Origin of the sequence: Streptomyces sp. ATexAB-D23 (genome assembly GCF_000373645.1) — a bacterium.
GTDB lineage: Bacteria > Actinomycetota > Actinomycetes > Streptomycetales > Streptomycetaceae > Streptomyces > Streptomyces castrisilvae.
This window is the reverse complement of the sequence record NZ_KB892001.1, coordinates 43,818-97,967: the sequence shown is the minus strand read 5'-3', so window position 1 is coordinate 97,967 and position 54,150 is coordinate 43,818. Positions and strand designations below refer to the sequence as shown.

The following is a 54,150-nucleotide window of genomic DNA, read 5'->3' as shown; positions in this document are numbered from 1 at the left end:
GCCTCCGTCGCCGCCTCCGCGTTCTTCTACAACTACGCGTTCTTCACGATCCTGGCGTTCACGCCGTTCGTGCTGAACATGACGCCGTACAAGTCCGGTGCCGTCTTCTTCGCCTGGGGTCTGCTGCTCGCGGTCTTCTCGGTGCTCGTCGCGCCCCGGCTCCAGAGGCGCTTCGGCTCGCTGAAGGTGCTCGGCGCCTCGCTGGTGCTGCTCGCCGCCGACCTGGTGGTCCTCGGCTACGGCAGCCACACGACGGCCATCGTCTGCACCATCGTCTCCGGCGCCCTCATCGGCATGAACAACACCGTCTACACGGAGCTGGCACTCGGCGTCTCGGACGCCCCGCGCCCGGTGGCCAGCGCCGGCTACAACTTCGTCCGCTGGTTCGCCGCGGCGGCGGCGCCCTACCTGGCCCCCAAGATCGAGGAGTGGAGCAACATCCACATCCCGTTCGTCGTCGCCGCCGTCGCCGCGCTGCTGGGCGCCGTCGTGGTCCGGGTCAGGCGCTCCGCGCTGACCCACGAGGCCGAGGAGCTGGAGCCGAAGCACGCCACCGAGGACGGCGTCACCGTCTTCGCGGGCTGACCCCGTCAGTCCAGCGTCACCGAATGCCGCAGGGGGTCGCGCAGGTCCGTCCCCTGCGACAGCCATCTCTCCTGGAGCTCCTGCGCACCGCGGACCCGCTTCCAGGCGGCCTCGTTGTGCGTCATCGGCAGCAGCGGCAGGAAGCGCACCGGCTCCGCCGGCTCATCCAGTTCCAGGTCCGCCACCAGACCCCCGCCCTCCGCGACGAGCACCGAGGTGAACGGGGCCCCGGGCCACAGCGGTTCACCGACGTCCAGCGAGGCCCCGGGTGCCACAATCAGGCCCTCCACCTGGGGAGACGCCGCCAGCACCGCGAGCTTGCGCAGCACCTGGTCGGTGTCGGCGAGCCCGCCCCGTACCGACAGCACCAGCTCGGCGCGCGGGCCCTTCACCGGGTCGGCGAGAGCGGCGGTCGGATCGGACATCGGCTGGGCGGACATACCGAGCGTGGCGTACCGCACGATGTCGCCGTCGATGAATCGGAGTACCTCGATCCGGTCCGTCCCGAGAAACGTCACTGCCGCGCGTGCGTCCGGTTCGCCCAGGGCCGTCCGCAGACGCGCCTCGACCAGCGCAAGAATTTCTGCCATGCGGCGAGCATAGGACGCGTATGGAACGGGCAAAGGAAGGGATTGGCCCTTAACCGGCTGCTAGCCTGGGGTGCCGGCTGGGGCAGCACGCAGAAGCGTCGCTCTCAAGTCCCGGCGCAACGTCATCCCCCAAGGGGGACCGACCGGAGGAGGTGGGGCTGCGGTGGATCCAAGTCGACCGTGCAGTACCAACCGCTCTTCCGCTCGACACCTTTCCGCGTGAACTGACGCCTCCCCGGTCAGGGCCACGGCATTTCGCACGACGGAAGAGCACGTCTTTTTTTGCCTGTCTGTAGCGAACGCCGTCATCGCGCTGCCGCGGTGCCGCCCGCTTTGCGGATGTGAGCCCACGTCCCCATTCCGGGCTGTTCCACGCCCTCGCCGACGGCCCTCCGTGAAGGAGCCAGCCATGTCGATGATCCGCGACCTGCGCGCCGTCGTGCGCCCGTCCCTGCGCAGGACCACCACCCTGCACAACAGTTACGACGCCACCCGCGACCCCTCCGCCTCCAGCGCGGTCGTCGACTGCGCGGTCTACCGCGACGGCCGTCGCATCGTCGAGGAGGACGGCACCTGCCGCACGCCGCACGAGGCGATGCTCCGGGTGCGGGAGAGCGGCGGTTTCGCCTGGATCGGCCTGCACGAGCCGACCGAGGAGGAATTCGCGGGCATCGCCCGGGAGTTCGGGCTGCACCCGCTGGCCGTGGAGGACGCCGTCCACGCCCACCAGCGGCCCAAGCTGGAGCGGTACGACGACACCCTGTTCACCGTCTTCAAGACCATCCACTACGTCGAGCACACCGAACTGACCACGACCAGCGAGCTCGTGGAGACCGGCGAGGTCATGTGCTTCACCGGCCGGGACTTCGTCATCACCGTGCGGCACGGCGGCCACGGCTCGCTGCGGGCGCTGCGCCACCGCCTGGAGGAGGACCCCGAGCTGCTCGCCAAGGGCCCCTCCGCGGTGCTGCACTCCATCGCCGACCACGTCGTGGACGGATACATCGCGGTGGTGGGCGCGGTGCAGGACGACATCGACGAGGTGGAGATCGAGGTCTTCTCCACCCCGGACAAAGGCAGTTCGCGCGGCTCGGACGCGGGCCGGATCTACCAGCTCAAGCGCGAGGTGCTGGAGTTCAAGCGCGCCGTCTCGCCGCTGCTGCGCCCCATGCAGCTGCTCAGCGAACGGCCGATGCGGCTGATCGACCCCGACATCCAGAAGTACTTCCGGGACGTCGCGGACCATCTGGTGCGGGTCCAGGAAGAGGTCATCGGCTTCGACGAGCTGCTGAACTCCATCCTCCAGGCCAATCTGGCGCAGGCGACCGTCGCGCAGAACGAGGACATGCGCAAGATCACGTCCTGGGCGGCCATCGTCGCCGTACCGACGATGATCTGCGGGGTCTACGGCATGAACTTCACCAACATGCCGGAGGTGCACTGGCGGTACGGCTACCCCATGGTGATGGGCGTCATCGCTGGGGTCTGCTTCTCCATCCACCGCATGCTCAAGCGCAATGGCTGGCTCTGACGTCCTCCCCGGTACCGGACGTTCTAAGCTCTGCCCATGACTGCTGCTGACACGCTGCTCGGGACGGCCCTCGTCGAGGAGGCCACGAAGAAGTCGGGCCTCATCTGGGTGCGCGGCACCGGCCCCGCGCGGGCGCTGTGGCACGTGTGGCACGAGGGGGCGGCGCATCTGGTCGGTGACGGCCCGGGTGAGCAGCCGTTCCCGGCCGGCCTCACCGACGGCGCCACCGCGGAGGTGACCGTCCGCAGCAAGGACAAGGGCGGCCGCCTCGTCGTCTGGTCGGCATCGGTGACCGAGCCGGCGCCGCACTCAGAGGAGTGGGAGGCCGCGGTCGCCGAGCTGAAGGGCAAGCGGCTGAACGCCCCGGACGCGGAGCGGATGACGGAGCGGTGGGCCCGCGAGTGCCGGATCGTACGGCTCACGCCCCGCGACGTCCGCACCGGGCTGCCGGACACCTCGGGGGCGGCCGCGCCGCTGCCCACCCCGGCGACGACCCGGCTCCCGGTCCCGGCGGGCCTGCCCCGCCTCCTGAAGCGCTCGCTGCGCAAGTAGCCCGGTTACGAGGAGGGCGACGTCTTCGGCAGCTGCTTGCCGTAGTCGACCGTCTCGTCCTCGGCGGGGGCCTTGAGCGTGAAGTCCTTGCCCCAGTCGGCCAGCGTGACCACGCCCCCGCCGCCGCCCCGGGCGAAGCGCAGCGGATACGGCTTGCCCTCCAGCGACACGTCCAGCGCGCCACCCTTGCCCTCGCCGCCCATGATCCGTACGGTGCGCACCCCGGCGACCTTGTCGCGGTCGCCCTTGGTCAGCTCGCCGTGCAGCGTGAGCAGCCCGTCGAGCAGCACCTTCTTGTCGGTGAAGCCGCTCAGCTGCTTGTACGTGGGGTCGTCCTCGGGGACCTTGACGTACTTGTCCTCCAGCTTGTCCGCCGCCGAGGCGCCGTCGGCCCCGTCCTTCTCGTCGTGGCTCCAGAAGCCGGCGTCGGCCTTGAGGTAGAGCTCGTCACCGATCCGCAGCAGCGCGAAGGTGCTGTTCTTCGAGGTGACGGAGCCCGCGCCGCCCTTGTTCTTGAGCCGCATGTCGATCTTGTACGTGCCGCCCTTGCTCACCAGCGTGCCGGCGAGGCGCACCGCGTCCGCGGCGTCGGCCGCGGCCTGTGCCTTCTTCTCGATCTCCGGTGCGGAGAGTTTGCCGACTCCGTTGGTCCCCTCGTCCGGGTCCTCACCCCCGCACGCGGCCAGGGCCGCGGTCAGCCCCGCGCAGAGCACGACGGCGAGCGGGACGGTCCGGCGGCGGGCCCGGACGGACGGCACGAAAGAGGTCACAGGCGCACTGCCTCTCATCTTCATGGTGGGGGTGGCAGACGGCAGCGTACCCGGGCGGCCTACGCCATTGGGCGCAGAGCCGTACGGACGGTCCACCGGGGCGGTCCGCAGGGGTACGGGCTAGCCTGATCACGTCATAACAGAGCAATAACTGTCGGAAGCGGACGACCCGCGCGGCCCGACGCGAGCGAGGAGGCACAGGCATGACACCGGTCACGCCCCGCGTCTTCGTCTCGCACCTGTCCGGTGTGCCGGTCTTCGATCCCAACGGCGACCAGGTGGGCCGCGTCCGTGACCTGGTCGCGATGCTCCGGGTCGGCGGCCGCCCGCCCCGACTGCTCGGCATGGTGGTCGAGGTGGTGAGCCGGCGACGGATCTTCCTGCCGATGACCCGGGTGACGGGCGTCGAGTCGGGGCAGGTGATCACCACAGGCGTGGTCAACATGCGGCGCTTCGAACAGCGGCCCACCGAACGCCTGGTGCTCGGCGAGTTCCTCGACCGCCGGGTGCGCCTGGTGGAGACGGACGAGGAGGTCACCATCCTGGACGTGGCGATCCAGCAGCTGCCGGCCCGCCGGGACTGGGAGATCGACAAGTACTTCGTCCGCAAGGGCCGCGGCGGGGCACTGCGCCGCAAGGGCGAGACGCTGACCGTCGAGTGGTCGGCGGTGAAAGGTTTCTCCCTGGAGGAGCACGGTCAGGGCGCCGAGTCGCTGGTGGCCACCTTCGAGCGGCTGCGCCCCGCCGACGTCGCCAACGCCCTGCACCACCTGTCGCCGAAGCGCCGGGCGGAGGTCGCCGCGGCGCTGGACGACGACCGGCTCGCCGACGTCCTGGAGGAGCTGCCCGAGGACGACCAGATCGAGATCATCGGCAAGCTCCAGGAGGAGCGCGCGGCGGACGTCCTGGAGGCGATGGACCCGGACGACGCGGCCGACCTGCTCTCCGAACTGCCGGAGGAGGACAAGGAACGGCTGCTGACGCTGATGCGGCCGGGCGACGCGGCGGACGTGCGGCGCCTGATGTCCTACGAGGAACGCACGGCGGGCGGACTCATGACGACCGAGCCGGTCATCCTGCGCCCGGACGCCACCGTCGCCGACGCGCTGGCCCGCGTCCGCCGTTCCGACCTGTCCCCGGCGCTCGCCGCGCAGGTGTACGTGTGCCGGTCGCCGGACGAGACGCCGACCGGGAAGTACCTGGGCACCGTGCACTTCCAGCGGCTGCTGCGCGACCCGCCGTTCACCCTGGTCAGCTCGCTCCTCGACAGCGACCTGGTGCCGCTGCCGCCGGACACCCCGCTGTCGGTGGTGACCAGTTATCTGGCGGCGTACAACCTGGTGTCGGTGCCCGTGGTGGACGAGAGCGGCTCGCTGCTCGGCGTGGTGACCGTGGACGACGTCCTGGACCACCTGCTGCCCGACGACTGGCGCGAGACCGACTTCCACGGCCGGGAGGGGGTGCTCCGTGGCCGCTGAGGACCGTGCCAGGACGTCGACCGGCGCGACGGCGCTGACCCGTACGCCCAGGACCCGGCTCGACCAGCCGAGGGCGCCGCGCCGGAAGCTGCTGCCGGAGTACGACCCCGAGGCGTTCGGCCGGTTCTCGGAGCGCATCGCGCGCTTCCTGGGCACGGGCCGGTTCATCGTCTGGATGACGCTGATCATCATCGTGTGGGTGGCGTGGAACATCTTCGCCCCGGCCGGCGTCCGGTTCGACGAATACCCGTTCATCTTCCTCACCCTGATGCTCTCGCTCCAGGCCTCGTACGCGGCCCCGCTGATCCTGCTCGCGCAGAACCGGCAGGACGACCGCGACCGCGTCACGCACGAGCAGGACCGCAAGCAGAACGAGCGCTCCATCGCCGACACCGAGTACCTGACCAGGGAGATCGCGGCACTGCGGATGGGGCTGGGCGAGGTCGCCACCCGGGACTGGATCCGCTCCGAACTGGAGGACCTGGTGAGGGATCTGGACGACCGGCGCGCGCTGACGTCCGCGGAGAGTGACGAAGACCGCTGACGGCCCTACCCACGCGTACGGTACGGCGCCGTACCGCCCTCCCGTCACCCGCCACCACCCCAGCAAGGAGCTCCGCGCACCTGCCTCCCGTCACCCGCCACCACCCCAGCAAGGAGCTCCGCGCACCTGCCTCCCGCCGCCCGCCACCACCCTTGCGGGGAGCGCCGCGCGCACCCGTACTATCGATGTATGGCTACGGAAGACGCGGTGCTTGAGGCACTGGCGACAGTGAACGACCCGGAGATCCACCGCCCGATCACCGAGCTGGGCATGGTGAAATCGGTCGACATCGATCCTGACGGTGTGGTCGCTGTCACGGTGTACCTCACCGTCTCCGGCTGTCCTATGCGCGAGACGATCACCAGGAACGTGACCGAGGCGGTGGCCCGCGTCGAGGGCGTCTCGCGGGTCGAGGTGACCCTCGACGTCATGAGCGACGAGCAGCGCAAGGACCTCGCGGCGTCGCTGCGCGGCGGTACGGCGGAGCGCGAGGTGCCCTTCGCCAAGCCCGGCTCGCTGACCCGGGTGTACGCGGTCGCCTCCGGCAAGGGCGGCGTCGGCAAGTCCTCGGTGACGGTGAACCTCGCGGCGGCGATGGCGGCGGACGGGCTGAAGGTCGGTGTCGTGGACGCGGACATCTACGGGCACAGCGTGCCCCGGATGCTCGGTGCGGACGGCAAGCCCACCCAGGTCGAGAACATGATCATGCCGCCGTCCGCGCACGGCGTGAAGGTCATCTCCATCGGCATGTTCACCCCGGGCAACGCCCCCGTGGTGTGGCGCGGCCCGATGCTGCACCGCGCGCTCCAGCAGTTCCTCGCCGACGTGTACTGGGGCGATCTCGACGTCCTGCTGCTCGACCTGCCGCCGGGCACCGGTGACATCGCGATCTCGGTCGCCCAGCTCGTGCCGAACGCGGAGATCCTGGTCGTCACGACCCCGCAGCAGGCCGCGGCCGAGGTGGCCGAGCGGGCCGGTTCGATCGCCGTCCAGACCCACCAGAAGATCGTCGGCGTCGTCGAGAACATGTCCGGCATGCCGTGCCCGCACTGCGACGAGATGGTCGACGTGTTCGGCTCCGGCGGCGGCGCCCGGGTCGCCGAGGGGCTGACGAAGACCGTCGGCGCCGAGGTGCCGGTGCTCGGCTCCATCCCGATCGACGTACGGCTGCGTGAGGGTGGCGACGAGGGCAAGCCCGTCGTGCTGTCCGACCCCGACTCCCCCGCCGGCAAGGCACTGCGCACCATCGCGGGCAAGCTGGGCGGCCGTCAGCGCGGCCTGTCGGGCATGTCGCTGGGCATCACCCCGCGCAACAAGTTCTGACACCGGACACACGCGGGGAAGGCCGGGGCCCGATGGCCCCGGCCTTCCCCGTTCCGTGCCCGGTCACGCGCGTACGCCGTCCCGGGCCGGATCAGGCGTACGACTCGATGTCCTTGACCTCCGAGAAGCCCAGGCCGTACGCGCTCATCCCGCGCCCGTAGGCGCCGATGTGCACCCCGCCGGGCGCGGAGCCGGCCAGCACCCAGCCGAACTCGGACTCGCGGTAGTGGAAGGGCACCGGCACACCGTCGACCGGCAGGGACAGCACCGACCAGGCGGGGCCCTCCAGGTCGTCGGCGAGTTCGAACGCCGTCTCCGTCTGCTGGTCCAGCCAGTCGTCGCGCAGGGTGTGGTCCAGCTGCGGGGGCCAGGTGCAGGCCAGCAGGCCCGAGCCCGCCAGCCAGGCCGCGGAGGAGACCGTCGTGGCCTCCAGGACCCCGGTGCCGTCGCCGCTGCGCCGTACGGGGCTGCTGCCCACGGTCACCACGACCGCGAAGCGCTGTTTGTCCGCGCCGGAGTCGCCCCGTACCAGGGGCTCGTCACCGTGGCCGATGGAACCGTGCTGCACGGAGCCGTCCGCCGCCGTGCCCAGCGGCATCAGCCGGCGCGGGCCGGTGAACGCCTCGTCCAGCGCGTACCAGGGGAAAGGGGACCGCAGATAGTCGTCGACCACGAGCCGGGCCGCCGGGACCGCCTCCGCCGTGACCGTGTCCGGCGCGTCCTGTGCGCCCACCCGACTCGTTGTCTCCATCAGCCCGGCCGCCTCCTCGATCCATAGGGTCCGGAGCGGCCCGCCCCCCGCGGGCGTCTCACAACCGGACAGATGGAGAATAGCCATACCGTCCGGGCGACCCGGGATTGGCAGCCCTCAGGTGGCGTCCGCGTCGAACGGCGGCGGGGTGTCCTTCGGCGGCTGCCCGCCCTTCTTGAGCAGGTCGGGGGCGCCCTTCGAGCCATTCGCCGCGGTGACGGACGCACCGCCCGACACGCCGGTCTTCGCCTCGACGGACTCCGTGCTCCGCCCGTTCACCACGTCGGTGATCTCGTTGACTTCCTTGCGCAGGTCGAAGCTCTCGCGGATTTCCTTCAGTCCCAGATCGTCATTGCCGTCCATGAGCTGCTTACGGACGAATGTCTTGGGATTGAGGTCCTCGAACTCGAAGTCCTTGAACTCCGGCCCGAGCTCCGTGCGGATGTCCTCCTTGGCGCTCTCCGAGAACTCACGGATCTTGCGGATGAAGCGGGAGGCGTCCTGGATGACCTTGGGCAGCTTGTCCGGACCGAAGATGAGCACGCCGAGAATCGCGAGCGTCAGCAGCTCCAGTGCGCCTATGTCGTTGAACACCTTGCGGCTCCTCGTCTTCTCCGCGACCAGCTCGGATGAGGTCCGGACTCGGCCCACGGTACCCGGGGAATCTGTCCGGACGGTAGCTTCCCGTGGCCGTCACGTGCCGGTTGCCGACCCCAGGGTCAAAGTTATGGACAGGTCTTTACCACCGCGGGTCAGGGTGAACTCAAGACGGTCGCCCGGCCGGTGCGAGCGGATCTTGACTATCAGCTCCTCGCCGCTGTGCACCCTCTTCCCGTCCACCCCGGTGATGATGTCGTCCGGCCTGATGCCCGCCTTGTCCGCCGGACCGCCCGGTGTCACGGGCGAGGCGCCCCGGGCACCCGACCCGACCTTGGCGCCGTCCCCGGTGTACTTCATGTCGAGAGTGACACCGATCACGGGGTGGGTCGCCTTGCCGGTGTTGATCAGCTCCTCGGCGACGCGCTTGCCCTGGTTGATCGGGATGGCGAAGCCTAGGCCGATGGACCCGGCCTGCCCGCCCTCGGCCGAGGAGCCGCTGTCGGCGGCGCGGATGGCGCTGTTGATCCCGATGACGTGGGCGTCGGTGTCCACCAGCGGGCCGCCGGAGTTGCCCGGGTTGATCGGGGCGTCGGTCTGGAGCGCGTTGACGTAACTGACGTCGCTGCCGTCGCCCTTCTCGCCGCCCGCGGTGATCGGCCGGTCCTTGGCGCTGATGATGCCGGAGGTGACGGTGTTGGACAGGTCGAACGGGGCGCCGATGGCCACCACCGGGTCGCCGACCTGGACGTTGTCGGAGTTGCCCAGCGGCAGCGGTTTCAGCCCGGAGACGCCGCTGACCTTGACCACGGCCAGGTCGTAGCCGCTGTCCTTGCCGACGACCTCTGCCCTGGCGGTCTCGCCCCCGCTGAACGTCACGGTGATCTCGCCGGAGGAACCGGCCGGGGCGACCACGTGGTTGTTGGTGAGGATGTGGCCCCGGTCGTCCAGAACGAAGCCGGTGCCGGTGCCGGACTCGGTGGAACCGCTTACGTGCAGGGTCACCACGCTGGGCAGGGCACTGGCCGCGATGCCCGCCACGCTGTCCGGGGCACGGCCGCCGCCGTCCCGCTCGTCCTGCGGCAGCTCGACGCTGGTGAGGCCGCCGTTGCGCTCTATGTAGGCGCCGATACCGCCGCCGATACCGCCCGCGACCAGGGCGAGGAGCAGCGCGCCGACCAGCGTCGCACCACGCCGGTTCTTCCGCCGGCCGTCGGGGAGCGGAGGCCCCGGCTGGGTGACGAGGGGCTGCCGGGGCGCCCCCCAGGGGTCGTAGCTCTGCCACTGCGGGGCCGGCGGGTGCGGTGCGGGCGCGTGCGCGGCCTCCTGCGGCTGCTGGGGCGGTGCCGGGGGTGGGAAGGCGGGCGCCGGATCGGCGGGTGCGAGGGTCATGCCCGCGCCGTTCGTCCCCGCGTACGGCGGTGGTACGGGCGTGCCGTGCGGGGGCGTCGGCCGCTGCACGGGAGGGGCGGGCGCCCATGGTCCGGGGCCGCCGTAGGGCGGGGTGCTGTACGGGTCCGGCTCGTGCAGGGGCTGCGCGGGGCGCGGGGTGTCGACGGCCACGGGGGCTTCCCTGGCATCGGGAGCCCCGGTGGCCTCGGGCGCCACCGGGGACTCGGGCGCCGCGTGCTCCCGCTGCGCGGTCTCCGGCTCGGGGCCGGGTGCGGGCGGCGCCCCGGCCGTGTCCGCCGGCGACGGGGCCGCGTCCTGGACGGTCGGCTCATCGGGCGCCGTGGGGGTGGTGCGCCCCGCCGTGGGCCGGCTCCACCACTTCGCCCTGGGCTCGGTCGGCTTCCCGTCGTCCATCGTCTCCCCGCAACTGCCGCAACCGGCCTCCGCACGCCCCCGCAGGGGCGTCCCACCCGAAAATCCTGCCGGAATTCAACCAGGTTTGAGCCGGACCTGTGCAGCCCGTGCGGGCCGCTGGATCAGCGACGCGGGGAGAGCGGCAGCCCGTGGTCGGAGGAAGCCGGTTTCGCGGCGGCCGACGTGGGCGGCAGGGAGGACGTCGCCGAGCGGACGGGCAGGACCGGATCGAGCCCGCTGCCCAAGGCACGGGCGAGCAGGGAATCGTCGCCGGGGCGTATCAGCGCGGGCTCGGACTCGTCGGAGCGGAGGGAGAGCCCGAACGGGCTCGCCGTCAGCCGGCCGGTGGCCAGGAGCGAGGGGGCCGGGGTGTACGCGGGAGGCGCGGTGTTCACCACGAGGGAGACCGGGAGGTCGTCCCGGCGCTGCGCGGTGAGCGATCCCTGCCCCGAACCGCTCCGGCGGCCGGTCGTGGCGCCCGTACCGGCGCGGGTGTTGGTGTCGACCGGGGTCACGGTGTTGCCGGAGCCTCCGGCGCGGGTGTTGGCGTCGGCGCCGGTACTCGTCGGCAGGGCGCCGCCGAGCGCGATGGCGGCCAGCGAGACGGCGCTGGCGGCGGCGAAGGCGAACCTGCGGCCCCGCCAGGGCGAGCGGTCGGCCTCGCGGCCCACCTCGTGGATGCGGAAGACGGAGCCGGCCGGTCCCGCGGGGAGCGCGGTGCCGGAGCCGTGGACGGTCGGGAGGTAGCCGAAGCCGTCCAGGGGGCCGCCGCCCGGGGTCAGGTCGGCTCGGCCGTTCCCGGGGCGCGTCCCGGGCACCGGTCCGTCACCGAATCGCCCGGAGCCGCCCAGAGGTCTTCCCCGACGGTCGTCGTCACCACCCGGCGGGCCGCCCGGAAGGCCCTGGAGGCGGGCCAGGAACCCCTCGGAGGGCGAGGGAGGGGCCGCCTGCGCGAACACGTCCTTCAGGCGGCGCTGGGCGGCCGCCTCGGCCTTGCACCGGGCGCAGGTCGCGAGGTGGGCGAGGACCCGGTCGCGGGCGTCGTGTTTGAGCTCGCCGTCGACGAGCGCGGCGAGGCGGTCCCCCAGGTGTTGTTCCGCGGGGGTCGGAACTGTGCCACTCACGCCGTGCCGCCCTCCCCTGCCAGGAGGGCGCCCGCCAGCGAGCGCTGCTCGGCGCGCGCCTCGGGCGAGCGGTGCCGCAGCGCCTTGCGCAGGTGCGAACGCCCGCGGTGGATGCGGCTGCGCACCGTACCGAGCTTCACGCCGAGCGTCGCGGCGATCTCCTCGTACGACAGTCCCTCGATGTCACAGAGCACGACGGCGGCCCGGAACTCGGGCGCGAGGGTGTCCAGCGCCTGCTGGACGTCCGCGTCGAAGTGGGTGTCGTTGAACACCTGCTGGGGGGAGGGCTCGCGGCTGGGCAGGCGCTCGGCCGCGTCGTCCCCGAGGGAGTCGAAGCGGATGCGCTGCTTGCGGCGGACCATGTCCAGGAAGAGGTTGGTCGTGATGCGGTGCAGCCAGCCCTCGAAGGTGCCGGGCGTGTACGTCGACAGCGAACGGAAGACCCGGACGAAGACCTCCTGCGTGAGGTCCTCGGCGTCGTGCTGGTTTCCTGTCAGCCGGTAGGCAAGGCGGTAGACACGACCGCTGTGCGTGCTGACGATCTCTTCCCATGTGGGCGGGGTCCACGCCTGGGATTCCGCATCTGAGGCGAAGGTCGCGGTCGGTGCGGAGTCGTTGGAAGAACGGTCAGCAATGTCGGTCACGGATTTCGGCTCACCCGCCGACCTGAGAAAGCGCCGCAGCACTCCTCCCCGATCCACAGGCGCAGCCGCACCTCCCCTGTCGGCTCTGGTGGTGTCCAGTGGAGCCCCTACCATAGCCACCTCGCCCGTTAGCTCCGGATAAGCCTTTTTCCAGCTGGGGCCGGGGATCTCCCCGGAACCGCCGCCCGCGCACCGGACCCGATCGGCGGGCCTGATCCACGGGCTTTCCCCCGCGCTTACACAACGCCCGGTCCCATCTGCGGGTTCCCGGGTCCAGCGGATACAGTCACCGTTGCGCCAACTAAGGGGACAGGAGAGGGTCATTACCGCCAACCGGCAGACGAGCTGGGCGTTCGCCGACGCCTTTGTCGCCGAGGACGAAGCACTGCGCTGGGCCCGGGACCGTGCCCGGGACGCGGGGCTCCGCTCGGTGTCGCCAGGCACCGGCGCAGCGCTGCGCCTGCTCGCTGCCACGACGGACGCCAAGGCCGTGGCGGAAATCGGCACCGGCACCGGCGTGTCCGGCATCTATCTGCTGCACGGGATGCGGCCGGACGGGGTGCTGACCACGGTCGACCCGGAGCCCGAGCGCCAGCAGTTCGCCCGTGAGGCCTTCCGGGCCGCGGGCTTCGCCGCCAACCGCTCCCGCTTCATCCCCGGCCGCGCGCTCGACGTGCTCCCCCGGCTCGCGGACGGCGGTTACGACCTCGTCTTCTGCGACGGCGACCGCATGGAGAGCCTGGACTGCCTCGCTGAATCGTTGCGCCTGCTGCGGCCCGGAGGCCTGGTCTGCTTCGAGGGCGTCTTCGCGGACGGCCGTACGGTCGACTCCGCGGCCCAGCCCGCGGAGGTGCTGCGGCTGCGCGAGCTGCTGCGCGCGGTCCGCGAGAGCCAGGAGCTGATGGCGACCCTGCTGCCGGTGGGTGACGGCCTGCTCTGCGCGGTCCGCCGGGGCTGAGCCGTACGGCTCCCTCCGGCGTCCGGCCCCGGACGCACTACTGCCCCGGCACGGGAACCGTGCCGGGGCAGTAGTGAAGTGTGGGCGCCTCTGCTCAGCCGACGACCTTCTTGAGGGCATCGCCGAGGGCATCGGCCTCGTCCGGAGTCAGCTCCACGACAAGCCGACCGCCGCCTTCGAGCGGAACGCGCATGACGATGCCCCGCCCCTCCTTTGTCACCTCGAGCGGGCCGTCGCCCGTCCGCGGCTTCATGGCCGCCATGCTCGTTCCCCTTCCTGAAACCAGCTCATCGCAACCGGCGGCCCCATGACAGGCGCTGCCTCACCGGCATCGAACACAGTGCTTCCAGGTCATTATCCCGCATCACCGACCCCGATGACCAACATCGCTCTGCATCGCTTGCGCAACGCGCACACTCAAAACCACCCAATTCGGCGATCCGACTGCGATACTCCGGCCCCTGCACCCCCTCTGCGGCACGGAATTATTTGACGCAGGTCACATGTCCGCCCAGGGCGAAGTCGGCCATGCTTGCGTGGACAGGCTGGTGAACGACACGCAAAGGGGACCATCCATGGCCGATCACGACGACGCGGTGCTCTACGACCTCAGCGACGGGCTCGCGACGATCACGATCAACCGCCCCGACGCGATGAACGCCATGAACACCGCGGCCAAGGTCGCGCTGCGCGACGCCCTGCGGACGGCCGGCGCCGACACCGGCGTACGGGCCGTGCTGCTCACCGCGGCCGGCGGACGGGCCTTCTGCGTGGGCCAGGACCTCAAGGAGCACCTGACCAAGCTCGCGGAGGCCCAGGAGTCGGGCGGCGGCAACGCGCTCAGCACGGTGAGCGAGCACTACAACCCGATCGTGCGGGCCCTCACCGAGATGCCGAAGCCGGTCGTGGCCGGGATCAACGGTGCCGCCGCCGGCGCGGGCTTCGGCTTCGCGCTCGCCTGCGACTACCGGGTGGCCGCCGACACCGCCTCGTTCAACACCTCGTTCGCCGGGGTGGCCCTGACCGCGGACTCGGGCGTCTCCTGGACCCTGCCCCGGCTGATCGGCCACAGCCGCGCCGCCGACCTGCTGCTCTTCCCGCGCTCCATCTCGGCGCGGGACGCCCACGACCTGGGCATCGTCAACAAGCTGGTGCCCGCGGCCGATCTCGCCGCCGAGGCGGCCGCCGTGGCCCGCGTCCTGGCCGGCGGGCCGACGGTGGCGTACGCAGCGCTCAAGGAGTCGCTCGCCTTCGGCGCCGGGCACACCCTGGGCGAGGCGCTGGAGAAGGAGGACGAACTCCAGACGAAGGCGGGCGTCTCCGAGGACCACTCCATCGCGGTGCGGGCCTTCCTCGCCAAGGAGAAGCCGAAGTACCTCGGGCGCTAGGGGCTGTCCCGCCCTGCCGCGTTCCCTTACGCGGGGGTGGGGCGGGAGACGCAGTCGGCGAGGTGGTCGTCGACCAGCCCGCACGCCTGCATCAGGGCGTAGGCCGTGGTCGGACCGATGAAGCGCAGCCCCCGCTTCTTCAGTTCCTTCGCCAGGGCCGTCGACTCGGTGGTGACCGCCGGTACGTCCGCGAGGGTCTTCGGGGCCGGCCGGCCCACCGGGTCCGGGGCGTACGACCAGATCAGCTCGTCCAGCTCGCCGGCCCGCCAGCCGGCCAGCGTCCGGGCGTTGGCCATGGTCGCGTCGACCTTCGCGCGGTTGCGGATGATGCCCTCGTCGGCCAGCAGCCGCTCGCGGTCCGCGTCCGTGAACGCCGCCACCGCCGGGATGCTGAACCGGGCGAACGCGCTGCGGAAGCCCTCCCGGCGGCGCAGGATCGTCAGCCAGGACAGCCCGGACTGGAACGCCTCCAGGCACAGCCGCTCGAACAGGGCGTCGTCGCCGCGGACCGGGCGGCCCCACTCGGTGTCGTGGTACCAGAGGTAGTCCTCGGTGGACAGGCCCCAGGGGCAGCGCAGCTCGCCGTCGGCCGCCGCCACGGCCTCGCCGGTCATCGGCCGGCCTCCCCGTCGGGGCGGTCCGTCCCGGCGTCCTGCGGCTGCGGCGGGGCGGCCTGCGCGGCGGGCTCCGTGGGGGCCTGCCGGGGCCGGTCCGGGCCGGCCGGCGGCTCCTTGAGCAGGTCGGGGCGGCCGGGGCGGGTGGCCTGCGCTCCGGCGAGCGCCGCCTCCAGCTCCGCGATCCGCGCGTCCCGCTCGGCGAGCTCGGCTCCGAGCCGGCTCAGCGCGTCGTCCACATCGGCCATCCGGTAACCCCGGGCGGCCACGGGCAGCCGCAGCGCCTCGACATCCGCCCGGCCGACCGGACGGGCGGCGGGCAGCGGGTCCGTCAGCTGCTCGGGCGCCACGTCCTGCAGGATGGCGCTCCTGCCTCCACCGACCACCGCGAGGGTGACCGCGGCAACCACCACCACCATCGCCAGCAGCAAGAACCAGAACACGCGTATCTCCCCGGGAGCGGAATTCGTCCGGGTCCGATCGTGCCATGAGGCAGTGACAGTTAGGGTCGGCAGTTGGCCTCGGCAGGTCATCTGCCGGGCGGATTCACAGAGAGGGACTCGGATGGCAAGCGGTGCGCTCCGGCTGGGGCGGCGCGAATTCGGTGCGCACGAGCCGGTGATCATGGCGATCGTGAACCGCACCCCGGACTCCTTCTACGACCGGGGCGCCACCTTCCGGGACGAGCCCGCGCTCGCCCGGGTCGAGCAGGCCGTGGCCGACGGCGCGGCGATCATCGACATCGGCGGGGTCAAGGCCGGGCCCGGCGAGGAGGTCACCGCCGAGGAGGAGGCCCGCCGCACGGTGGGGTTCGTCGCCGAGGTGCGCCGCCGTCACCCGGACGTGGTGATCAGCGTCGACACCTGGCGCCACGAGGTCGGCGAGGCGGTCTGCGAGGCCGGGGCGGATCTGCTGAACGACGCGTGGGGCGGGGTGGACCCGAAGCTGGCGGAGGTCGCCGCGCGGTACGGGGCGGGGCTCGTCTGCACGCATGCCGGGGGCGCGGAGCCGCGGACCCGGCCGCACCGGGTGGGGTACGAGGACGTGATGGCCGACATCCTCGGGGTGACCGTGGGGCTGGCCGAGCGGGCCGTGAAGCTCGGGGTCCGGCCGGACGGGATCATGATCGACCCCGGTCACGACTTCGGGAAGAACACCCGGCACTCACTGGAGGCGACGCGCCGGCTCGGCGAGATGACGGAGACGGGGTGGCCGGTGCTGGTCTCGCTCTCCAACAAGGACTTCGTGGGCGAGACGCTGGACCGGCCGGTGAAGGAGCGGCTGCTCGGGACGCTGGCGACGACGGCGGTGTCGGCGTGGCTGGGGGCGCGGGTGTACCGGGTGCATGAGGTGGGCGAGACGCGGGAGGTACTGGACATGGTGGCGTCCATCGCGGGGTGGCGGGCGCCGGCGGTTGCGCGGCGAGGGCTGGCGTAGGGGGGCGGGGCGGGCGTTGCGCCTGCGGGCGCGCGGCGCCCCCGGGTCCGCAGCGCCTGCGGGCGCGCGGCGCCCCCGGGTCCGCAGCGCCTGCGGGCGCGCGGCGCCCCCGGGTCCGCAGCGCCTGCGGGCGCGAGGCGCCTGCGGGCGCGAGGCGCCTGCGGGCGCGAGGCGCCTGCGGGCGCGAGGCGCCTGCGGGCGCGAGGCGCCTGCGGCGGGCCTGTTCCCCTACCCGCCCCTTCCCGAAACCGGGGCGCTGCCCCGGGCCCCGCTCCTCAAACGCCGGAGGGGCTTGAATTCGCCTCCGCCGGTGGGCGAGATCCAGCCTCGCCGGCATTTGAGGAGCGGGGCCCCGAAATCCCCGGCTCCTCCGGCGATTGAGGAGCGGGGGTCCGGGGGCAGCGCCCCGGGCTCAGCGGCCGACCTCCTTCGTGACCAGGGCCACCGCCTCGTCCACGTCGTCCGTCACGTGGAAGAGCAGGAGGTCCTTCTCCGATGCCTTGCCCTGGGCCACCACCGTGTCGCGCAGCCAGTCGACCAGGCCGCCCCAGTAGGCCGTGCCGAACAGGACGATCGGGAAGCGGGTGACCTTGCCGGTCTGGACGAGGGTCAGCGCCTCGAAGAGTTCGTCCAGGGTGCCCAGGCCACCGGGCAGGACGACGAAGCCCTGGGCGTACTTCACGAACATCGTCTTGCGGACGAAGAAGTAGCGGAAGTTGACGCCGATGTCGACGTGCTGGTTGAGGCCGGACTCGAAGGGCAGCTCGATGCCGAGGCCGACCGAGACGCCCTTCGCCTCACGCGCCCCCTTGTTCGCCGCCTCCATCGCCCCGGGGCCGCCCCCGGTGATGACCGCGAAGCCCGCGTCGACCAGCGCCCGGCCGATCCGTACGCCCGCCTCGTACTCCGGCGCCCCGGCCGGCGTGCGGGCCGAGCCGAAGACGCTGATGGCGCTCGGCAGTTCGGCGAGCGCGCCGAAGCCCTCGACGAACTCCGACTGGATGCGCATCACCCGCCACGGGTCGGTGTGCACCCACTCGGAGTCGTCCTCGGAGTCCAGCAGCCGCTGATCGGTCGTGCCGGGCTGTACCTGGTCCCTGCGGCGCAGTACCGGGCCGAGCCGCTGCTCCTCGGGCAGTACCGCGCCCTCGGGGATCTCCGCACCCTCGGGAATGCGCGCATCCTCGGGATTGCCCATGACCTGCTCCCTCCGCCGACGTCGGAGGCGCCCTGCGGCGCCTCCGTCTCGTGCCAGCGTAGATCGCCGCGGGTTAAGGGCGGAGGAATGCGGGAGGTCGGATCGTGGGTCAGGCGGTGAGCCAGGAGCGCAGACGGTCCTCGCAGTGGGTGATGCGCTCGACCTTCACGTGCTCGTCGCGCTTGTGGGCGAGGATCGGGTCGCCGGGCCCGTAGTTCACCGCGGGGACACCGAGGGAGCCGAAGCGGGCGACGTCCGTCCAGCCGAACTTGGGGCGGGCGGTGCCGCCGACCGCGTCCATGAACGCCTTGGCCGCCGGGTGGGAGAGGCCGGGCATGGCCGCGCCGGAGTGGTCGTCGACGGTGAACTCGGCGACGCCGCAGCCGTCGAAGACCTCGCGGACGTGGGCCAGGGCCTCTTCCTGGCCGAGGTCGGGGGCGTAGCGGTAGTTGACGACGACCGTGCAGGCGTCGGGGATGACGTTGTTGGCGACGCCGCCCTCGACACGTACGGCATTGAGGCCCTCGTGGTATTCCAGGCCGTCGATCACCGGCCGGCGCGGCTCGTAGGCCGCGAGGCGGGCGAGGACCGGGGCGGCGGCGTGGATGGCGTTGGACCCCATCCAGCTGCGCGCGGAGTGCGCCCGTTCGCCGTCGAGGTGGAGGAAGACGCGCAGGGTGCCCTGGCAGCCGCCCTCGACCTCTCCGTTGGAGCCTTCCAGGAGGACGGCGAAGTCGCCCGCCAGCCAGTCGGGGTGGGCGTCGGCGATGTGGCCGAGGCCGTTGAGGTGGGCGGCGACCTCCTCGTTGTCGTAGAAGACGAAGGTGAGGTCGCGGTTGGGCTCGGGCACGGTGGCGGCGATCCGCAGCTGGACGGCGACGCCGGACTTCATGTCGGAGGTGCCGCAGCCCCAGAGCAGGCCGTCGGCGTCGAGCCGGGAGGGCACGTTGCCGGCGATCGGCACGGTGTCGATGTGACCGGCCAGGATGACGCGTTCGGAGCGGCCGAGATCCGTCCTGGCCACGACGTTGTTCCCGTACCGCTCGACGGTCAGGTGCGACAGCGGCCGCAGCGCCGACTCGATGGCGTCGGCCAGGTCCTTCTCCTCCCCGCTGACCGAGGGGAAGTCGACGAGCGCGGCGGTGAGCGCGGGTCCGTCCAGGGTGAGGTCAAGCGTGCTTTCGGCCATGGCTACGACCCTAGCGTCTGTCGTACGGTGACCCCGTGCCCAGGACCGTTCCCGCTGACCGCCCACGCCCACGCCCCGGCCGCAGCCGTCGGCTGCGGATCGCGGCGGCCTTCGGGGTGCTCGTCGCGGTGGGGGGATATCTGACCTTCCAGTACGTTTCGGGCGGCCGGGGGTCCGATCAGTGCACGGTGCGGTCGGCGGACGGCACGTACCGGCTGACGCCCGAGCAGGCCGCGAACGCGGCGACGATCTCCGCGGTCGGCACCACGCGCGGGATGCCCGAGCGGGCGGTGACGATCGCGCTGGCGACGGCGTTGCAGGAGTCCGGGCTGCGCAACCTCGACCACGGCGACCGGGATTCGCTGGGGCTGTTCCAGCAGCGCCCCTCGCAGGGCTGGGGCAGCGAGAAGGAGGTCATGGACCCGGTGTACGCGGCCGGGAAGTTCTACGAGCACCTGGCCGAGGTGCCCGGCTATTCGCGGCTGCCGCTGACCGAGGCCGCGCAGCGCGTCCAGCGCAGCGGCTTCCCGCAGGCGTACGCGAAGCACGAGCCGGACGCCGCACTGCTGGCCGCCGCGCTGACCGGGCGCACGCCGGGCGCGCTGGACTGCGAGCCGCCGCGGTCCACGGCCGGGACGGGCGACGCGTCCAAGGTGCGGGCCGCCCTGGTGCGGGCCTTCGGCAAGAAGGTGCTGCCGGGGCCCGCTGCCACGGCGGGCTCGTCGGCCTCGGGCGCGCTCACGGTGCCGGTGCGGGCCGACCGCCGCGCCGCCCGGGACGGTGCGCCGCAGCGGGGCTGGGAGCTGGCGCACTGGGCGGTGGCCCAGTCCGAGGCGCTGGGCATCGACCAGGTGGCGTACGGGGGCCGGGTGTGGACCGCCGGATCGGGCTGGCACACGGAGCGCGAGGAGTCGAAGCGCACGGAATCCGACACCGCCGAGGTCCGGATGCGCCTCCTGCGATAGGGCGCGTCCGGCGCCCGTGCGCGCGTACGAGGTGTCATCCGTGCGGGGGGACCCTGGCCCGCGCCGACGCCCCCGGCGCGGGGGTGCCCGGCCCGTCTCTCCGCTCCCCCGATTCCCTTGTGCCGCACGGGGAGTGACGGTTCGGCGGGTGCTCGCGGAATGCTGCGTTTGCCCGGGTTCCTCCGCTGAGGATTATCCGACGCATTACTCACTCTTTACGCCGTCGCACCGCAACCTCACCCGCCCCCACGACGGTTGTCATGGCGTCCGACCCACGGACAGCCCGAATTCCCCTCCCGTCGAAGGAGCATCATGTCCCTCCCCCTGACCCGTCGGATCGCCCGTACCGCGCTGCTGATCGCGGCGGGTGCGGCCCCCGTGGTCGGTGCGGCCGGCGCCGCGGGTGCCGCGGAGCTCCCGCAGGCCCCGGACCTCGGCGGTCTCACCAGCGTCGAGGGTTCCGGTCTCGGTAAGACGGTCGAAGGCGCGGCCCAGCCGGCCTCCGACACCGCGGGCAAGGCCGGCGGCAAGGTCGTCGGCACCACGCTTCCGGTGGCGAGCAAGACCCTCGGGGACGTCGGCACCAAGGCCGCCCCCGCCGCGAAGAACGTCACCAGGACCGCCAAGGGCGCGGCTGACGGCGACGCCGTCGGCACCGTCTCCAAGACCGCCGAGGGCGGCCTGCCCACCGACGCCCTCACCAAGGGCCTGCCGATCGGCTGAGGCTCTGCCGGTTTCACAGCCATGCGTGAGGGCCCCGGGAGTGCGCACTCCCGGGGCCCTCACGCATGCCGTGCCCGAAGAGCTCAGCCCAGCCGCTTGACCGCGGCCGCCACGCGCTCGTCGGTGGCCGTGAACGCCACGCGTACGAAGCGGTCGCCCGCCGGTCCGTAGAAGTCGCCGGGCGCCACCAGGATGCCCAGCTCCGCCAGGTACGCCACGGTGTCCCAGCACGGTTCGTCGCGGGTCGCCCACAGGTAGAGGCTCGCCTCGCTGTGCTCGATCCGGAAGCCGTGCGCCTCCAGGGCCGTGCGCAGGGCGGCGCGCCGGTCCGCGTAGCGGGTGCGCTGCTCGGCGACGTGCGTGTCGTCGCCGAGAGCGGCGACGGTCGCGGCCTGGACGGGCGCGGGCGTCATCATCCCGCCGTGCTTGCGGATCAGCAGCAGGTCGCCCAGCACGGCCGCGTCGCCCGCGATGAACGCGGCGCGGTAGCCGGCCAGGTTGGACCGCTTGGAGAGCGAGTGGACGGCGACGATGCCCTCGTAACTGCCGCCGCAAACGTCCGGGTGGAGCACGGAGACCGGTTCCGCTTCCCAGCCCAGCTCCAGGTAACACTCGTCGCTGAAGACCAGTACGCCGTGCTCGCGCGCCCAGGCGACGATCCGGGTCAGTTCGTCCTTGGCGAGGACCCGGCCGGTCGGGTTGGACGGGGAGTTGAGCCAGAGCAGCTTCAGCCCGGCCGGGTCCAGCTCGGTCGGGTCGTCGTAGGCGACGGGCTCGGCGCCGCAGAGCCGGGCGCCGACCTCGTACGTCGGGTAGGCGAGCCGCGGGTAGGCGACCCGGTCGCCGGAGCCGAGGCCGAGCTGGGTCGGCAGCCAGGCCACCAGTTCCTTGGAGCCGACGACGGGCAGCACGTTCTCGTGGGCCACCGAGACCGCGCCGAGCCGCCGCTCCACCCAGCCGCTGAGCGCGTCGCGCAGCGCGGCCGTCCCCCACACCGTCGGATAGCCGGGGCTGTCCGCGGCCGCGACGAGCGCCTCGCGGATCAGCTCGGGCACCGGATCGACCGGGGTGCCGACGGACAGGTCCACGATGCCGTCCGGGTGGGCCTCGGCCGTCGACTTGTAGGGCGCCAGCTTGTCCCAGGGGAAGACCGGGAGGCGGGAGGAGACTGCGGACACGGCTCTCTGCTTTCTCGTACGGGGTACACGCGGGCGGCCCGGAAGGGGCCGCGGGAAACACCTCGGTCCCGCACGGCGACGAGCCGTACGGGACCGGGGTGGCGCACGTGCCGGGGCGCTGTTACTGGTTCTGCGGCGGCAGCGCGGCGATGAACGCGTGGTCGCGCTCGATCAGGCCCAGCTTGGAGGCACCACCCGGCGATCCGAGGTCGTCGAAGAACTCGACATTCGCCTTGTAGTAGTCCTTCCACTCGTCCGGGGTGTCGTCCTCGTAGAAGATCGCTTCCACCGGGCAGACCGGCTCGCAGGCTCCGCAGTCGACACACTCGTCCGGGTGGATGTACAAGGACCGCTGGCCCTCATAGATGCAGTCGACGGGGCACTCTTCGATGCAGGCCTTGTCCTTTACGTCGACACAAGGCTGCGCGATGACGTAGGTCACGCTGTCGTTCCTCCTCGGTAGGGCGTTGGCTCTCGCGCGGGAGCGCGGCGTCGTCGATGCCCGCACCTAGTATCTCCGTTCGCGGGCACGATCCGAACAGGAGGGGCGGACAGAGCTGTGGAATTCACCATCGGCGGACGGCTTGAGGTCCGAATTGCACCAGCTGACGTGGGCAAACGGGTATCAGTCCGACGGGTGACCGAGGATGGCCCGCAAGGACCGAAGTTCAGCGACACGGTCGGTGTTCTCACATCGTGGGACGAAGGTGTGCTCTCCGTCACACCGAAGAACGGGGATTCGGTGCGCATCGCGGAGTCGGCCCTGGTAGCGGGCAAGGTCGTGCCGTCCGCCCCGGCCCGCCGGCGCGGACCCGCCGCCTCCTTCGGGGAACTCGCCCGGGTGACCGCGCGGGCGTGGCAGCCCGTGGAGAGCGAACCGCTGGGCGAGTGGCTGCTGCGCGCCTCCGGCGGTTTCACTCGGCGCGCCAATTCCGTCCTTCCCCTCGGCGACCCGGGCGTGCCGCTCGGCGTGGCGCTCGGGCGGGTGAAGCAGTGGTACGAGGACCGGGGTCTGCCCGCGTACGTACAGACCGCGACCGGTGCCGAGGGCACGCAGGAGGAGCTGTGCGCGGCGCTGGAGGAGCACGGCTGGCGGCGCGAGGTGACGGCGTCCGTACGGATCGCCGCCCTGGCCCCGATCGGTGATCTGCCGGCCGAGGTGTCCCGGGTGCGGCTGGGCCGTACGGCCGACGAGGCGTGGCTCGGCCGCTATCAGCGCGTCGGGACCCCGGGCCCGGAGGTGACCTCCGTGCTGAACGGCGGCCCCTCGGTGTGGTTCGCCTCCGTGCCCGGCGAGCCCGGGGACGAGGCGCCCGCCGCGATCGGGCGGTGCGTGGTGGACGGGCGGTGGGCCGGGTTCATGGCCGTCGAGGTGGCTCCCGAGCACCGCAGGCGGGGGCTCGCCACCACGGTGATGGCCGCGCTGGCCCGGCAGGCGATGGACGAGGGCGCGTCGGCGGCCTGGCTCCAGGTGGAGGAGGACAACGAGGGCGCCCGCGCGCTGTACGACGGGATGGGGTTCGCGGCCCACCACCTCTACCACCACTTCCGGCCGGTGTGACCGGTGGCCCCCGGGAGGAACGACCGCGAGGAGCGGCGCCGCCGGTTCGCCGACGAGGCCCGCGCCGAGCGGCCCGACCTGGCGCTCCTGTGTCTGCTGGTGGCCGCCGAGGCGGACCCCGCCCTGGACACGCACGGCATCGACACGGCCCAGATCGAGCTGGACCGGCTCGCCGGACTGCTCCCGTACGGGCTGCGCGACGGCCGCGCCTGGGCGTCCGCGCTGGCCGAACTGCTCGGTGAGCGGTACGGGTTCGAGGGCGTGCCCGCGGACTACCGGCGCCTGGAGTCGTCCCTGCTGCACGAGGTGCTGCGGCGGCGGCGCGGGCTGCCGATCCTGCTGTCGGTGGTGTGGATCGAGGTCGCGAGGCGGGCGGGCGCCCCGGTGTACGGGGTGGCTCTGCCGGGCCACTTCGTGGTCGGCTTCGGCGATCCCTCCGAGCGGGTGCTCGCCGATCCGTTCGCCGGGGGCCGGCCGCTGACGGACCAGGACGCGGAGCTGCTGGTGACGAGCGCGACCGGGGAGCGGTGGGAGCCGGCCGCCCTGGAGCCGGCCCGGCCGCTGGAGGTCGTGCTGCGGATCCTGAACAACATCCGGGCGTGGGCGGCGGCCCGCCCCGAGCAGATGGCCGTGGCGCTGTGGGCGGTCGAGCTGTCGCTGCTGCTGCCGTCGCACCCGGCCCGGCTGCGCTACGAGCACGCCCAGCTCCTGGTGCGCGCCGGGGAGTTCCTGCGCGGGGCCGAGGAGATGGAGGAGTACGCACGGGTGGTCGAGGAGATCGAGCCGGCCGCGGCCGAGGCGGTGCGGCACAGCGCGCGGGCCGCGCGGGCGCTCCTGAACTGACGGGGCGGAACGCGGTGCGGGGTGGGCCGTGCCCAAACCTCGTGGGGCGCGCCATGCCGTCCAACGGGTGATTATCCGTTCTTCGCCACTCGATGAGCCCACGCCGTAGCTCCAATGCGGGGCTCTCCGATGGCGCGCTCCGGCGTTCCGACTGACGGTGGATCACGTAGCCGCTGCGTCACCGGGAGTCGACACACCGTCACTCCTCGCAGGGGCGACGAAAGGAAATGTGTTCAGATGCGCTCTGCCCGCACACTGTTCGCTTCGGCCGCCGTGACGGCGGTCCTCACGATCACCGCTCCCTCGGCCTACGCCCTGACCGTGGCCGCCGACCAGCACGACGGCGGCTCCTCCAGCGCCCACGAGCACGGCAAGTCCGACGACGACGGCTGGAAGAAGGACAAGCCGCACGGCGGCGTCCACACCGGAGGCGGCGCGCTGTCGATGACGGTCGCCAAGGAGTGGCAGCCCGGTGACGAGGGTGGCAAGTACAAGGACGAGGACAAGCCCCACGGCGGCGTCCACACCGGAGGCGGCGCCCTCGCCAAGTCCGTCGCCGAGGGCTGGCAGCCCGGTGACGAGGGTGGCAAGTACAAGGACGAGGACAAGCCCCACGGCGGCGTCCACACCGGAGGCGGCGCCCTCGCGAACACCGTCGCCAAGGAGTGGCAGCCGGGCAACGACGAGAGCGGCAAGACCGGCTCCGCGTCGAAGTCCGAGGACGAGGGCTGGAAGAAGGACAAGCCCAGCGGCGGCATGCACACGGGTGGCGGCGCGATGGCGATGACCGGCAGCGGTCTGGCCGCCGGTTCGCTGCTGCTGCTCGGCGGCGCGGGTGTCGCCGCGTACCGGCTCCGCCGCCGCCAGGCGTCCGGCGGTGCGATGGCCTGACCAGGCCGCTCAGCGGGCCCCTGGCCGTCGCGGTCGCCGTCCCTGCGGACGGCGACCGCGGCGCCTGCGTTTCCCGGGTCCGCGCTCGCCCGAACCGCACCGCACGCACGAAAGGCACGTTCCCATGGCCGCCCCGCAGTCCTCCGACTCCCCCTCCACCGGGGCCGCGTCCGGCACCGGCACGCTCGGCCGGGCCCTGTTCTGGCCCGTCGCGGCGGCCGGCCTCGGCGCGCTGCTCATCTACCACTCCATCGGCGCCCCCGTCGACGACAAGGCGCCCGCCCCGCCCGCCGCGGTCGCGCCCGCCGCCCCCTCCCCCGCGGCCTCCGCCTCCGGGACGGCCGCGCCGAGCCCCGCGCCCGCGCTGCCGCGCTCGCTGCCGACGCGTCTGCGCATCCCGGCCATCGCGGTGGACGCGCCGTTCACCCAGCTGTCGATCGGGGCGTCCGGGCGGCTCGACGCGCCGCCCCCGAACGACAAGAACCTGGTCGGCTGGTTCAAGGACGGGGTGACGCCCGGCGAGCGCGGGGCGTCGATCGTCGCGGGCCATGTCGACACGACGACCGGCCCGGCCGTCTTCCTCCAGCTGCGTTTCCTGCGGCCCGGCGCGAGCGTCGACATCACCCGCGCCGACGGCACGGTCGCCTCGTTCTCGGTCGACACCGTGGAGACGTTCAGCAAGGCGGACTTCCCCGACAAGAAGGTGTACGCCGACACCCCGGACGCCCAGCTGCGCCTGATCACCTGCGGTGGCAACTACGACCGGAAGGCCAAGGACTACGAGGACAACGTCGTGGTCTTCGCCCACCTCGACTCGGTCAAGAAGGCATGAGCCGGCCTTCCCCGCGTACGGGCGGAAAAACCCCGCGCGCACGGTACGGGACGGCTGTTAGCGTCTCCCCCATGAAGCGTGCCGCTATGACGACGACGCCGGAGAGTGTCCCGGCGCGCTGACCGATGACCAGTCAAGCCCCGGGGCGAGTGCCCCGGGGCTTTGTCGTGGGGTCGCTCGCCCTCCGTACGCGAGGAGACCACCGTGCACGACCACCGCAGGCTCGGCCGTGAGCTGGAGCTGTTCGACACCGACCCGCTGATCGGGGCGGGCCTCCCCTACTGGCTGCCGGACGGTGCGGCGCTGCGGCACGCCCTGGAGGAGTACGTCCGCGGCGCCGAGCGCCGGGCGGGCTACCGCCACGTGTACTCGCCGGTGCTCGGCAAACGGGAGCTGTACGAGATCTCGGGGCACTGGTCGCACTACAGCGACGACATGTTCCCGCCGATGGACCTGGGCTCCGAGCAGGTCGTGCTGCGGCCGAGCCTGTGTCCGCACCACGCGGTGATCTACCGCTCCCGCGCGCACAGCTACCGCGAACTGCCGTTGCGGATGGCGGAGCTGGGCGGGATGTACCGCTCGGAGCTGTCCGGGGTGCTCGGCGGGCTGACCCGGGTGCGTGCCATCCAGCTGAACGACGCGCACATCTTCTGCACCCTGGACCAGGTCGCCGACGAGGCACGGGGCGCGCTCGACATGATCCGGCAGGCGTACGAGGCGCTGGGCATCCGCCCGGCCCGCTTCCGGCTCTCCCTGCCGGGGCCGGGCGGGAAGTACGTCGCCGCCCCCAGGATGTGGCGGCGCTCGACCGCGCTGCTGACCGAGGTGCTGGACGCGTCCGGGCTGCCGTACGAGGCGGCCGAGGACGAGGCCGCGTTCTACGGGCCGAAGATCGACGTCCAGGTCGAGGACCCGGCGGGCCGCGAGTCGACCCTGTCGACCGTGCAGGTCGACTTCCACCAGCCGGAGCGGTTCGGTCTGCACTACACCGGCGCGGACGGGGCGAAGCACCGGCCGGTCATGGTGCACCGCAGCATCATCGGCAGTGTGGAGCGGGCCGTCGCCCATCTCGTCGAGCAGCACGGCGGCGCGTTCCCGGGCTGGCTGGCCCCCGTCCAGCTGATGGTCATGCCCGTCTCCGACGCCGAACTCCCGCAGGCCGAGGCGCTGGCCGGGCGCTGCGCCGAGATGGGGCTGCGCGCGGAGGTCAGCGGCCGGGAACACGGGAGCCTCGGGGCCAGGATCCGCCGGGCCCGGCTGGTGCCGTACCAGGCGGTGATCGGCGCGGCGGAGGCGGCGGACGGGCTCGTCGCGTTGCGGCTGCGCGACGGCCGTCGGCTCGACCCGGTGCCGGCCGGTGAGGTGCTGGCCCGGATCGGGGCGCTGACCGCCGCGCACAGCACCGCGCTGTGGGACGACGGGGAGGCGGAGCCGGTCAGGGGGTGACCGGCTCGGTCCGCGGATCGGTCGCGGTGCGGTCGGGGCCCAGCGCCCCGGCCAGCATCGCGGCGACGGCCACCAGGGCGAGGACCACCGTCATCGCGAGGCGCAGTCCGATGTGGTCGGCGAGGAAGCCGAGGGCGGGCGGGCCGACCAGGAAGGCGCCGTAGCCCGCCGTGGAGACGGCCGCGACCCGGGCCGCCGCGTCGTGCGGATGGTCGCCCGCAGCGGAGACGGTGACCGGGAAACCGAGCGAGGCGCCGAGCCCCCACAGCACGGTGGCGGCGCCCGCCATCACCGGGCTCGGCGCGACGATCACCACCACCAGGCCGAGCGCGGCCGTCACCCCGCTGACCCGCACGACCCGCACCCTGCCGAACCGTTCGAGCAGGGGGCCACCGGCGAACCGGCCGAGCGTCATCGAGGAGGCGAACAGCAGGAAGGTCAGCGAGCCCGCGGTGGCGCTCACCTCGTACCCGTCGACCATCAGCAGCGGCAGCCAGTCGTTCGCCGCGCCCTCCGCGAACGCCATGGCCAGCACGATCACGCCGATGAGGACGAGCTGCCGGTCCCGCCACACGTGCAGCTGCCCCCGCAGGCCGCCCTGCCCGGACCCGGCGGCCGGGCCGGTCTCCTTGCCGGTGCCGTGCGGGATGGCGAGGACCGCGCGCGTACCGGCCGCCGCTATCAGCACCGCGACGAGTGTCAGATGCCATCCGACGGGGAACGCGACCGCCGTCAGCGCCATGCCGAGGAGCGCCCCGACGACGGTGCCCAGGCTGAAGCAGCCGTGCAGCACCGGCAGGACGGGCCGGCCGATGGCGCTCTCGACGGCGGCGCCCTCGATGTTGAACGCGACCTCGCTCATCCCCATCCCGCCGCCGAACAGGGCCAGTCCGCCGAAGACCACGGCCGCCAGCGGCAGGGCGGTGCCCACGGCGACGACGAGCAGGCCCGCGACGATCAGCGAGGCCCCGCCGAGGATCGTGGCCCGGCCCCCGTAACGGCGTACGAGCGGGCCGGAGGCCGTGACACCGGCCATCGAGCCGGTGGAAAGGCCGAACAGCACCAGGCCCATCGCCCCGGTGGACACGTCGAGCCCGTCCCGCACGGCCGGGGTGCGCGCCACCCAGGAGGCCATGCCGGTGCCGGCGGCGAGCATGAAGAGAAACAGTGCGGCACGCCAGCGGCGTGTGGCGGCATCCATACAGCGGGGCCTCGGCAGACGGGTCGGAAAGGTGGCGGACGCCACGAACGTACGATCGTACGCCTTGAGTGTACGATCGTACCCATGACGGACCACTTCGCGGGAGACCCGCGTACCAACCAGGAGCGGATGCTCGCCGGGGACCTCTACATCGCCGACGACCCGAAGATCGTCGAGGCCCAGCGGCGTGCCGTGCGGCTGGCCGCCCGCTACCTCGCCGCCTACACCGAGGACCCGGACGCGGCGCGGCCCGTGGTCGCCGAACTCCTCGGCGGTCTCGGCGCCGGTGCGCACATCCGGCCGCCCCTGTACGTCGACTACGGCACGTACATCACGGTCGGCGAGGACACCTTCGTCAACTACAACCTCACCGCCCTGGACGTCGCCCCCATCACCATCGGCCGTGACTGCCAGATCGGGCCGAACGTCCAGCTGCTCACGCCCACCCACCCGGTGGAGCCCGAGCCCCGCCGGGACAAGCTGGAGGCGGCGCGGCCGATCACGATCGGCGACAATGTCTGGCTCGGCGGCGGGGCGATCGTGCTCGCCGGGGTGACCATCGGGGAGAACAGCGTCATCGGCGCGGGAGCCGTCGTCACCAAGGACATCCCCGCCAACGTGGTCGCCGTGGGCAATCCGGCCCGGGTGATCCGTTCGATCCAGACGAGGGACGACGAGGACTCAGCGTGGCAACCGGACAGAACGACCCCGAGCGGCGGGAACGCATCATCGGCGCGGCGCTCGACCTGATCGCGCGGGAGGGGGTCGCCGGGACCTCGCACCGCAAGGTCGCCGCCCGCGCGGGCGTGCCGCTCGGCTCGATGACGTATCACTTCGCGGGCATGGACGAGCTGCTGCGGGAGGCGTTCACCCGTTTCTCCAGCGGCATCGTCGCCGTCTTCGAGGAGCGCCTCGGCGCCGCCTCCACGCGGGACGAGGCCCGGGAGGCGGTCGCCGACCTGGTGCACCACCTGTCCGGCGGCAACCAGCGCGAACTGGTCCTCACCCACGAGCTGTACACCCTGGCCGCCCGCAAGCCCGCCTACCGCGAGCTGACCCGGGAGTGGATGCGCCGCAGCCGGGTCGCCCTGGAGTGGCACTTCGACCCGGCGACGGCCCGCCAGCTGGACGCGCTGATCGAGGGGTTGTCGATCCACCGCGCCCTGGAGACCGAACCGCACGACCGCGCCCTGACCGTCGAGGCCATCGCCCGCATCACCCGCGCCTGACGCGCGCACCCCAGCCCCTGGCCGGCACCCCACCTGACCAAGGTGCCGGCCAGGTCCTCACGTTCCCGCGCGCGCCAGCAGGCACACCTGGGGCCAGCGGTCACCCGCGGCGGTCAGCCGGGCGGTGACGGTGAAACCGGCCTCTTCGAGCTGCTGTCCGACGCGGTCGGGCGACAGCAGGTGGATGGCGTACGCGACACCTTCGGCCCGCGGCTGTCCGGTGTAGGGCTCCCCGTTCCCGGCGTGGAAGCCCAGCAGCAGCCGGCCGCCGGGGGCCAGGACGCGGCGGAACTCGACGAAGAGGGAAGGCAGGAGCTCCGGCGCGGTGTGCAGGATCGACCACCAGGCGACGATCCCGCCCAGCCCGCCGTCCGGCAGGCCGAGCGCGTCCATCGCCCCGGACTCGAACCGGAGTCCCGGGTGGCGGCGCCGGGCGACGTCCACCATCCGCGGCGACGCGTCCACCCCATGGGCGCGGAGCCCGAGTCCGTCCAGATGGGCCGTCACATGGCCGGGCCCGCAGCCCACATCGGCCACCGGCAGGCCGCCGTCCGCCCGCACCTCCTCCGCGAAGGCACCGAGCATCGCGCGCCCCGTCACGTCCTCGGCGAAGAGGCCGGGGACGCGCGCGGCGTACTCCTCGGCAACGGTGTCGTAATAGGCGCGGGTGGCGTCGAGTTCGGTCACCCGTACGACCCTAGGGCCTGTCGTTCGGATCGGGACCAAGGGCCTGTCGTCACCGAATGGCGCAACATCATCTCCTGAACCCAAGAGCACCCCGAACTGAGCGCAGAACGGGGCAATTGCCGTTCCCCTGCCGTTAATTGTTGCGCTCAGCTGGTTCGGGTGAGGCTTCTGTTGCACACCTCTTGACGTTTCCCGGGTGGCGACGGAACCATCAACTCCCACGAGAGAGCGCTCTCACGGCGCTCTCCGGACAGCTCGTCGTGTCACCCGTACCACGACTCAGGAGACGTACGTCCATGCACCTTCCCCCCACGGAAGCCCCCGCAACTCCCCCCACACCGACCTCGGCGACACCCCGCCGCAGGCGGCGCCGCGGGCGGGCCCTCGGGTTCGCCGCGTTCGCCACGTCCCTGCTGCTCGCCGTCCCCACCGCGCAGACCGCCTTCGGCCAGGACGCGCAGGCCGTCGAGGGCGGCGGCGATCTCGGCCCCAACGTCCTGGTGTTCGACCCGTCGACGCCGGACATCCAGGGCAAGGTCGACGAGATCTTCAAGCAGCAGGAGTCGGCGCAGTTCGGCACCGGCCGCTACGCGCTGATGTTCAAGCCCGGCACGTACGACAACATCAACGCCCAGATCGGCTTCTACACCTCGATCGCCGGTCTCGGGCTGAACCCGGACGACACCACGTTCAACGGTGACGTCACCGTCGACGCGGGCTGGTTCGACGGCAACGCCACGCAGAACTTCTGGCGTTCGGCCGAGAACCTCGCGCTCAACCCGGTCAACGGCACCGACCGCTGGGCCGTCTCGCAGGCCGCCCCGTTCCGCCGGATGCACGTCAAGGGCGGGCTCAACCTGGCGCCCGACGGCTACGGCTGGGCGAGCGGCGGNTACATCGCCGACAGCAAGATCGACGGCCAGGTCGCGCCGTACTCGCAGCAGCAGTGGTACACCCGGGACAGCACCATCGGCAGCTGGGGCAACGGCGTCTGGAACATGACGTTCTCCGGCGTCGAGGGCGCNCACCGCAGGCAACGACGCCTCCAGCTCCTCCGACGCACTGTCACCATCACGCCGGCCCCGGACGACACCGCCCTCCACCGACACCTGCGACAACAGCGTCACCTGCGGCACACCCAGCCGCTCCGCCAGCAGCGCCGGAACCACACCCATCGTCCCGTCCGTCGACGCCATCCCCGAGATCACCAGGTCGTAACCCGTCTCCTCGACAGCCTTCGCCAGCACCAGCGACGTACCGATCACATCCGTACCGTGCAGATCGTCGTCCTCGACGTGAACCGCCCTGTCCGCACCCATCGACAACGCCTTGCGCAACGCGTCCTTGGCATCCTCCGGACCCACCGTCAACACGGTGACCTCCGCATCGTCCGCCGCATCCGCGATCTGCAACGCCTGCTCGACCGCGTACTCGTCCAGCTCCGACAGCAGACCGTCGACATCCTCACGGTCCAACGTCAGGTCATCGGCGAAATGCCGGTCACCGGTCGCGTCGGGCACGTACTTCACACAGACAACGATCCTCAAGCTCACGCCGGCTCTCCTACTGCATCGTCATTTCCGGGCTGCCTTGTTGCACGCAGCATAGGCGCCTGATGGGGCGATTTCCGGTCGGGGCGACCGACGCTCCGACCGTAATATTACTCGCCAGTACACCCAGCGTGTACCCAATGAGCAAGCGCTTTGCACTGTGATCTGCCCAACGCACGACGCCCGGGAACCAGCCGGGTGCCCTCAGTCTCGCAGAGCCGTGAACGCGCCCTGGTGATAGACCAGCGGACGGTCACCGCCACCCGCCGGATCTCCCTCGACGACCTGCGCTATCACGATGCGGTGGTCACCCGCCGGGACCCGGGCCACGACCCGGCAGACCAGCCAGGCCAGCACTCCGTCGAGCAGCGGAACGCCTTCCGGGCCGCTGCGCCAAAAGGTGGAAGGGCCGAAGCGGTCGGCGCCGCTGCGGGCGAAGGTGGCGGCCAGCTCCCGCTGGTGCTCGCCGAGTATGTGCACGCCGACGTGCTCGGCCTCGGCGATGACCGGCCAGCTGGAGGACGAGGTGCCGACGCCGAAGGAGACCAGGGGCGGCTCGGCGGCCACGGAGCTGAGCGAGGTGGCGGTGAAGCCGACCGGCCGGTCGCCGGCCGCGGTGATCACGGCGACTCCCGCGGCATGCCGGCGGAACACCGATCGCAGGAGATCCGGGGATGCGGTGCGGGACTCGCCGAGCCCGGGTGATGCCGTCATGGGGAGATCCTTCTGCACGTCAGGGATGCGGGGCCGTGGATGTTCAGGCATCCGGACAGCAGGCGCCGGCGGTGCGGACGAGGTCGATGTGTACCCGGCCATGGAGCAGGAGTTCTGACGGCATAGCGTCAGAGTGACGATGCATGGGCGGTGCAGTCAAGGGCGTCCCACGAGGTGGGAGAAGCATCACGGGCCGTCACATCGCCCGCCCGAGCGCGGCGACGACATCGGCGGTGCGGGGCTGTCCGACGGCCCGTCGGACGATGCGGCCGCCGGCGTCGAGGACCAGCACGGTCGGGGTCCGGCTGATGTCCAGGTCGCGTACGAGCGTGAGATGCGCCTCCGCGTCGATCTCCACATGGGCGACCCCCTCGACCATCCCGGCCACCTCGGCGAGGGTGCGGCGGGTGGCCCGGCAGGGCTGGCAGAAGGCGGTGGAGAACTGGACGAGAGTGGCCCGCTCCCCCAGTTCCGCGCCGAGTTGGGCCGCGTCCAGCCGGTCCGTGTGCGCCTGCCCGTCCACCATGGCCTCCTGTCAGAGTTCTACGCAGAGGGTCAGCGCCCCCGGCCGCCCGGACATTCCCCGGCCGCGCCACGTGACGAGAATCTCGCGCCCCGGGCCCGCCGAGACTGGCCACCGCGTCGCGCATGGGGCACGATCGGGCCAATGCCGAAAACCTACGGCTGCGTAACTTCCGCCGGGAGAACCCTCCACAGGCGCTGAAGAAAGGGTCTTCCCCAGATGGCAGAACTCGTCTATCGGCCGGTCATCGGCGCCGCTCGCACGTTTTTCAAGGCGCTCGACCTGAAGATCGACACTCAGGGTTCGGAGCACATCCCGAAGACCGGCGGCGCTGTTCTGGTCAGCAACCACATCAGTTATCTGGACTTCATCTTCACCGGACTCGCGGCACTCCCGCAGAAGCGGCTGGTCCGCTTCATGGCCAAGGAATCCGTTTTCCGGCACAAGGTCTCCGGACCGCTGATGCGCGGCATGAAGCACATTCCCGTCGACCGCAAACAGGGCGAGGACGCGTACGCGCACGCGCTGGCCTCGCTGCGTTCCGGGGAGATCGTCGGGGTGTTCCCCGAGGCGACGATCTCGGAGTCGTTCACGCTGAAGAGCTTCAAGTCGGGCGCGGCGCGCCTGGCGCAGGAGGCGGGGGTGCCGCTGATCCCGATGGCGCTGTGGGGCACGCAGCGGCTGTGGACCAAGGGCAGGCCGCGCAACTTCAAGCGCAACCACATCCCGGTGACCCTGCGGGTGGGCGAGCCCGTGGAGGCCCCCACCGACCAGTACGCGGGCGCCATCACGCGGCGGCTGCGCGAGCGCGTGCAGGAGCTGCTGGAGGCGGCCCAGCGCGCCTATCCGGTGCGCCCGAAGGATGCCAGTGACACCTGGTGGGTGCCCGCCCACTTGGGCGGTACGGCTCCGACGCCGGCCGAGGTGCGCGAGCGCAGCTGACGGCGCGGCCAACGCTGAAACGTCACTCCGGGGTGCGGACGACCGTCCGCACCCCGGAGGCGTACTCCGCCGCTACGCGGCCGCCATCTCCTCCTTGAGCGCGAGGAGGAAGCCGTCGACGTCCTCCTCGGTGGTGTCGAAGGCGCACATCCAGCGCACGTCGCCGGCCTGCTCGTCCCAGAAGTAGAAGCGGAAGCGCTTCTGCAGCCGCTCGCTCACCGCGTGCGGCAGGCGCGCGAAGACCGCGTTGGCCTGGACGGGATGGAGGATCTCCACGCCGCCCACCGCGCGCACGCCCTCGGCGAGCCGCTGGGCCATCGCGTTCGCGTGCCGGGCGTTGCGCAGCCACAGGTCGCCCGCGAGCAGTGCCTCCAGCTGGACGGAGACGAAGCGCATCTTGGAGGCGAGCTGCATCGACAGCTTGCGCAGATGCTTCATCGCGCGGACTGCCTCGGGGTTCAGGACGACGACGGCCTCGCCGAAGATCGCCCCGTTCTTCGTCCCGCCGAAGGAGAGGACGTCGACGCCGACGGTGTTGGTGAACGTGCGCATCGGCACGTCCAGGGACGCCGACGCGTTGGCTATGCGGGCCCCGTCGAGATGGACCTTCATGCCGTGCCCGTGGGCGTGCTCGCAGATGGCGCGGATCTCGTCGGGTGTGTAGACCGTGCCCAGCTCGGTGTTCTGCGTGATCGAGACGACCTGCGGCATGGCGCGGTGCTCGTCGTCCCAGCCGTACGCCTGCCGGTCGATGAGCTCCGGGGTGAGCTTGCCGTCCTCGGTGGGGACGGTCAGTAGTTTGAGGCCGCCGACCCGCTCGGGCGCCCCGCCCTCGTCGACGTTGATGTGGGCGGACTCGGCGCAGATGACGGCGCCCCAGCGGTCGGTCATGGCCTGGAGCGACACCACGTTGGCGCCGGTTCCGTTGAAGACCGGGAAGGCTTCGGCGGTGGGGCCGAAGTGGCTGTGCATCACCCGCTGGAGGTGGCCCGTGTAGTCGTCCTCGCCGTAGGCGATCTGGTGACCGCCGTTGGCGAGGGCCAGTGCCGCGAGGATCTCCGGGTGGGTCCCCGCGTAGTTGTCGCTGGCGAATCCGCGTACCCGCGGGTCGTGGTGGCGACGCGCGTCGGTCTTTACGGTTGCGGGGTCAGCCACAGGCGCTTTCCGTTCACTTCCGGGGCGGGCCGGTCCCAGACGCCGACGATGGCATCGGCCAGTTCCTTGACGTCGGTGAAGCCCGCGAACTTCGCATTCGGGCGCTCGGCGCGCATCGCGTCGTGCACCAGTGCCTTCACGACCAGGATCGCAGCCGCGCTCCGGGGGCCGTCCTCGCCCCCCGCCTTGCGGAAGGCGTCGGCGAGCGCGAGGGTCCACGCCTCGGCCGCGGCCTTGGATGCGGCGTACGCGGCGTTGCCCGCGGTGGGTTTGCCTGCCCCTGCCGCGCTGGTCAGCAGATAGCGACCGCGGTCGCTGCGCGCCAGGCCGTCGTAGAAGGCGAGCGAGGTGTGCTGGACCGTGCGGATCAGCAGCTTCTCCAGCAGCGTCCAGTCGGCGGGGTCGGTCTCCGCGAAGCTCGCGCTGCCGCGCCAGCCGCCCACGAGGTGGACGACTCCGTCGATCCGGCCGAACTCCTTCTCCGTCTTGGCCGCCCACTCGCGGGTGGCGGCGAGGTCGAGCAGGTCGACGGTGTCGCCGGTGACGGTGGCCCCGCCGTGGGCGTAGCGGGCCGCGTCGACGGCCTCGGCGAGCCTGGTGGGGTGCGAGTCCGCCGCGACGACGACCGCGCCCGCCTCGGCGAGCCTGAGCAGGGTGGCCCGGCCCGCCGGGCCCGCCGCTCCCGCGACGGCGACCACGGCGCCTTCGAGCGCACCGTTCGCATCGCCCGTGCTTGTTCCGTTCATGGCCTCCGCCTCCTTGGGACCTGTGCTCACGCGGCAGCCTTCCCCGCGTCCGAGGCGGTGATGCCCTTGGTGGAGGCGATCACGTTCTTCAGCTTCTTGGAGAGGGCCTCATAGAACATGCTCAGGGGAAACTCGTCGGGAAGCACGTCGTCCACGAGTTTCCGCGGCGGCTGGGAGAGGTCCAGCGCGTCCGGGCCCTTGGCCCAGCGGGAGCCGGGGTGCGGGGCGAGGTAGGTGGAGACGAGGTCGTACGCCGCGAACCAGTGGACGAGCTTGGGGCGGTCGATGCCGTCCCGGTAGAGCTTCTCGATCTCGGCGCAGAGCTGGTTGGTGACCTGCGGGGCCCGCTCCCAGTCGATCCTGAGCGTGTTGTCGGTCCAGCGCACGACGTCGTGCTTGTGGAGGTAGGCGAAGAGGAGCTGGCCGCCGAGGCCGTCGTAGTTGCGCACGCGCTCGCCGGTGACCGGGAAGCGGAACATCCGGTCGAAGAGCACGGCGTACTGCACGTCGCGGCCGTGGGCGTTGCCCTCGGCCTCCAGCTTCACGGCCTCCTTGAAGGCGGTGAGGTCGCAGCGCAGCTCTTCGAGGCCGTACATCCAGAACGGCTGGCGCTGCTTGATCATGAAGGGGTCGAACGGCAGGTCGCCATGGCTGTGGGTGCGATCGTGGACCATGTCCCAGAGCACGAAGGCCTGCTCGCAGCGCCGCTGGTCGTCGATCATCGCGCGGATGTCGTCGGGCAGCTCGACGCCGAGGAGATCGACGGAGGCCTCGGTGACACGGCGGAAGCGGGCGGCCTCGCGGTCGCAGAAGATGCCGCCCCAGCTGAAGCGCTCGGGGGCCTCGCGCACGGCGATGGTCTCCGGGAAGAGCACCGCGGAATTGGTGTCGTAACCGGAGGTGAAGTCCTCGAAGGTGATGCCGCAGAACAGCGGGTTGTCGTAGCGCGTGGCCTCCAGGTCGGCGAGCCACTCGGGCCAGACCATGCGCAGCACGACCGCTTCGAGGTTGCGGTCCGGGTTGCCGTTCTGGGTGTACATGGCGAACACGACCAGGTGCTGGAGCCCGTCGGCGCGGTCCCTGGCCGGCTGGAAGGCCAGCAGGGAGTCCAGGAAGTCGGGTACGCCGAAGCCGTCGGCGGCCCAGCGGCGCAGGTCGGTGACGAGCGCGCGGTGGTAGGCGGCGTCGTGCGGCAGGAGCGGGGAGAGCTCCTCGACGGCGGCGGTCACCCGGGCGACAGCGGCCTCGGCGAGCGCCTCGGTGGGCGCGTCCTCGGCCTCGAAGTCGATGGAACCGTCCTTCGACTGCCAGGGGCGGATCTCCTCCACGGCATTCTTGAGCGCGGGCCAGGCCGGGTGCTCGACCACCCGCGGTGCGGCAGCTATGCCGCCGGATGCGGCTTCGTGCACAAGAATTTCCGTCATAACACTTCCTCCACGGGAGAACCTCGCGTCTGTCAACCGTATCCATGTGCGACTCCCCAGGACAAGTGGAGCTGTGGAAATTATCCTGCGACTCCCCATGGTCACCGCTGTTTTTCCTGCCGCACAGCGCTTCGACGACCTCTTCGGTGGGCACACGCCCTGAGGCGGAGAGCCTGCGCCCTTCCGCCGCGAGCCGGACCCGGGACATTAGGCTGCCGGTGCGGCCATGGCGCCGCACCGTGCGGGTGTCAGCAGCGCGCGGGAAGCAAGCGTCGACGGAAGTGAGCGTGCCTTGTCTTTTCTCACCATCGGTCATCGCGGGGTGGCGGGGGTCGAGCCGGAGAACACTCTGCGCTCGTTCGTGCACGCCGAGCAGGCCGGCATGGACCTGATCGAGCTGGACCTTCATCTGAGCAAGGACGGCGCGCTGGCCGTCATGCACGACGCCGAGGTGGACCGGACGACCGACGGCTCGGGCCCCATCGCGGAGAAGACCCTTGCCGAGCTGCGCGCGCTGGACGCGGGTCAGGGCGAACGCGTCCCGGTCTTCGAGGAGGTCCTGGACGCCGTGCGCTCCCCGATCCAGGCGGAGATCAAGGACGTGGCCGCGGCCCGCACACTGGCCGGGGTCATGCGGGAACGTGATCTGGTCGCCCGCGTCGAGGTGATCTCGTTCCACGACGAGGCGATCGCCGAGATCGCGCAGCTGGTTCCGGGTGTGCGGACGGCCCTGGTGGCCAGCAGGTGGGGCGGCGACCTGGTGGACCGTGCGAAGGCGGTGGGGGCCACCCGGCTGGTGCTGAACATCCGGCGCATCACCCTGGAGCTGGTGGAGAAGGCTCACGCCGAGGGGCTGACGGTGGTGGGCTGGACGGTCAACACGCAGGATCAGCTGCGGCTGGCCCGCGGACTCGGGCTCGACGGCGTGACCACCGACCACCCCGAGATCCGCCGCGCGGGCCGCTTCACCGCGTAGGCACGCGTCAGACCTCCCTCGAAAGCTCCTTGACGAGCAGCTCGAAAACGAGGTCGTCGCGCTGGGGGATGCCGAAGCGCTCGTTGCCGTACGGGAACGGGGTCAGCCTGCCCGTGCGGCGGTAGCCGCGGCGCTCGTACCAGGCGATGAGCTCCTCGCGTACGGAGATCACCGTCATGTGCATCTCCCGCACGCCCCAGGTCTCCCGGACGGTGCGCTCGGCCTCGGCGATGATCACCTTGCCGAGGCCGGCGCCCTGGAGTGCGGGACGGACCGCGAACATTCCGAAGTAGGCGGCTTCGCCCCGGTGTTCGAGCTGGCAGCAGGCGATCAGGGCGCCGTCGCGCTCCACCACGAGGAGCCGGCTGCCGGAGCCGTCCACCACCTCGCGCACCCCCTGCGGGTCGGTGCGCCGGCCCTGGAGGATGTCCGCTTCGGTGGTCCATCCGGCGCGGCTGCTGTCGCCCCGGTACGCCGACTCGATCAGCTCCACGAGCGCGGTGACGTCCGCGTCCGTCGCGTCGCGGAAGGTCAGCTCTCCCGATTCCCGGGGCGGTGCGGTGTCCATGGCGGGGCTTCTCCGGTTTCTCTGCAAGGGCGGTGCCGCAGAAGCGTAACGCCCGGGGCCGAATCCGCCCCCGGGCGGTTTCACGGGGCGCACCACGGCGGTGCGAGGGGCGCGGGCACCAGGCGTATCGCGAGAACACCTCCGGCGCGCGCTCCCCCGCACTCCCGTGCGCCGCATACGGGCCGTCGGCCCCGGGCATCTTCTAGTCGACGGCATGTCGTTTCGCTCGGGGGGGGAGGGCGCTGTGCACGGACCGGCGGTGTCCGGATGGCTGCTGATGACGTTGTGCGCGGTGACGGGTGCGTACTGCCTGCTGCGGACCCGGGCGGGCAGTGCGGAGGACCGCAGAACGGCGCGGGCGGAGGCGCTGATGGGCTTCGGCATGGCCGCGATGGCGATTCCGGCCGCCGCGGTCGCCCCGCCCACCTGGGGATGGAGCGTGTACGCGGCGCTGTTCGGGGTGGCGGCCCTGCGTGCCCTGTGGTTCTCCCGGCGCGACGGTCACCACCTGCACCATCTGGTCGGCTCATCGGCGATGGTCTACATGGCCGTCGTGATGGCCGGGGCGGGCGGCTCGGGCCACGGCGCGCACGCGATGGGCTCGCACGGCATGGCCGCGGCGGGCGGCATACCCGTGCTGACCGGGCTGCTCCTCGTCTACTACGCCGTGTACGTGCTGCGCTCGGGCGCCCGGCTCATACCGATGGTCACCGCGGCTTCCGGGGGCGCGGGCGGCGGGCCGGCGCCGGCGTGGGGGGTGGCGCCCGAGCTCGCACCGGCCTGCCGGCTGACCATGGGCATAGCCATGTTCGCGATGCTGCTCACTCTGTGAGACGGCGGGCGGGAGCAATCGTGGTGTGCGTCACTTGGCGCGCGCAGCCGTACCCGTGTGTGGCGCGGCCCTCATAGGCTGACGCCATGTGGGTCTCCCTAGCGCTGCTGCTGCTCGGTGCACTGGCCGCCGTCGTGACTCCGCGCCTGATGGCGCGGGCCGAGTGGCCCGAGCGCGAGCCCGTGGTGGCGTTGTGGGTCTGGCAGTGCGTGGTGGCCGGGGTGCTGCTGTCGTTCGGCCTGTCCATGACGTTCAGCGCCGCCGCGGCGTGGCAGGCGGTACGCGGCCATGTCTTCGCGCCCGCGCCGCACGGCGTCGTCGAGGCGTACGCGCTCGCGGACGACGGGCCCTGGTCGGCGGTGATGGCGGTGCTGCTGGCCTTCGGCGGGGTGTGGACGGCGGCCATGCTGGCCCGGGAGATCCGCCGGGCACACCTGCGGCGCAGGCAGCGGCGGGCCGAACTCCTGGTGCGCGCCCCTCTGATGCCCGGCGAGGAGCCCGGGAGCGGACGTCTCGTGGTCCTTGAGGGCGAGCGCCCGGACGCCTGGTGGCTGCCGGGGGCCGCGCCCCAGCTCGTCATCACCACGGCCGCGCTCGGGCGCCTGAAAGGGCGGCAGCTCGACGCGGTCCTGGCCCATGAGCAGGGCCACGCCCAGGCACGGCACGACTGGCTGCTCAACTGCTCGGAGGCGCTGGCCTCGGGCTTCCCGCAGGTCCCGGTGTTCGCGGCGTTCCGAGGCGAGATGCACCGGCTGGTCGAGCTGGCGGCCGACGATGTGGCCTCGCGGCGCTTCGGCCGGCTGACGATCGCCCTCGCCCTGGTCGAACTCAACGAGGACCGGGGGGTGTTCGGCCCCTGCCCGGCCGGGGACGCGGAGCTGCCGCTGCGGGTGAACCGGCTGCTGGCCCCGGCGGGCCGGCTCACGGCCGCCCGGCGGCTGCGGCTGACCGCCGCGGCGGCCTTCGTACCCGTGGTGCCGCTGCTGGTCGCGTTCGTGCCGGCGCTCAGCGCGCTGGGGTGAGCGGGGGCCGGTGAGCGGGACCGTGGGGCGTCCGGCGAGCCGGGCGTGATCCCCGACGGGCCGGGCCGAACCGTGTGCCGTCCGGCGTGCTGGGATGGACTCGGGTGGCGGGCTCGGCGAGGATCGAGCCATGCATGTGTCGCCGCGCTCCCTCGTGGACCGCGCCCGCGCCTCTTCGCCGGTCGCCCGCGCGGGGGCCGTCTGCACAGTGCTCGCCGGGGCGCTGACGGCCCTGGTCGTGGCCCGGTGGCAGCCGCTGATGGAACTGGACCGCTCGGTCGCCCGGTCGCTGCACCGGCGGGCGGTGGCCGAACCCGGCCTCGTTCACGTCAACCGGCTGTTGACGGACTGGTTGTGGGACCCGTGGACGATGCGCGCCCTGATCGCCGTCGCGGTGGTGGCCCTGTGGTGGCGCGGCGCCCGGCCGCTCGCGGTCTGGGTCGCGGCCACCACCGTGGTCTCCTCGCTCCTCCAGCAGGGCGTCAAGGCCGCGATCGGCCGGGACCGCCCCCGGTGGCCGGACCCGGTGGACTCCGCCTCGTACGCGGCCTACCCCTCCGGGCACGCGATGACGGCGACGGTGAGCTGCGGTCTGCTGCTGTGGCTGCTGCACCGGTCCGGCGCCCGGGGCCGACTGTGGCGGGCGGCCGTGGGAGCGGCGGCCGTCTCGGTGGCAGGCGTCGGTCTCACCCGGCTGTATCTGGGGGTGCACTGGCCGTCCGACGTGCTGGGCGGGTGGCTTCTGGGAGCGGCGCTGGTGGCCCTCGCGGTCCGCGGCTTCGAGCGGTACGCCGCCCGTTCCGGCCCCGGCCGGGCGGCCTGAACAGGGCCGCTTGCCCGCCTCCACCCCGTGGGCGAGGATCGGTGCCATGCCGATCAAGGGTGTGCTCTTCGACTTCTCCGGGACGCTGTTCCGGATCGAATCCGTCCGCTCCTGGCTCGCCGGGGCCCTCGCCGAGCGGGGGGTGAGCGTGGCCGAGGCGGACTTCGAGCGGTACGCGACGGAGCTGGAGGCGGCCGGCGCGCTGCCCGGCGGCCCCGATCCGCGGCGGATGCCCGAGGAGCTGGCGGAAGGCTGGGCGCACCGCGACGAGAGCGCGGAGCTGCACCGCGCGGTGTACACCGGTCTGGCCCGCCAGGTCGCCCTGCCCGACCCGGGGCTGTACGACGTCCTGTACGAACGCCATCTGTCGCCGGACGCCTGGCGCCCCTACCCGGACGCGGCACAGGTGCTGGCCGGGCTGCGTGAGGCCGGGGCCGGGATCGGGATCGTCAGCAACATCGGCTGGGACCTGCGGCCGGTGTTCCGGGCGCACGGCCTGGACCCGTACGTGGACGCGTACGTCCTCTCGTTCGAGCACGGCGTCCAGAAGCCGGACGCGCGCCTCTTTCACACGGCCTGCACACTTCTGGGACAGCATCCGACGGATGTGGTGATGGTGGGCGACGACCGGGTGGCGGACGGTGGGGCCGCGGCACTGGGCTGCGAGGTGCGATTCGTGCAGCATGCACCGGTCGATGAGCGGCCCGACGGGCTACGGGAGCTCGGACTGACCGCGATGGTTGCCTGACAGAGATGTGAGAGATGTCCCTGACGCGCAATGGGTCGGATTGTCACATCGGGGCCTTAACCTGGTAGGTATGTCCCCGACTTCGTGCCCGTCCAGCTCCGTACGCTCTGCCGCAGTGGTGAATGAAGACATTCGCGACCTGTGGCGGCGCTCGGGCGGCCACCTGTCCCCGGAGGACGAGGAGCACTACCAGCGTCTGCTGGTCGAGTGGGCCGCCGCCACCAAGGGCAATTCCAGGTCCGCCGCCTGAGGCGCGCGCCGGCTCCGGCGATCCCCTGCGTCGCCGGAACCGGGGCACGGCACTCCGGCCGGTACGGCCTCGCATGAGCCCCGGGGGGCGTCTGCGGGCGGTGGCGGGCCGGGCGGGGCTACAGCATGTCCCGTCGTGGCTGATCGGTCAATGAATTACCGGGCTCCGCCCGCGCGGAACGCCTCGGCGGGAGCCGGCCGGGCCCGCCCGGTCAGCTCCCGCCGAGGCGGCCGGCCTGGAGCTCCGCCGCTTCGAGGATGCCGGGGAGCAGACCGGGGAACAGCGCTTCCAGGTCGTCGCGCCTGAGCCCGTTCATCTTGGCGGTGCCCCGGTAGGTCTGCCGGACGATGCCGCTCTCGCGGAGCACCCGGAAGTGGTGCGTGGTGGTGGACTTGGTGACCGGCAGGTCGAAACAGGAGCAGGTGAGCTCGCCCTCGGCCGCCGCGAGTTCCCGGACGACACACAGCCGTACCGGGTCCGAGAGGGCGTGCAGGACCGCTTCGAGCCTGATCTCCTCGCGCGCGGGGTGGGCCAGGGTGCGCGCGCCCGCTGCCGGGGCCATGGTGCTGGCAGGGGTCACGGTCGCTCTCCGTATCGTCGCTCCGTCCGGGGCTCCCATAATACGAGACCCATCGTAATTTGACGTAGAGGACAGAACCTGTCCTCACGGCCGCCTGGCGTGGCATGGGCGGCCGGGCAGCGGGCCCGGTGCCGAGCGGAAGGCGCAGCAGGATGACGAGCACGGCCGACACCCCGGAGAACGCCCGGACCTTCGCGTGCGCCGAAAGCCTCGAAGCGTGGCTGGAGGAGCATCATGCCGACCGGCCGGGCCTCTGGCTGAAGGTCGCCAAGCGGAATTCGGGCGTGGCGTCGGTGACGGCCGACGAGTACACCGACGCCGTCCTCTGCTTCGGCTGGATCACCGGGCAGCGCAAGTCCTGCGACGAGGTGTACTACCTCCAGCGGATGACACCCCGCCGTCCGCGCAGCGTCTGGTCGCTGGTGAACGTGGAGAAGGTGGTGGCGCTCACCGAGGCGGGGCGGATGCGCGCGCCGGGCCTCGCGGATGCCGAGGCGGCGCGCGCGGACGGGCGGTGGGAGGCCGCCTACCCCTCGCAGAGCCTGGCCACCGTCCCCGCCGATCTCGCCGCCGCGCCGGCGGCTGACGAGGCGGCGGGGGACTTCTTCGGGCGGCTCGGCAGGTCCGACCGCTACCTGGTGCTGCTGCGCCTCATGACGGCGTCCACGCCCGAGGTCGGACAGGCGCGGCTGCGCCGGGCGGTGGCCGCCATGGCCGAGGGCCGCAAGGTCACCTGACGGGCCCGGCCCACCTCATCCGGGCAGGTCCGTCAGGTGCGGGAAGCGGAACTCGGTGCGGCTGCGGAAGGTCTCGTCCGGGCGCAGGACCGTGCCGGGGTGGTCCGGGCGGTTGGGCGAGTCGGGCAGGTGCTGGGTCTCCAGACAGACGGCGCTGTGCCGGTCGTGGCGGCCGCCGTCGGCGGTGGCCAGGGTGCCGTCCAGCTGGTTGGCCGTGTAGACCTGGATGCCGGGTTCGGTGGTCCACACCTCCATGACCCGTCCGGCGCCGGGTGCGGTGAGGCGGGCCGCGCGGCGCGGCCCGGCGGGCGCGTCCGGGCCGTCGAGGACCCAGCAGTGGTCGAAGCCGCCGGCCCGGCGCAGCTGCTCGTGCGGGAGCGCGAGGCGTTCCGCGAGGGTCCGCGGTGCGGTCAGGTCGAACGGGGTGTCCCGGACGGGTGCGGCCGGACCCTCGGGGATGCCGTCCTCGTCGACCGGCAGGTAGCGCTCCGCGTCCACCTGGAGGGTGTGGCCGAGGATGTCGCCCTCGCCCGCGAGGTCGAAGTAGGCGTGGTTGGTGAGGTTGACGACGGTGGCGCGGTCGGTGGTCGCCTCGTAGTCGAGCGCGAGGGTGCCGGCCGTGTCGAGGGTGTACGTCACGGTGACGTCCAGCGCGCCGGGGAACCCCATGTCGCCGTCGGGGCTGCGCAGGGTGAGCCGCACGGTGGCGGCCTCGTCGGTGGCGTCGGCCGCGGCCTCCCAGACGCGGGTGTGGAATCCGTCGGGGCCGCCGTGCAGGGCGTGGCCGCGGTCGGTGGCGGGGACCTGGTACTCCGTGCCGTCGAGAGTGAACCTGCCGTGCGCGATGCGGTTGGCGTAGCGCCCGACGAGCGCGCCGAAGAAGGGGTTCTTGCCCGTGTAGTCGTCGAGGGACGGCAGCGAGCGCACGACCGACGCGGGGTCACCGGCGGTGTCGGGCACGGTGAGACGGTGCAGGATGCCGCCGTAGGTGAGGATCTCGGCCCGGACTCCGGTGCCGGAGTCGAGCGTCAGGACGTCGACGTCCGTGGGCCCATGGGCGCCGAACGGTTTGCGGTTCACGGTGGGGCGAGGCATCAAGGATCCTTGGGGCGATCGGACGGCCGAAGCGGCCGGACGGGCGGACCGGGGACGTGTGCGCCGGACTCCCCAGGGGTGGCGGGGAGTCCGGGCGGTGTCTACGGCGCGGCCCGGCCGGCGGCGGGCCGGGGAACGGTGGATTCGCGGATGACGAGCCGGTAGCCGGGCCGGGGCCGCCGGGGTTCGCTGACCTGGTCGCCGGAGAGCCGCTCGACCAGGCTGTCGACGGCGAGCCGGGCGATGGCCTCCTTGTCGGGCGCCACGGTGGTCAGCGTGGTGGCCCCGTAGAGGCTCTCCTCGATGTCGTCGAAACCGACGACCGCGACATCCTCGGGGATGCGCAGGCCGCGCTCGGTCAGGGTGCGCATCGCGCCGATGGCGATGAGGTCGTTGTACGCGAACACGGCGTCGGGCCGCTCGCCCCGGTCCAGGAGCGCGGCCATGGCGGAGGCGCCGTCCTCGCGGCCGTATCCGTCGGTGACGACGACCAGCGACTCGTCCGGCTCGACGCCGGCGGCGGCCAGCTCCTCGCGCCAGCCGCGCAGCCGCAGGTGGGCGGGCTGGCGTTCGCGTCCTGTGCGGGAGCCGAGGAAGGCGATCCGGCGGTGTCCGAGGCCCAGGAGGTGGCGTACGGCCTCTCGCGCCGCCGCGACGTTGTCGATCGCGATGTGGTCGTACGGGGCCTCGTACTCGCGCTCGCCGAGCAGGACGAGGGGCGCGGTGTCGGCGCGCGCCATCAGGTCCTCGGTCTCCAGGTGGATCGGGCTGAGGATGAGCCCGTCGATGACATGGGACCGGAAGCCCTGACTGACCAGCAGTTCCTTCTCGCGCAGTCCGCCGGTGTGGTCGACCAGCACGGTGTAGTCGTGCCGGGCGGCCGCATCGACGACGGCGCCGGCCAGCTCCGCGAAGTACGGGTTGCCGAACTCGGGGACGGCGAGCGCGATGATCCCGGTACGGCCCTTGCGCAGATGGCGGGCGGTGAGGTTCGGCCGGTAGCCGAGCTCGTCGATGGCCTGCTGCACTCTGGCCCGCATCTTCGGTGTGACGTGCTGATAGTTGTTCACCACGTTGGACACGGTCTTGATGGACACGCCCGCCCGTTGCGCAACGTCCTTGAGGCTGACGCCCACGGCACTCCCTGAATCGACTTGTCGCGCGGTGTCGCGCGGTGGCCCGGCTGTGCCGGTTCGGCTCGATCGGCTCGAACGGTGCCGGGGCCGCGGCGGCGGCCCCGGCACCGGTTCAGGTGGTTCTGCGGCTGCGCGCCAGATAGCGCTGGGCCACGACGACAACGATAAGGAACCCGCCACTGACGACCGACTGGTACGAGGAGTTGAGTGTGCCGATCTGGTTGATCAGGTTCTGGATGACCTGGAGCAGCAGGACGCCCCAGAGCGTTCCGCTGATCGATCCGGCGCCGCCGATGAGGAGGGTGCCGCCGATCACGACGGCGGAGATCGCGTCGAGTTCCATGCCCACGCCGAGGATGGTGACCCCGGAGGAGAGCCGGGCGGCGTTGAGAGCGCCGGCGAGGCCGGCCAGCAGTCCGCTGAGCGTGTAGACGAGCATCTTGGTCCGGGCGACGGGCAGTCCCATCAGCGTGGCCGCGTCGCTGCTGCCGCCGACGGCGAAGATCGTCTGCCCGAACGAGGTGCGTTGCAGGAGGAGTCCGCCGGCGCCGAAGAGGGCGAGGGCGACCAGGATGGGGTAGCCGAAGCCCCAGACGCTGCCCTGGCCCAGCTCGGCGAAGGCCGAGTCCTTGGGGACCAGGTAGGTGGTGGCGCCCTCGTCGGTGATCACGAGGAGCAGGCCGCGCGCCCCGAGCAGGGTGGCGAGGGTGACGATGAAGGGCGCCATTCCGGCGCGTGCCACCAGGAATCCGTTGAGCAGGCCGATCGCACCGCACACCACGAGTGGCGTCAACAGCGCGGGCAGGAAGCCCCATTGGGAGGCCCAGGCGGCGAGCACCCCGCCGAGCGCGAAGACGGAACCGACGGAGAGGTCGATGCCCCCGGTGATGATGACCATGGTCATCCCGAGCGCGACCACGGCCAGGAACGAGGCCTGGACGGTCACTCCGCGGGCGTTGTCCAGGGTGTGGAAGGACGGGTAGATGAAGGACGCGACGATCACGACGGTGAGCAGGACGACCAGCACGCCCTGGCGTTGCAGGAGTTCGGCGATCCGCCGGCCGGTCACGGCCCGCGTTCCGGCCTTGGTGGCGGGCTTGCCGCCGCCCGTCGCGGGGGTCTTGCGCGGTGCCGGTGCGGAGGCCACCGGGGCAGGTGAGGTTTCGTTCATCGGGACCGACGCTCCCGGGCGACGTAGACGGCGGCGATGATGATGGCCGCCTGGGCGATCTGTGCGGTGGAGTCGGGCAGGTCGTGCTTGATGAGGGTGGCGCGCAGCAGCTGCATCAGCAGGGCGCCGGCGACGGTGCCGAGGACCCGGATGGAGCCGCCGTTGAGCGGGGTGCCGCCCACCACGACCGCCGTGATGGCGGAGAGTTCCATGAGCGTGCCGAGCGAGGAGGGGTCGCTGGCGGTGAGCCTGGCGGTGGCCAGGATGCCCGCGAGGGCGGCCAGCACTCCGCAGAGCATGTACACACCGATGAGCACTCGTCGTACGGGGAGCCCCGCCAGGGCCGCGGCGGACCGGTTGCCGCCGATGGCGACGACCTGGCGGCCGAAGGTGGTGCGGGTGACGAGGAAGGCCACGGCGCCGGCGAGGACGGCGGCGATGAGGACGACCAGCGGGATGCCGAGGAAGGAGCCGGTGCCCAGGGACAGCAGGTCGGGGTTGACGATCTGCTTGAGCTGGCTGTCCGCCATGACCAGGGCGAGGCCGCGGCCGCCGACGAACAGGGCGAGGGTGGCGACGATGGGCTGGAGGCCGACGAGTGAGACCAGGGTGCCGTTGACCGCTCCGACCAGGGCGCCGGCCAGCAGCGCCATGACGAGGGCGGGCACCAGTCCGTAGCCGAGGTAGAGCGGCAGCAGCGCGGCGGCCAGGGCCATGGTCGAGCCGACGGAGAGGTCGACGCCCTCGGTGCCGATGACGAGCGCCATGCCGAGGGCGACGATGACGATGGGGGCGACCTGGACGAGCTGGGTGCGGAGGTTGTCCACGGTCATGAAGTGCTCGGTGAACAGCGCGTTGAAGAGCAGGACGACCGCGACGGCGAGGTAGACGCCGTACTCCTGGTACCAGGCGGGGTCGCGCAGCCGGGCGAGCGGCCGGGCTGCGGGGGTGGAGACTGCGGCCTGGGTCATCGGGGGTCCTCCTTGGCGGCCGGCGCCTTGTCCTCGGGTGCCGGAGAGTGGTCGGCGAGCACTTCGAGCAGATGGCTCTCGGCCACCTCGTCGCCCGCCAGTTCGCCCGCGACCGCGCCGCCGCGCAGGACGACGATGCGGTCGGCGCCCTCGATCAGTTCCTCGATGTCGGAGGAGATGAGCAGGACGGCGAGGCCCTCGCGGGCGAGGTCGTCGATGAGGCTCTGGACCTCCGCCTTGGCGCCGACGTCGATGCCGCGGGTGGGTTCGTCCAGCAGCAGGACCTTGGGTTCCAGGCAGAGCCAGCGGGCCAGCAGCACCTTCTGCTGGTTGCCGCCGGAGAGTTCGCCGACCTTCTGCTCGGGGCTCGCCGCCTTGATCCGGAGGCGCTTCATGAAGATGTCGACGATGCGGTCCTGCTTGGCGCGGGAGACGATGCCGGCGCGGGAGAGGCGGGGCATCGCGGCCAGCACGATGTTCTCGCGGACCGAGAGGCCCGGGACGATGCCTTCGGCCTTGCGGTCCTCGGGCAGCAGGCTGATGCCGGAGCGGATGGCGGCCGCGGAGGTGAGCCGGCGCAGGGTGCGTCCGCCGATGCTCACCTCGCCGGAGTCCAGGCCCAGCGCGCCGGAGAGGGCCTTCGCGGTCTCGCTGCGGCCGGAGCCGAGGAGCCCGCCGAGACCGAGGACCTCGCCCGCGTACAACTCCAGGGATATGTCGTGTAGTTGGTGGTCGCGGGAGAGGCCGGTGGCGGTGAGTACGGGGGTGCGCGCCACCTCGTGGCCCTCGGAGTCGAAGTGGGTGAGCCCCTCGCGGCGGACCTCGGCCATGTCGCGCCCGAGCATCATCGAGACGAGTTGCATCCGGTCCAGGTCGGCGAGGTCGCCGGTGTGGATGTGGTGGCCGTCGCGCAGGACGGTGACCCGGTCGCAGATCCGGTAGAGCTCGTCCATGCGGTGGCTGACGTAGAGCACGGCGATGCCGCGTCCGCGCAGGTCCTCGATGACCCGGAAGAGGGTCTCGACCTCGCGCGGCTCCAGCGAGGAGGTGGGTTCGTCCATGATGACGACCTGGGCGTTGACGGAGACGGCGCGGGCCAGGGCGACCATCTGCTGGGTGCCGATGCCCAGGGTGTGCAGGGGGCGCCTGGGGTCGACGCGGACGCCGAAGCCGTCGAGGAGTCCGGTGGTCTCGCGGTGCATCCGGGCGAAGTCGATCAGGCCGAGCCGGTTCTTGGGCTCGCGGCCGAGGAAGATGTTGCGCGCCACGCTCATCAGCGGGACGAGGTTCACCTCCTGGTAGATCGTGGAGATCCCGGCCTGCTGGGCCTCGAACGGCCGGGCGAAGGCGATCTGTTCGCCGGCCAGCCGCAGTTCTCCCTCGTCGGGCCGGTAGACGCCGGTCAGCACCTTGATGAGGGTGGACTTCCCGGCTCCGTTCTCCCCCACCAGGGCGTGGGTCTCGCCGGCGCGCAGGGAGAAGGAGACGCCGTCGAGGGCGACGACGCCCGGGAACCGCTTGCTCACCGAGCGGGCCTCCAGGACGGCGGGCGCCGGGTCGGCCTCCTTCACAAGGGCGGCGGCGGGCGGGGTGGTCCCCCGCACGCCTGCGGCCGGCTCCGGCGGCTGCGGTACTGCTTCGGGTGGTGCCATGGCTGGTCTTGGCCTTCCGCTCTTCCAAGGGTGTGGGCCCGGTCGCCGCCGTGACGGGTGGGAGCGTCACGGCGGCGGTGGGGCCGACGGGGCCGGGTGCGCGGCCTGCGGGCCGGCGCCCGGTGGTGCCGGGGCGTGTCCGGGACACGCCCTTACGGACAGGTGGGGCCGGGTCGGATCAGAACGCGCCGCCGAGCGATTCCTTGGCGTTCGCCTCGTTGTAGGCGCGGTCGGTGATGATGACGTTCTCCGGGATCTCCTCGCCGCCGTAGAACTTCTGGGCGGTCGCGAAGGCGAGCGGGCCGAAGCGCGGGTTGGACTCGATGACGGCGTTGTAGTCGCCGTTGACGATGGCCTGGACGGCGTTGCGGGTGCCGTCGACGGAGACGACCTTGACGTCCTTGCCGGGCTTCTTGCCCGCGGCCTTCAGGGCGGTGACGGCGCCGAGGCCCATCTCGTCGTTCTCCGCGTAGACGGCGGTGATGTCGGGCTTGGACTGGATGAGCTGTTCCATGACCTGCTGGCCCTTGTCGCGGGCGAACTCACCGGTCTGCTGGGCGACGATCTCCATGTCGGGGGCCTTGGCCTTGAGCTGGTCGACGAAGCCCTTGGTGCGGTCGGTGGTGACGTTGTTGCCCGACGAGCCGAGGAGGATGGCGACCTTGCCCTTGCCTCCGGTGGACTCGATCATCGCGTCCGCCGCGCGCTTGCCCTGCTCCACGAAGTCGGAGCCCAGGAAGGCCACGTAGTCCTTGCAGGCGGTGGAGTTGAGCTTGCGGTCGATGGTGAGGACCGGGACCTTCTTGGCGGCGGCGGCCTTCAGCGCCGGTTCCAGGCCGTCCGAGTTGAGCGGGGCGACGATGAGGAACTGCGCGCCCTGGGACAGCATGTCCTGGATGTCGCTGATCTGCTTGGACAGCTGCGACTGGGCGTTGGTGGTGAGCAGCTTCTTGACGCCGATCTTCTTGGCCTCGTCCTTGATGGACTGGGTCTCGGCGATGCGGAAGGGGTTGGCCTCCTTCTCCGACTGGGAGAAGCCGACCACCGCGTCCTTCAGGTCGAGCTTCGGGGCCCCGTACGCCTCCAGCGAGCAGCCGGAACCGGACGAGGACTCGGGGGTCTTGGCCGCCTGGGCGCCCTGGCTGCTGTCCGCGTTCGCGGAGTCCGAGGACTCCGACTTGGAGCAGCCGGAGGCGGCCAGCGTGGCGGTGGCGGCGAGGAGGCAGGCCACGGCGAGGGTACGGGATCGGCGCTGGATCATCATGCGCGGGAGCTCCTTGGCGGGATGACGGCACGCCGAGGGGCGTGCGGTCGGTCATGGCTGGACGATGCATCGGCCGCTGCACGGCGGCTGATGTCACTGCACTCACGGCCCCGCTAGGAGACGGCCCCTAGCTGCACAAACTGTGGTCGTGAGAGCCTGCGCGGCCTCTCGGCGGCTCGGTTTACAACGTTATATAGGCGGTGCGGCACGGGCGGCAAGAGCGTTGTCGATGCGTTTCCAAAATGTGTCGGAGCCACCCGGCCCGGCCGGACCACCCCGGCCCACGGGTTACTGCCGGGCCCCTGGACAGCCGGTCGACGGCGTGCTGTCATACCGCCGGAACCCCATTTTCCAACGTTGCAGAGCACGTGCCGCCCCGCCCTCCCCGGATCGCGGCGGCGCTCTTCGTCGTGCGCGCAGCCGGTCCGGACCGCTGCGCCGTGGCGGCCCTCCTTGTCTGACGCGCCTTTCTTGAGCCGGAGCCCCATGCCCGGCAGAGCAGGAGCCCTCCCCCATGCCCCTGAACCGCAGACAGCTCATGACCGGCGCCCTCGCCACCGTCGCCGCCACCACGGCGGCCGGCCGCTGGTCGTCCACCGCGACGGCCGCCGGACACCGGGTGGAACCGGCCCACGGCGGCCACTACTCCCCCAACGCCGCTCCCCTGCACCCGACCGCCTTCCTGCGGCTCCCGCCCGGCCGGGTCACCGCGCGGGGCTGGCTCGCCGGACAGCTGAAACTCCAGCTCGACGGGTTGTGCGGCCGCTACGAGGAGCTCTCGCACTTCCTGGACTTCACGGCCACCGGCTGGGTCCGCCCGGACCTCGGCGGCTGGGAGGAGGTGCCGTACTGGCTGCGCGGCTACACCGACCTGGCGATCGTCACGGGCGACGCGACAGCCCTGGCGGCGGTGCGCCGCTGGTTCGACGCGATCCTCGCCACCCAGCAATCCGACGGGTTCTTCGGCCCGAAGGCGCTGCGCACGTCGCTGAACGGCGGCCCGGACTTCTGGCCGTTCCTGCCTCTGGTGCAGGCCCTGCGCTCCTGGCAGGAGTGCTCCGGCGACAACCGGATCATCCCCTTCCTGAGCCGGTTCTTCCGCTACATGAACGCCCAGGGCCCCGGCGCCTTCGACACCAGCTGGATCGCGCTGCGCTGGGGCGACGGTCTCGACAGCGTGTTCTGGCTGTTCAACCGGACCGGTGACACCTTCCTGCTGGACCTCGCGGACAAGATCCACGCGTACGGTGCCGACTGGGGCGACAACCTGGTCGACGCGCACAACGTGAACATCGCGCAGGGCTTCCGCGAGCCGGCCCAGTACGCGCTGCGCAGCGGTTCGGCCCAGGGCACCCGGGACACGTACGGGACGTACGGCAGGGCCATGGACCAGTACGGCCAGTTCCCCGGCGGGGGCTTCGCCGGGGACGAGAACGCGCGCCCCGGGCACGGCGACCCCCGGCAGGGCTTCGAGACCTGCGGTGTCGTCGAGTTCATGGCCAGCCACCAGCTGCTGACCCGGATCACCGGCGACCCGCTGTGGGCCGACCGCTGCGAGGAGCTGGCGTTCAACTCGCTGCCCGCCTCGCTGGACCCCTCGGGCAAGGCGGTCCACTACATCACGAGCGCCAACGGCGTCGACCTGGACGACGTGCCCAAGTCCCAGCGCCAGTTCCAGAACGGCTTCGCCATGCAGGCGTTCCTGCCCGGCGTCGACCAGTACCGCTGCTGCCCGCACAACTACGGCATGGGCTGGCCGTACTTCACCGAGGAGCTGTGGCTCGCCACGCCCGACGGGGGTCTCGCCGCCGCGATGTACGCCGCCTGCGAGGTGACCGCGAAGGTGGCCGACGGCACCGAGGTCACGTTCACCGAGGAGACCGGCTACCCCTTCACCGAGACGGTCACCCTGGCCCTGAAGGCACCGAAGCCGCTGGGCTTCCCGCTGGTGCTGCGCGTACCCGCCTGGTGCGAGGCCCCCGAGATCGCGGTGAACGGACAGGGTGTGGACGCTCCGGCGGGCCCGGCCTTCACCCGGATCGAGCGCACCTGGGCGGACGGGGACCGGGTCACCCTGCGCTTCCCGCAGCGGACCACCGTCCGCACCTGGGAGCACAACCGCGGCTCCGTCAGCGTGGACCGGGGCCCGCTCACGTACTCCCTGCGCATCGGCGAGAGGTACGAGCGCATCGGCGGCACCGACCGGTTCCCGCAGTACGCGGTCCACGCCACCGGGCCGTGGAACTACGGGCTCGTCCTGGACGCGGAGGATCCGGCCGCCTCCCTGCGCCCCCGCACGGTCCGGCGCCTCGGGGACGACAACCCCTTCACGCTCGACGGCACCCCCCTGACGATCACCGCGAAGGCCCGCCGCATCCCGGAGTGGACCGCGGACGACGAGCGGGTCGTCGCCCCGCTCCAGGACTCCCCCGCACGCAGCGGCGAACCGGTCCAGGACGTCACGCTCGTCCCGATGGGGGCGGCGAGGCTGCGCATCACGTCGTTCCCCACCGCCGCCCCGGACGGGCGGCCCTGGCTCGCCGACCGCTGGTACCGCGTCCGCAACCGGCACTCCGGCAAGGTCCTCGGCGTGGACGGGATGTCCACCGCCGACAGCGCCCACGTCGTGCAGTTCG

57 protein-coding genes and 2 pseudogenes (1 of these 59 cut by a window edge) are annotated in these 54,150 nt (G+C 72.0%); 28 read left to right on the top strand and 31 right to left on the bottom strand.

What is annotated here, in order from left to right; genetic code table 11:
• On the top strand, positions 1-585 hold the 3' portion of the coding sequence (locus tag B082_RS0100435; protein ID WP_018549849.1) for an MFS transporter. It extends 663 nt beyond the left edge of the window; the window shows 585 of its 1,248 coding nt (coding positions 664-1,248); its start codon lies off the left edge, out of view; its stop codon occupies positions 583-585.
• Positions 586-590: 5 nt separating this feature from the next.
• Here B082_RS0100435 and B082_RS0100430 read toward each other — a convergent pair whose 3' ends face one another.
• Positions 591-1,175 carry a suppressor of fused domain protein gene (locus B082_RS0100430; RefSeq protein WP_026249266.1) on the bottom strand — a complete coding sequence of 195 codons (585 nt, stop codon included), beginning with the start codon at positions 1,173-1,175 and terminating at the stop codon, positions 591-593.
• Positions 1,176-1,584: 409 nt separating this feature from the next.
• Here B082_RS0100430 and B082_RS0100425 point away from each other — a divergent pair, with 409 nt between their 5' ends.
• Together B082_RS0100425 and B082_RS0100420 are read left to right on the top strand one after the other, a co-directional pair.
• Positions 1,585-2,706 carry a magnesium and cobalt transport protein CorA gene (locus B082_RS0100425; protein WP_018549847.1) on the top strand — a complete coding sequence of 374 codons (1,122 nt, stop codon included), beginning with the start codon at positions 1,585-1,587 and terminating at the stop codon, positions 2,704-2,706.
• Positions 2,707-2,742: 36 nt separating this feature from the next.
• The gene (locus B082_RS0100420; RefSeq protein WP_018549846.1) at positions 2,743-3,258 is read left to right on the top strand and encodes a hypothetical protein; all 516 of its coding nucleotides are present in this window, start codon (positions 2,743-2,745) and stop codon (positions 3,256-3,258) included.
• Positions 3,259-3,263: 5 nt separating this feature from the next.
• On the opposite strand, the gene B082_RS0100415 is transcribed toward B082_RS0100420, so the two are convergent.
• Positions 3,264-4,028 carry a hypothetical protein gene (locus B082_RS0100415; protein WP_018549845.1) on the bottom strand — a complete coding sequence of 255 codons (765 nt, stop codon included), beginning with the start codon at positions 4,026-4,028 and terminating at the stop codon, positions 3,264-3,266.
• 203 nt (positions 4,029-4,231) lie between these two features.
• On the opposite strand from B082_RS0100415, the gene B082_RS0100410 reads away from it, so the two are divergent.
• From B082_RS0100410 to B082_RS0100400, 3 genes are all read left to right on the top strand, one after another.
• On the top strand, positions 4,232-5,506 hold the full coding sequence (locus B082_RS0100410; RefSeq protein WP_018549844.1) for a magnesium transporter MgtE N-terminal domain-containing protein: 1,275 nt from the start codon (positions 4,232-4,234) through the stop codon (positions 5,504-5,506).
• Positions 5,496-6,050 carry a DUF1003 domain-containing protein gene (locus B082_RS0100405; RefSeq protein ID WP_018549843.1) on the top strand — a complete coding sequence of 185 codons (555 nt, stop codon included), beginning with the start codon at positions 5,496-5,498 and terminating at the stop codon, positions 6,048-6,050. The genes B082_RS0100410 and B082_RS0100405 overlap by 11 nt, the downstream gene beginning before the upstream one ends.
• A 189-nt stretch (positions 6,051-6,239) precedes the next feature.
• Entirely contained in the window at positions 6,240-7,373 is a 1,134-nt protein-coding gene (locus tag B082_RS0100400; RefSeq protein WP_199783734.1) for an Mrp/NBP35 family ATP-binding protein, read from the top strand.
• A gap of 91 nt (positions 7,374-7,464) precedes the next feature.
• Here B082_RS0100400 and B082_RS0100395 read toward each other — a convergent pair whose 3' ends face one another.
• The 5 genes from B082_RS0100395 to sigE form a co-directional block, all read right to left on the bottom strand.
• A complete protein-coding gene (locus B082_RS0100395; RefSeq protein ID WP_026249264.1) occupies positions 7,465-8,124 on the bottom strand; it encodes a hypothetical protein in 660 nt (219 codons plus the stop codon).
• 117 nt (positions 8,125-8,241) lie between these two features.
• Positions 8,242-8,718 carry a sec-independent translocase gene (locus B082_RS0100390; RefSeq protein ID WP_018549840.1) on the bottom strand — a complete coding sequence of 159 codons (477 nt, stop codon included), beginning with the start codon at positions 8,716-8,718 and terminating at the stop codon, positions 8,242-8,244.
• Between the two features lie 99 nt (positions 8,719-8,817).
• Entirely contained in the window at positions 8,818-10,527 is a 1,710-nt protein-coding gene (locus B082_RS0100385; RefSeq protein ID WP_018549839.1) for a S1C family serine protease, read from the bottom strand.
• 122 nt (positions 10,528-10,649) lie between these two features.
• The gene (locus B082_RS0100380) at positions 10,650-11,651 is read right to left on the bottom strand and encodes an anti-sigma factor family protein (protein ID WP_018549838.1); all 1,002 of its coding nucleotides are present in this window, start codon (positions 11,649-11,651) and stop codon (positions 10,650-10,652) included.
• On the bottom strand, positions 11,648-12,409 hold the full coding sequence (gene sigE, locus B082_RS0100375) for an RNA polymerase sigma factor SigE (RefSeq protein ID WP_202453307.1): 762 nt from the start codon (positions 12,407-12,409) through the stop codon (positions 11,648-11,650). The genes B082_RS0100380 and sigE overlap by 4 nt, the downstream gene beginning before the upstream one ends.
• Before the next feature lie 178 nt (positions 12,410-12,587).
• Between sigE and B082_RS35355 the strand changes: the two genes are divergently transcribed.
• Positions 12,588-13,253 carry an O-methyltransferase gene (locus B082_RS35355; protein ID WP_026249263.1) on the top strand — a complete coding sequence of 222 codons (666 nt, stop codon included), beginning with the start codon at positions 12,588-12,590 and terminating at the stop codon, positions 13,251-13,253.
• 94 nt (positions 13,254-13,347) lie between these two features.
• Here the strand turns inward: B082_RS35355 and B082_RS37655 are convergent, their stop codons facing one another.
• A complete protein-coding gene (locus B082_RS37655; RefSeq protein ID WP_003966491.1) occupies positions 13,348-13,515 on the bottom strand; it encodes a DUF3117 domain-containing protein in 168 nt (55 codons plus the stop codon).
• Positions 13,516-13,828: 313 nt separating this feature from the next.
• Here B082_RS37655 and B082_RS0100360 point away from each other — a divergent pair, with 313 nt between their 5' ends.
• Positions 13,829-14,641, top strand: a complete 813-nt coding sequence (locus tag B082_RS0100360; protein ID WP_018549835.1) for an enoyl-CoA hydratase-related protein — start codon at positions 13,829-13,831, stop codon at positions 14,639-14,641.
• 26 nt (positions 14,642-14,667) lie between these two features.
• Here B082_RS0100360 and B082_RS0100355 read toward each other — a convergent pair whose 3' ends face one another.
• Both B082_RS0100355 and B082_RS35350 read right to left on the bottom strand, forming a co-directional pair.
• The gene (locus B082_RS0100355) at positions 14,668-15,255 is read right to left on the bottom strand and encodes a DNA-3-methyladenine glycosylase I (protein ID WP_018549834.1); all 588 of its coding nucleotides are present in this window, start codon (positions 15,253-15,255) and stop codon (positions 14,668-14,670) included.
• On the bottom strand, positions 15,252-15,698 hold the full coding sequence (locus B082_RS35350) for a hypothetical protein (RefSeq protein ID WP_018549833.1): 447 nt from the start codon (positions 15,696-15,698) through the stop codon (positions 15,252-15,254). The genes B082_RS0100355 and B082_RS35350 overlap by 4 nt, the downstream gene beginning before the upstream one ends.
• A 121-nt stretch (positions 15,699-15,819) precedes the next feature.
• Between B082_RS35350 and folP the strand changes: the two genes are divergently transcribed.
• Positions 15,820-16,692 carry a dihydropteroate synthase gene (gene folP, locus B082_RS0100345; RefSeq protein WP_018549832.1) on the top strand — a complete coding sequence of 291 codons (873 nt, stop codon included), beginning with the start codon at positions 15,820-15,822 and terminating at the stop codon, positions 16,690-16,692.
• A 412-nt stretch (positions 16,693-17,104) separates the two neighbouring features.
• Here folP and B082_RS0100340 read toward each other — a convergent pair whose 3' ends face one another.
• Both B082_RS0100340 and dapE read right to left on the bottom strand, forming a co-directional pair.
• Complete coding sequence (locus B082_RS0100340) at positions 17,105-17,890, bottom strand: TIGR00730 family Rossman fold protein (RefSeq protein WP_018549831.1); 786 nt, start codon at positions 17,888-17,890, stop codon at positions 17,105-17,107.
• Between the two features lie 109 nt (positions 17,891-17,999).
• Positions 18,000-19,079 carry a succinyl-diaminopimelate desuccinylase gene (gene dapE / locus B082_RS0100335; protein WP_018549830.1) on the bottom strand — a complete coding sequence of 360 codons (1,080 nt, stop codon included), beginning with the start codon at positions 19,077-19,079 and terminating at the stop codon, positions 18,000-18,002.
• A gap of 35 nt (positions 19,080-19,114) precedes the next feature.
• Between dapE and B082_RS0100330 the strand changes: the two genes are divergently transcribed.
• Entirely contained in the window at positions 19,115-20,044 is a 930-nt protein-coding gene (locus B082_RS0100330) for a hypothetical protein (protein WP_420707652.1), read from the top strand.
• A 312-nt stretch (positions 20,045-20,356) separates the two neighbouring features.
• On the top strand, positions 20,357-20,767 hold the full coding sequence (locus B082_RS0100325) for a hypothetical protein (protein ID WP_018549828.1): 411 nt from the start codon (positions 20,357-20,359) through the stop codon (positions 20,765-20,767).
• Between the two features lie 83 nt (positions 20,768-20,850).
• On the opposite strand, the gene dapC is transcribed toward B082_RS0100325, so the two are convergent.
• Entirely contained in the window at positions 20,851-21,945 is a 1,095-nt protein-coding gene (dapC, locus tag B082_RS0100320; protein ID WP_018549827.1) for a succinyldiaminopimelate transaminase, read from the bottom strand.
• A gap of 121 nt (positions 21,946-22,066) precedes the next feature.
• Positions 22,067-22,387 (bottom strand): ferredoxin, encoded by a 321-nt coding sequence (gene fdxA, locus B082_RS0100315; protein ID WP_018105475.1) that lies wholly within the window; start codon positions 22,385-22,387, stop codon positions 22,067-22,069.
• Positions 22,388-22,504: 117 nt separating this feature from the next.
• Between fdxA and B082_RS0100310 the strand changes: the two genes are divergently transcribed.
• The 5 genes from B082_RS0100310 to thrS all read left to right on the top strand — a co-directional run bounded on the left by B082_RS0100310 (position 22,505) and on the right by thrS (position 27,518).
• Positions 22,505-23,506: a GNAT family N-acetyltransferase gene (locus B082_RS0100310; protein ID WP_026249262.1), complete on the top strand. Its 1,002-nt coding sequence runs from the start codon at positions 22,505-22,507 to the stop codon at positions 23,504-23,506.
• 3 nt (positions 23,507-23,509) lie between these two features.
• On the top strand, positions 23,510-24,349 hold the full coding sequence (locus B082_RS0100305) for a transglutaminase-like domain-containing protein (protein WP_018549825.1): 840 nt from the start codon (positions 23,510-23,512) through the stop codon (positions 24,347-24,349).
• Between the two features lie 237 nt (positions 24,350-24,586).
• Positions 24,587-25,240 (top strand): hypothetical protein, encoded by a 654-nt coding sequence (locus B082_RS0100300; protein ID WP_018549824.1) that lies wholly within the window; start codon positions 24,587-24,589, stop codon positions 25,238-25,240.
• 124 nt (positions 25,241-25,364) lie between these two features.
• Positions 25,365-26,072 carry a class F sortase gene (locus B082_RS0100295; protein WP_018549823.1) on the top strand — a complete coding sequence of 236 codons (708 nt, stop codon included), beginning with the start codon at positions 25,365-25,367 and terminating at the stop codon, positions 26,070-26,072.
• A 162-nt stretch (positions 26,073-26,234) separates the two neighbouring features.
• Positions 26,235-27,518 carry a threonine--tRNA ligase gene (thrS, locus tag B082_RS0100290; RefSeq protein ID WP_202453306.1) on the top strand — a complete coding sequence of 428 codons (1,284 nt, stop codon included), beginning with the start codon at positions 26,235-26,237 and terminating at the stop codon, positions 27,516-27,518.
• Here the strand turns inward: thrS and B082_RS0100285 are convergent.
• The gene (locus B082_RS0100285; RefSeq protein ID WP_018549821.1) at positions 27,508-28,719 is read right to left on the bottom strand and encodes an MFS transporter; all 1,212 of its coding nucleotides are present in this window, start codon (positions 28,717-28,719) and stop codon (positions 27,508-27,510) included. The two genes, thrS and B082_RS0100285, sit on opposite strands and share 11 nt — an antisense overlap.
• Before the next feature lie 84 nt (positions 28,720-28,803).
• Here B082_RS0100285 and B082_RS0100280 point away from each other — a divergent pair, with 84 nt between their 5' ends.
• The gene (locus tag B082_RS0100280) at positions 28,804-29,469 is read left to right on the top strand and encodes a DapH/DapD/GlmU-related protein (protein ID WP_018549820.1); all 666 of its coding nucleotides are present in this window, start codon (positions 28,804-28,806) and stop codon (positions 29,467-29,469) included.
• Entirely contained in the window at positions 29,406-29,948 is a 543-nt protein-coding gene (locus B082_RS0100275) for a TetR/AcrR family transcriptional regulator (RefSeq protein WP_018549819.1), read from the top strand. The genes B082_RS0100280 and B082_RS0100275 overlap by 64 nt, the downstream gene beginning before the upstream one ends.
• 57 nt (positions 29,949-30,005) lie before the next feature.
• On the opposite strand, the gene B082_RS0100270 is transcribed toward B082_RS0100275, so the two are convergent.
• On the bottom strand, positions 30,006-30,635 hold the full coding sequence (locus B082_RS0100270; RefSeq protein ID WP_018549818.1) for a class I SAM-dependent DNA methyltransferase: 630 nt from the start codon (positions 30,633-30,635) through the stop codon (positions 30,006-30,008).
• A 296-nt stretch (positions 30,636-30,931) separates the two neighbouring features.
• On the opposite strand from B082_RS0100270, the pseudogene B082_RS35345 reads away from it, so the two are divergent.
• A pseudogene (locus tag B082_RS35345) lies at positions 30,932-31,657 on the top strand (coagulation factor 5/8 type domain-containing protein); the annotation flags it as partial.
• Here the strand turns inward: B082_RS35345 and B082_RS37650 are convergent.
• From B082_RS37650 to B082_RS0100255, 4 genes and pseudogenes are all read right to left on the bottom strand, one after another.
• A pseudogene (locus B082_RS37650) lies at positions 31,628-32,188 on the bottom strand (electron transfer flavoprotein subunit beta/FixA family protein); the annotation flags it as partial. The pseudogenes B082_RS35345 and B082_RS37650 sit on opposite strands and share 30 nt — an antisense overlap.
• 201 nt (positions 32,189-32,389) lie before the next feature.
• On the bottom strand, positions 32,390-32,899 hold the full coding sequence (locus B082_RS0100260) for a flavin reductase family protein (RefSeq protein WP_018549816.1): 510 nt from the start codon (positions 32,897-32,899) through the stop codon (positions 32,390-32,392).
• 43 nt (positions 32,900-32,942) lie between these two features.
• On the bottom strand, positions 32,943-33,023 hold the full coding sequence (locus B082_RS40355; protein ID WP_324608491.1) for a putative leader peptide: 81 nt from the start codon (positions 33,021-33,023) through the stop codon (positions 32,943-32,945).
• Positions 33,024-33,095: 72 nt separating this feature from the next.
• On the bottom strand, positions 33,096-33,425 hold the full coding sequence (locus B082_RS0100255; RefSeq protein ID WP_018549815.1) for a TlpA family protein disulfide reductase: 330 nt from the start codon (positions 33,423-33,425) through the stop codon (positions 33,096-33,098).
• 216 nt (positions 33,426-33,641) lie between these two features.
• On the opposite strand from B082_RS0100255, the gene B082_RS0100250 reads away from it, so the two are divergent.
• On the top strand, positions 33,642-34,364 hold the full coding sequence (locus B082_RS0100250) for a lysophospholipid acyltransferase family protein (protein ID WP_018549814.1): 723 nt from the start codon (positions 33,642-33,644) through the stop codon (positions 34,362-34,364).
• A gap of 72 nt (positions 34,365-34,436) precedes the next feature.
• Here the strand turns inward: B082_RS0100250 and B082_RS0100245 are convergent, their stop codons facing one another.
• From B082_RS0100245 to B082_RS0100235, 3 genes are read right to left on the bottom strand one after another with little or no spacing between them, the layout of a single operon-like run.
• Complete coding sequence (locus B082_RS0100245) at positions 34,437-35,519, bottom strand: threonine aldolase family protein (protein WP_018549813.1); 1,083 nt, start codon at positions 35,517-35,519, stop codon at positions 34,437-34,439.
• A complete protein-coding gene (locus B082_RS0100240; RefSeq protein WP_018549812.1) occupies positions 35,498-36,265 on the bottom strand; it encodes an SDR family NAD(P)-dependent oxidoreductase in 768 nt (255 codons plus the stop codon). The genes B082_RS0100245 and B082_RS0100240 overlap by 22 nt, the downstream gene beginning before the upstream one ends.
• Before the next feature lie 26 nt (positions 36,266-36,291).
• The gene (locus tag B082_RS0100235) at positions 36,292-37,689 is read right to left on the bottom strand and encodes a DUF6421 family protein (RefSeq protein WP_026249260.1); all 1,398 of its coding nucleotides are present in this window, start codon (positions 37,687-37,689) and stop codon (positions 36,292-36,294) included.
• Positions 37,690-37,981: 292 nt separating this feature from the next.
• Between B082_RS0100235 and B082_RS0100230 the strand changes: the two genes are divergently transcribed.
• Entirely contained in the window at positions 37,982-38,665 is a 684-nt protein-coding gene (locus tag B082_RS0100230) for a glycerophosphodiester phosphodiesterase (RefSeq protein WP_026249259.1), read from the top strand.
• Positions 38,666-38,672: 7 nt separating this feature from the next.
• Here B082_RS0100230 and B082_RS0100225 read toward each other — a convergent pair whose 3' ends face one another.
• Positions 38,673-39,233, bottom strand: coding sequence for a GNAT family N-acetyltransferase (locus tag B082_RS0100225; RefSeq protein ID WP_018549809.1), 561 nt, complete (start codon positions 39,231-39,233; stop codon positions 38,673-38,675).
• Between the two features lie 244 nt (positions 39,234-39,477).
• Here B082_RS0100225 and B082_RS0100220 point away from each other — a divergent pair, with 244 nt between their 5' ends.
• The 5 genes from B082_RS0100220 (at position 39,478) to B082_RS39390 (ending at position 42,908) form a co-directional block, all read left to right on the top strand.
• Positions 39,478-40,065: a DUF5134 domain-containing protein gene (locus B082_RS0100220; RefSeq protein ID WP_018549808.1), complete on the top strand. Its 588-nt coding sequence runs from the start codon at positions 39,478-39,480 to the stop codon at positions 40,063-40,065.
• A gap of 86 nt (positions 40,066-40,151) precedes the next feature.
• Positions 40,152-41,087, top strand: a complete 936-nt coding sequence (locus B082_RS0100215) for a M56 family metallopeptidase (protein WP_018549807.1) — start codon at positions 40,152-40,154, stop codon at positions 41,085-41,087.
• 130 nt (positions 41,088-41,217) lie between these two features.
• Positions 41,218-41,910 carry a phosphatase PAP2 family protein gene (locus B082_RS0100210; protein ID WP_018549806.1) on the top strand — a complete coding sequence of 231 codons (693 nt, stop codon included), beginning with the start codon at positions 41,218-41,220 and terminating at the stop codon, positions 41,908-41,910.
• Positions 41,911-41,956: 46 nt separating this feature from the next.
• Entirely contained in the window at positions 41,957-42,658 is a 702-nt protein-coding gene (locus B082_RS0100205; protein ID WP_018549805.1) for an HAD family hydrolase, read from the top strand.
• Positions 42,659-42,728: 70 nt separating this feature from the next.
• Entirely contained in the window at positions 42,729-42,908 is a 180-nt protein-coding gene (locus B082_RS39390) for a hypothetical protein (protein ID WP_199783733.1), read from the top strand.
• 211 nt (positions 42,909-43,119) lie between these two features.
• Here B082_RS39390 and B082_RS0100195 read toward each other — a convergent pair whose 3' ends face one another.
• On the bottom strand, positions 43,120-43,470 hold the full coding sequence (locus B082_RS0100195) for an ArsR/SmtB family transcription factor (RefSeq protein WP_018549803.1): 351 nt from the start codon (positions 43,468-43,470) through the stop codon (positions 43,120-43,122).
• 170 nt (positions 43,471-43,640) lie between these two features.
• Between B082_RS0100195 and B082_RS0100190 the strand changes: the two genes are divergently transcribed.
• The gene (locus B082_RS0100190; RefSeq protein ID WP_018549802.1) at positions 43,641-44,225 is read left to right on the top strand and encodes a YdeI/OmpD-associated family protein; all 585 of its coding nucleotides are present in this window, start codon (positions 43,641-43,643) and stop codon (positions 44,223-44,225) included.
• A 15-nt stretch (positions 44,226-44,240) separates the two neighbouring features.
• On the opposite strand, the gene B082_RS0100185 is transcribed toward B082_RS0100190, so the two are convergent.
• The 6 genes from B082_RS0100185 to B082_RS0100160 all read right to left on the bottom strand — a co-directional run bounded on the left by B082_RS0100185 (position 44,241) and on the right by B082_RS0100160 (position 51,514).
• On the bottom strand, positions 44,241-45,320 hold the full coding sequence (locus tag B082_RS0100185; protein ID WP_037709115.1) for an aldose epimerase family protein: 1,080 nt from the start codon (positions 45,318-45,320) through the stop codon (positions 44,241-44,243).
• A 101-nt stretch (positions 45,321-45,421) separates the two neighbouring features.
• On the bottom strand, positions 45,422-46,456 hold the full coding sequence (locus tag B082_RS0100180) for a LacI family DNA-binding transcriptional regulator (RefSeq protein WP_018549800.1): 1,035 nt from the start codon (positions 46,454-46,456) through the stop codon (positions 45,422-45,424).
• A 112-nt stretch (positions 46,457-46,568) separates the two neighbouring features.
• Positions 46,569-47,627: an ABC transporter permease gene (locus B082_RS0100175; protein WP_026249258.1), complete on the bottom strand. Its 1,059-nt coding sequence runs from the start codon at positions 47,625-47,627 to the stop codon at positions 46,569-46,571.
• Positions 47,624-48,598: an ABC transporter permease gene (locus tag B082_RS0100170; RefSeq protein ID WP_018549798.1), complete on the bottom strand. Its 975-nt coding sequence runs from the start codon at positions 48,596-48,598 to the stop codon at positions 47,624-47,626. Before B082_RS0100170 ends, B082_RS0100175 begins: the two co-directional genes overlap by 4 nt.
• On the bottom strand, positions 48,595-50,250 hold the full coding sequence (locus B082_RS0100165) for a sugar ABC transporter ATP-binding protein (RefSeq protein ID WP_037709113.1): 1,656 nt from the start codon (positions 50,248-50,250) through the stop codon (positions 48,595-48,597). The genes B082_RS0100170 and B082_RS0100165 overlap by 4 nt, the downstream gene beginning before the upstream one ends.
• A 178-nt stretch (positions 50,251-50,428) precedes the next feature.
• On the bottom strand, positions 50,429-51,514 hold the full coding sequence (locus tag B082_RS0100160) for an ABC transporter substrate-binding protein (RefSeq protein WP_018549796.1): 1,086 nt from the start codon (positions 51,512-51,514) through the stop codon (positions 50,429-50,431).
• A gap of 514 nt (positions 51,515-52,028) precedes the next feature.
• On the opposite strand from B082_RS0100160, the gene B082_RS35340 reads away from it, so the two are divergent.
• A partial coding sequence (locus B082_RS35340; RefSeq protein ID WP_037709110.1) for a beta-L-arabinofuranosidase domain-containing protein occupies positions 52,029-54,150 on the top strand: 2,122 nt, incomplete at its 3' end.

What these genes read in the sequence shown, in the direction of transcription:
- B082_RS0100430 (WP_026249266.1), bottom strand. Translation starts at nt 1,175, where the DNA reads ATGGCAGAAATTCTTGCGCTGGTCGAGGCGCGTCTGCGGACGGCCCTG.
- B082_RS0100425 (WP_018549847.1), top strand. Translation starts at nt 1,585, where the DNA reads ATGTCGATGATCCGCGACCTGCGCGCCGTCGTGCGCCCGTCCCTGCGC.
- B082_RS0100420 (WP_018549846.1), top strand. Translation starts at nt 2,743, where the DNA reads ATGACTGCTGCTGACACGCTGCTCGGGACGGCCCTCGTCGAGGAGGCC.
- B082_RS0100410 (WP_018549844.1), top strand. Translation starts at nt 4,232, where the DNA reads ATGACACCGGTCACGCCCCGCGTCTTCGTCTCGCACCTGTCCGGTGTG.
- B082_RS0100400 (WP_199783734.1), top strand. Translation starts at nt 6,240, where the DNA reads ATGGCTACGGAAGACGCGGTGCTTGAGGCACTGGCGACAGTGAACGAC.
- B082_RS0100395 (WP_026249264.1), bottom strand. Translation starts at nt 8,124, where the DNA reads ATGGAGACAACGAGTCGGGTGGGCGCACAGGACGCGCCGGACACGGTC.
- B082_RS0100385 (WP_018549839.1), bottom strand. Translation starts at nt 10,527, where the DNA reads ATGGACGACGGGAAGCCGACCGAGCCCAGGGCGAAGTGGTGGAGCCGG.
- sigE (WP_202453307.1), bottom strand. Translation starts at nt 12,409, where the DNA reads ATGGTAGGGGCTCCACTGGACACCACCAGAGCCGACAGGGGAGGTGCG.
- B082_RS37655 (WP_003966491.1), bottom strand. Translation starts at nt 13,515, where the DNA reads ATGGCGGCCATGAAGCCGCGGACGGGCGACGGCCCGCTCGAGGTGACA.
- B082_RS0100360 (WP_018549835.1), top strand. Translation starts at nt 13,829, where the DNA reads ATGGCCGATCACGACGACGCGGTGCTCTACGACCTCAGCGACGGGCTC.
- B082_RS0100355 (WP_018549834.1), bottom strand. Translation starts at nt 15,255, where the DNA reads ATGACCGGCGAGGCCGTGGCGGCGGCCGACGGCGAGCTGCGCTGCCCC.
- folP (WP_018549832.1), top strand. Translation starts at nt 15,820, where the DNA reads ATGGCAAGCGGTGCGCTCCGGCTGGGGCGGCGCGAATTCGGTGCGCAC.
- B082_RS0100340 (WP_018549831.1), bottom strand. Translation starts at nt 17,890, where the DNA reads ATGGGCAATCCCGAGGATGCGCGCATTCCCGAGGGTGCGGAGATCCCC.
- dapE (WP_018549830.1), bottom strand. Translation starts at nt 19,079, where the DNA reads ATGGCCGAAAGCACGCTTGACCTCACCCTGGACGGACCCGCGCTCACC.
- B082_RS0100325 (WP_018549828.1), top strand. Translation starts at nt 20,357, where the DNA reads ATGTCCCTCCCCCTGACCCGTCGGATCGCCCGTACCGCGCTGCTGATC.
- B082_RS0100300 (WP_018549824.1), top strand. Translation starts at nt 24,587, where the DNA reads ATGCGCTCTGCCCGCACACTGTTCGCTTCGGCCGCCGTGACGGCGGTC.
- B082_RS0100295 (WP_018549823.1), top strand. Translation starts at nt 25,365, where the DNA reads ATGGCCGCCCCGCAGTCCTCCGACTCCCCCTCCACCGGGGCCGCGTCC.
- B082_RS0100285 (WP_018549821.1), bottom strand. Translation starts at nt 28,719, where the DNA reads ATGGATGCCGCCACACGCCGCTGGCGTGCCGCACTGTTTCTCTTCATG.
- B082_RS0100280 (WP_018549820.1), top strand. Translation starts at nt 28,804, where the DNA reads ATGACGGACCACTTCGCGGGAGACCCGCGTACCAACCAGGAGCGGATG.
- B082_RS0100260 (WP_018549816.1), bottom strand. Translation starts at nt 32,899, where the DNA reads ATGACGGCATCACCCGGGCTCGGCGAGTCCCGCACCGCATCCCCGGAT.
- B082_RS40355 (WP_324608491.1), bottom strand. Translation starts at nt 33,023, where the DNA reads ATGCCGTCAGAACTCCTGCTCCATGGCCGGGTACACATCGACCTCGTC.
- B082_RS0100255 (WP_018549815.1), bottom strand. Translation starts at nt 33,425, where the DNA reads ATGGTGGACGGGCAGGCGCACACGGACCGGCTGGACGCGGCCCAACTC.
- B082_RS0100250 (WP_018549814.1), top strand. Translation starts at nt 33,642, where the DNA reads ATGGCAGAACTCGTCTATCGGCCGGTCATCGGCGCCGCTCGCACGTTT.
- B082_RS0100240 (WP_018549812.1), bottom strand. Translation starts at nt 36,265, where the DNA reads ATGAACGGAACAAGCACGGGCGATGCGAACGGTGCGCTCGAAGGCGCC.
- B082_RS0100235 (WP_026249260.1), bottom strand. Translation starts at nt 37,689, where the DNA reads ATGACGGAAATTCTTGTGCACGAAGCCGCATCCGGCGGCATAGCTGCC.
- B082_RS0100225 (WP_018549809.1), bottom strand. Translation starts at nt 39,233, where the DNA reads ATGGACACCGCACCGCCCCGGGAATCGGGAGAGCTGACCTTCCGCGAC.
- B082_RS0100215 (WP_018549807.1), top strand. Translation starts at nt 40,152, where the DNA reads ATGTGGGTCTCCCTAGCGCTGCTGCTGCTCGGTGCACTGGCCGCCGTC.
- B082_RS0100210 (WP_018549806.1), top strand. Translation starts at nt 41,218, where the DNA reads ATGCATGTGTCGCCGCGCTCCCTCGTGGACCGCGCCCGCGCCTCTTCG.
- B082_RS0100205 (WP_018549805.1), top strand. Translation starts at nt 41,957, where the DNA reads ATGCCGATCAAGGGTGTGCTCTTCGACTTCTCCGGGACGCTGTTCCGG.
- B082_RS39390 (WP_199783733.1), top strand. Translation starts at nt 42,729, where the DNA reads ATGTCCCCGACTTCGTGCCCGTCCAGCTCCGTACGCTCTGCCGCAGTG.
- B082_RS0100195 (WP_018549803.1), bottom strand. Translation starts at nt 43,470, where the DNA reads ATGGCCCCGGCAGCGGGCGCGCGCACCCTGGCCCACCCCGCGCGCGAG.
- B082_RS0100190 (WP_018549802.1), top strand. Translation starts at nt 43,641, where the DNA reads ATGACGAGCACGGCCGACACCCCGGAGAACGCCCGGACCTTCGCGTGC.
- B082_RS0100185 (WP_037709115.1), bottom strand. Translation starts at nt 45,320, where the DNA reads ATGCCTCGCCCCACCGTGAACCGCAAACCGTTCGGCGCCCATGGGCCC.
- B082_RS0100175 (WP_026249258.1), bottom strand. Translation starts at nt 47,627, where the DNA reads ATGAACGAAACCTCACCTGCCCCGGTGGCCTCCGCACCGGCACCGCGC.
- B082_RS0100170 (WP_018549798.1), bottom strand. Translation starts at nt 48,598, where the DNA reads ATGACCCAGGCCGCAGTCTCCACCCCCGCAGCCCGGCCGCTCGCCCGG.
- B082_RS0100165 (WP_037709113.1), bottom strand. Translation starts at nt 50,250, where the DNA reads ATGGCACCACCCGAAGCAGTACCGCAGCCGCCGGAGCCGGCCGCAGGC.
- B082_RS0100160 (WP_018549796.1), bottom strand. Translation starts at nt 51,514, where the DNA reads ATGATGATCCAGCGCCGATCCCGTACCCTCGCCGTGGCCTGCCTCCTC.